42 protein-coding genes and 2 pseudogenes (2 of these 44 only partly in view) are annotated in these 57,671 nt (G+C 64.5%); 29 read left to right on the top strand and 15 right to left on the bottom strand.

From position 1 onward, the window contains the following. From H7A19_02110 to H7A19_02070, 9 genes are all read left to right on the top strand, one after another. Positions 1-1,366: the 3' portion of a PD40 domain-containing protein gene (locus H7A19_02110; GenBank protein MCP5473615.1), read on the top strand. It extends 1,259 nt beyond the left edge of the window; the window shows 1,366 of its 2,625 coding nt (coding positions 1,260-2,625); the start codon falls outside the window, past its left edge; its stop codon occupies positions 1,364-1,366. Between the two features lie 194 nt (positions 1,367-1,560). Then, positions 1,561-3,276: a peptidase gene (locus H7A19_02105; protein MCP5473614.1), complete on the top strand. Its 1,716-nt coding sequence runs from the start codon at positions 1,561-1,563 to the stop codon at positions 3,274-3,276. Positions 3,277-3,483: 207 nt separating this feature from the next. Then, positions 3,484-6,264: a hypothetical protein gene (locus tag H7A19_02100; GenBank protein ID MCP5473613.1), complete on the top strand. Its 2,781-nt coding sequence runs from the start codon at positions 3,484-3,486 to the stop codon at positions 6,262-6,264. A 48-nt stretch (positions 6,265-6,312) separates the two neighbouring features. Then, a complete protein-coding gene (locus H7A19_02095) occupies positions 6,313-8,535 on the top strand; it encodes a delta-60 repeat domain-containing protein (protein MCP5473612.1) in 2,223 nt (740 codons plus the stop codon). A gap of 21 nt (positions 8,536-8,556) precedes the next feature. After that, complete coding sequence (locus H7A19_02090) at positions 8,557-10,503, top strand: tail fiber domain-containing protein (GenBank protein ID MCP5473611.1); 1,947 nt, start codon at positions 8,557-8,559, stop codon at positions 10,501-10,503. A gap of 1 nt (position 10,504) precedes the next feature. Further along, positions 10,505-10,777 (top strand): hypothetical protein, encoded by a 273-nt coding sequence (locus H7A19_02085; GenBank protein MCP5473610.1) that lies wholly within the window; start codon positions 10,505-10,507, stop codon positions 10,775-10,777. Then, on the top strand, positions 10,774-10,983 hold the full coding sequence (locus tag H7A19_02080; protein MCP5473609.1) for a hypothetical protein: 210 nt from the start codon (positions 10,774-10,776) through the stop codon (positions 10,981-10,983). The genes H7A19_02085 and H7A19_02080 overlap by 4 nt, the downstream gene beginning before the upstream one ends. Positions 10,984-11,454: 471 nt before the next feature. Further along, on the top strand, positions 11,455-12,078 hold the full coding sequence (locus H7A19_02075; protein MCP5473608.1) for a TetR/AcrR family transcriptional regulator: 624 nt from the start codon (positions 11,455-11,457) through the stop codon (positions 12,076-12,078). 153 nt (positions 12,079-12,231) lie between these two features. Then, positions 12,232-14,973, top strand: coding sequence for an FAD-dependent oxidoreductase (locus H7A19_02070; protein MCP5473607.1), 2,742 nt, complete (start codon positions 12,232-12,234; stop codon positions 14,971-14,973). A 330-nt stretch (positions 14,974-15,303) separates the two neighbouring features. Here H7A19_02070 and H7A19_02065 read toward each other — a convergent pair whose 3' ends face one another. Both H7A19_02065 and H7A19_02060 read right to left on the bottom strand, forming a co-directional pair. Beyond that, a complete protein-coding gene (locus H7A19_02065; GenBank protein MCP5473606.1) occupies positions 15,304-15,744 on the bottom strand; it encodes a hypothetical protein in 441 nt (146 codons plus the stop codon). Between the two features lie 299 nt (positions 15,745-16,043). Beyond that, a complete protein-coding gene (locus H7A19_02060) occupies positions 16,044-17,741 on the bottom strand; it encodes an autotransporter outer membrane beta-barrel domain-containing protein (protein ID MCP5473605.1) in 1,698 nt (565 codons plus the stop codon). A 239-nt stretch (positions 17,742-17,980) separates the two neighbouring features. Here H7A19_02060 and H7A19_02055 point away from each other — a divergent pair, with 239 nt between their 5' ends. The 6 genes and pseudogenes from H7A19_02055 (at position 17,981) to H7A19_02030 (ending at position 24,261) form a co-directional block, all read left to right on the top strand. Further along, complete coding sequence (locus tag H7A19_02055; protein MCP5473604.1) at positions 17,981-18,436, top strand: FKBP-type peptidyl-prolyl cis-trans isomerase; 456 nt, start codon at positions 17,981-17,983, stop codon at positions 18,434-18,436. 324 nt (positions 18,437-18,760) lie between these two features. Then, positions 18,761-20,191: pseudogene (locus H7A19_02050) on the top strand (valine--tRNA ligase). A 159-nt stretch (positions 20,192-20,350) separates the two neighbouring features. Further along, positions 20,351-20,875: pseudogene (locus H7A19_02045) on the top strand (class I tRNA ligase family protein). A 36-nt stretch (positions 20,876-20,911) separates the two neighbouring features. Continuing rightward, positions 20,912-21,976, top strand: coding sequence for a class I tRNA ligase family protein (locus H7A19_02040; protein ID MCP5473603.1), 1,065 nt, complete (start codon positions 20,912-20,914; stop codon positions 21,974-21,976). A gap of 363 nt (positions 21,977-22,339) precedes the next feature. Further along, positions 22,340-22,747, top strand: a complete 408-nt coding sequence (locus tag H7A19_02035) for a BlaI/MecI/CopY family transcriptional regulator (protein ID MCP5473602.1) — start codon at positions 22,340-22,342, stop codon at positions 22,745-22,747. Beyond that, positions 22,744-24,261 (top strand): M56 family metallopeptidase, encoded by a 1,518-nt coding sequence (locus tag H7A19_02030; protein MCP5473601.1) that lies wholly within the window; start codon positions 22,744-22,746, stop codon positions 24,259-24,261. The genes H7A19_02035 and H7A19_02030 overlap by 4 nt, the downstream gene beginning before the upstream one ends. Positions 24,262-24,300: 39 nt before the next feature. Here the strand turns inward: H7A19_02030 and H7A19_02025 are convergent, their stop codons facing one another. After that, positions 24,301-25,629, bottom strand: coding sequence for a hypothetical protein (locus H7A19_02025; GenBank protein MCP5473600.1), 1,329 nt, complete (start codon positions 25,627-25,629; stop codon positions 24,301-24,303). A 214-nt stretch (positions 25,630-25,843) separates the two neighbouring features. Next, positions 25,844-26,344, bottom strand: coding sequence for a fasciclin domain-containing protein (locus H7A19_02020; protein ID MCP5473599.1), 501 nt, complete (start codon positions 26,342-26,344; stop codon positions 25,844-25,846). 478 nt (positions 26,345-26,822) lie between these two features. Here H7A19_02020 and H7A19_02015 point away from each other — a divergent pair, with 478 nt between their 5' ends. Beyond that, positions 26,823-27,242 carry a hypothetical protein gene (locus tag H7A19_02015; protein ID MCP5473598.1) on the top strand — a complete coding sequence of 140 codons (420 nt, stop codon included), beginning with the start codon at positions 26,823-26,825 and terminating at the stop codon, positions 27,240-27,242. 5 nt (positions 27,243-27,247) lie between these two features. Further along, the gene (locus H7A19_02010) at positions 27,248-28,261 is read left to right on the top strand and encodes a helix-turn-helix domain-containing protein (protein ID MCP5473597.1); all 1,014 of its coding nucleotides are present in this window, start codon (positions 27,248-27,250) and stop codon (positions 28,259-28,261) included. Between the two features lie 279 nt (positions 28,262-28,540). Here H7A19_02010 and H7A19_02005 read toward each other — a convergent pair whose 3' ends face one another. The 3 genes from H7A19_02005 to H7A19_01995 form a co-directional block, all read right to left on the bottom strand. After that, complete coding sequence (locus H7A19_02005) at positions 28,541-29,350, bottom strand: endonuclease/exonuclease/phosphatase family protein (GenBank protein ID MCP5473596.1); 810 nt, start codon at positions 29,348-29,350, stop codon at positions 28,541-28,543. Between the two features lie 16 nt (positions 29,351-29,366). Next, entirely contained in the window at positions 29,367-30,014 is a 648-nt protein-coding gene (locus H7A19_02000) for a thiol:disulfide interchange protein DsbA/DsbL (GenBank protein MCP5473595.1), read from the bottom strand. 83 nt (positions 30,015-30,097) lie between these two features. Then, positions 30,098-30,727 (bottom strand): cytochrome c4, encoded by a 630-nt coding sequence (locus H7A19_01995; protein ID MCP5473594.1) that lies wholly within the window; start codon positions 30,725-30,727, stop codon positions 30,098-30,100. Positions 30,728-30,939: 212 nt separating this feature from the next. On the opposite strand from H7A19_01995, the gene H7A19_01990 reads away from it, so the two are divergent. From H7A19_01990 to H7A19_01980, 3 genes are all read left to right on the top strand, one after another. Then, a complete protein-coding gene (locus H7A19_01990) occupies positions 30,940-31,578 on the top strand; it encodes a YihA family ribosome biogenesis GTP-binding protein (GenBank protein MCP5473593.1) in 639 nt (212 codons plus the stop codon). A 407-nt stretch (positions 31,579-31,985) separates the two neighbouring features. Beyond that, the gene (locus H7A19_01985; protein ID MCP5473592.1) at positions 31,986-32,792 is read left to right on the top strand and encodes an ABC transporter permease; all 807 of its coding nucleotides are present in this window, start codon (positions 31,986-31,988) and stop codon (positions 32,790-32,792) included. A gap of 360 nt (positions 32,793-33,152) precedes the next feature. After that, the gene (locus H7A19_01980; protein MCP5473591.1) at positions 33,153-33,560 is read left to right on the top strand and encodes a GFA family protein; all 408 of its coding nucleotides are present in this window, start codon (positions 33,153-33,155) and stop codon (positions 33,558-33,560) included. Positions 33,561-33,780: 220 nt separating this feature from the next. On the opposite strand, the gene H7A19_01975 is transcribed toward H7A19_01980, so the two are convergent. Both H7A19_01975 and H7A19_01970 read right to left on the bottom strand, forming a co-directional pair. Next, positions 33,781-34,326, bottom strand: coding sequence for a GNAT family N-acetyltransferase (locus H7A19_01975; protein MCP5473590.1), 546 nt, complete (start codon positions 34,324-34,326; stop codon positions 33,781-33,783). Between the two features lie 3 nt (positions 34,327-34,329). Next, on the bottom strand, positions 34,330-34,557 hold the full coding sequence (locus H7A19_01970) for a hypothetical protein (GenBank protein MCP5473589.1): 228 nt from the start codon (positions 34,555-34,557) through the stop codon (positions 34,330-34,332). 417 nt (positions 34,558-34,974) lie between these two features. Between H7A19_01970 and H7A19_01965 the strand changes: the two genes are divergently transcribed. Then, a complete protein-coding gene (locus H7A19_01965) occupies positions 34,975-36,342 on the top strand; it encodes a pyridoxal-phosphate dependent enzyme (GenBank protein MCP5473588.1) in 1,368 nt (455 codons plus the stop codon). 156 nt (positions 36,343-36,498) lie between these two features. On the opposite strand, the gene H7A19_01960 is transcribed toward H7A19_01965, so the two are convergent. Together H7A19_01960 and H7A19_01955 are read right to left on the bottom strand one after the other, a co-directional pair. Beyond that, positions 36,499-37,146 carry a TauD/TfdA family dioxygenase gene (locus H7A19_01960; protein ID MCP5473587.1) on the bottom strand — a complete coding sequence of 216 codons (648 nt, stop codon included), beginning with the start codon at positions 37,144-37,146 and terminating at the stop codon, positions 36,499-36,501. A gap of 92 nt (positions 37,147-37,238) precedes the next feature. Continuing rightward, complete coding sequence (locus tag H7A19_01955) at positions 37,239-38,183, bottom strand: LysR family transcriptional regulator (GenBank protein ID MCP5473586.1); 945 nt, start codon at positions 38,181-38,183, stop codon at positions 37,239-37,241. Positions 38,184-38,332: 149 nt separating this feature from the next. Here H7A19_01955 and H7A19_01950 point away from each other — a divergent pair, with 149 nt between their 5' ends. The 3 genes from H7A19_01950 (at position 38,333) to H7A19_01940 (ending at position 40,121) form a co-directional block, all read left to right on the top strand. Then, the gene (locus H7A19_01950) at positions 38,333-38,899 is read left to right on the top strand and encodes a polyisoprenoid-binding protein (GenBank protein MCP5473585.1); all 567 of its coding nucleotides are present in this window, start codon (positions 38,333-38,335) and stop codon (positions 38,897-38,899) included. 80 nt (positions 38,900-38,979) lie between these two features. After that, on the top strand, positions 38,980-39,576 hold the full coding sequence (locus tag H7A19_01945) for a cytochrome b (protein MCP5473584.1): 597 nt from the start codon (positions 38,980-38,982) through the stop codon (positions 39,574-39,576). Further along, positions 39,573-40,121 (top strand): YceI family protein, encoded by a 549-nt coding sequence (locus tag H7A19_01940; GenBank protein MCP5473583.1) that lies wholly within the window; start codon positions 39,573-39,575, stop codon positions 40,119-40,121. Before H7A19_01945 ends, H7A19_01940 begins: the two co-directional genes overlap by 4 nt. 358 nt (positions 40,122-40,479) lie before the next feature. Here the strand turns inward: H7A19_01940 and H7A19_01935 are convergent, their stop codons facing one another. Then, positions 40,480-41,547, bottom strand: a complete 1,068-nt coding sequence (locus tag H7A19_01935; GenBank protein ID MCP5473582.1) for an alkene reductase — start codon at positions 41,545-41,547, stop codon at positions 40,480-40,482. Positions 41,548-42,142: 595 nt separating this feature from the next. Here H7A19_01935 and H7A19_01930 point away from each other — a divergent pair. Both H7A19_01930 and H7A19_01925 read left to right on the top strand, forming a co-directional pair. Beyond that, the gene (locus H7A19_01930; protein ID MCP5473581.1) at positions 42,143-47,083 is read left to right on the top strand and encodes an NAD-glutamate dehydrogenase; all 4,941 of its coding nucleotides are present in this window, start codon (positions 42,143-42,145) and stop codon (positions 47,081-47,083) included. A 321-nt stretch (positions 47,084-47,404) separates the two neighbouring features. Beyond that, positions 47,405-50,236 carry a protein kinase gene (locus H7A19_01925; GenBank protein ID MCP5473580.1) on the top strand — a complete coding sequence of 944 codons (2,832 nt, stop codon included), beginning with the start codon at positions 47,405-47,407 and terminating at the stop codon, positions 50,234-50,236. Here the strand turns inward: H7A19_01925 and H7A19_01920 are convergent. The 3 genes from H7A19_01920 to H7A19_01910 all read right to left on the bottom strand — a co-directional run bounded on the left by H7A19_01920 (position 50,196) and on the right by H7A19_01910 (position 52,259). Further along, entirely contained in the window at positions 50,196-50,675 is a 480-nt protein-coding gene (locus tag H7A19_01920; GenBank protein MCP5473579.1) for a peroxiredoxin, read from the bottom strand. The two genes, H7A19_01925 and H7A19_01920, sit on opposite strands and share 41 nt — an antisense overlap. Before the next feature lie 770 nt (positions 50,676-51,445). Further along, positions 51,446-51,766: a non-heme iron oxygenase ferredoxin subunit gene (locus tag H7A19_01915; protein MCP5473578.1), complete on the bottom strand. Its 321-nt coding sequence runs from the start codon at positions 51,764-51,766 to the stop codon at positions 51,446-51,448. Beyond that, the gene (locus tag H7A19_01910; GenBank protein ID MCP5473577.1) at positions 51,759-52,259 is read right to left on the bottom strand and encodes an SUF system NifU family Fe-S cluster assembly protein; all 501 of its coding nucleotides are present in this window, start codon (positions 52,257-52,259) and stop codon (positions 51,759-51,761) included. Before H7A19_01910 ends, H7A19_01915 begins: the two co-directional genes overlap by 8 nt. Positions 52,260-52,375: 116 nt before the next feature. On the opposite strand from H7A19_01910, the gene H7A19_01905 reads away from it, so the two are divergent. The 3 genes from H7A19_01905 to H7A19_01895 form a co-directional block, all read left to right on the top strand. Beyond that, entirely contained in the window at positions 52,376-54,760 is a 2,385-nt protein-coding gene (locus tag H7A19_01905) for a carboxypeptidase regulatory-like domain-containing protein (GenBank protein MCP5473576.1), read from the top strand. 125 nt (positions 54,761-54,885) lie between these two features. After that, the gene (gene dxs, locus H7A19_01900) at positions 54,886-56,811 is read left to right on the top strand and encodes a 1-deoxy-D-xylulose-5-phosphate synthase (protein MCP5473575.1); all 1,926 of its coding nucleotides are present in this window, start codon (positions 54,886-54,888) and stop codon (positions 56,809-56,811) included. Between the two features lie 392 nt (positions 56,812-57,203). Beyond that, positions 57,204-57,671, top strand: the 5' portion of a protein-coding gene (locus H7A19_01895; protein ID MCP5473574.1) for an EAL domain-containing protein. The gene runs 2,394 nt beyond the window's last position; 468 of the gene's 2,862 nt are visible here — the first part of the coding sequence; it begins with the start codon at positions 57,204-57,206; the stop codon falls past the right edge of the window.

The raw sequence follows: 57,671 nt of genomic DNA, 5'->3' as shown, positions 1-57,671 counted from the left end.
CACCGATCTCGTCGGTGGCGACAGCAACAACCTGGGCGACGAGTTCGTCCGCGATCTGCTCGGTGCCAGCACCGAGCGGGTCAGCCTGGCCGACAGCAGCGGGCCCTTCCCCGCACCTGCCAATGGCGACTCGATCCTGTCCAACCGGGGTCAGCGACGGCTGTCGGCGGATGGCGGCGTGCTGGTCACCGAAACCGAGGCGACAAATCTGGGTACGCTGGCACTGCAAACCACCCAGATCGTGCGGATCGAACGCAGCAGCAACCAAGCCGTGCTGATCAGCGCAGACCTCCAAGGCAATCCGGCCCTCAGCGCGGCCTTCGAACCGGCGATGAGCAGTGACGGGCGCTACATCGTCTTTCGTTCGGCCACGACCAACCTGGTGGCTGGCGACAACAACGGCACCTTCGATGTGTTCTGGAAGGACACCGATGGCGGTCCGCTGGAACGGGTGAACCTCGGTCCTGGCGGTGTGCAGGGCCTGGGAGGAACCCAGACCCGGCTGCCCACGGTGAGTGATGATGGTCAGGTCATTGCCTTCGTCTCCAATCAGAACAACCTGGTGGCCGGCGACAGCAACGCGGCGCTGGACATCTTCGTGCGCGATCGCAGCGCGGGCACCACGTCGCGGGTCAGCGTCGATTCGCTCGGCACGCAAGCCAACGGCTTGAGCGACTTTCCCGTCGTCTCGGCCAACGGTCGCTACGTGGTGTTCTCCTCGCTGGCCAGCAATCTGGTCGCTGGCGACGTCGGCGGCTTCCAGGACATCTTCCGGCACGATCGCCAGACCGGTCAGACGATACTGATCAGCCAATCCAGCGCTGGCGCCCAAGGCGACGGCAACAGCTTCGTGTCGGCGATCTCGGCCGACGGCAACCGCATTGCCTTTTCCTCTGCAGCGACCAATCTGGTCAGCGGCGACAACAACGCGCGCACCGACATCTTCGTGCGCGATGTGAGCCAGGGCAGTACCACCCTGGTCTCGGTCAGCAGTTCGAATGAGCTGGGCAACGGCACCTGCAGTGTGCCCTCGATCAGCGCCGACGGCCAGATCGTGAGCTTCCTGTCCGGTTCCAGCAATCTGGTGGCCGGCGACAGCAACAATCTCAACGATGTGTTTCGGCGCGATCTGACGAGCGGCCTGACCACGCTGGTCAGCGTGGACCCGGATGGACGGCAAGCGCGCTCGCCCCAGGCCACCGTCAGCGCCGGAGAGGTCAGCCCGGATGGCACCCTTGTCGCCGTGGAAACCAATGCCCAGGACTGGCAGTTGAGCGCCGGCGTCAGCGGCGCCCGCGGAATCCTGCTGGCTACCCCCGCCGCAGTCCAGCTACCGGACAACCTGTTCGGCAATGGCTTTGAGTGAGCGCACAGCTGAGGAGCCTGCAGTTTCAGCAACCACTGTGGGCTGAGCGTTGGCGCGGCAAGCCGCAGTGTGCCGCCCGATGTGCAGGGGGGGTCTGTTGACGATCGGCGGAGTCGCCATGCGACTTTGGTTGGACGGGGGCTTAACGCCGGCTGTCGTAGACTACGCCTCCCCTTTTTCCCGCTAGGCGACCCATGAAAAGAGCGCTCACCATTGCTTGCCTGTTGGCGATATCCGCGACGGTCGGAGCCGCAAAGCCCGATTTCACCAGAATCCCGGATCTTGGCGTCAAGGCACAGGACGCCGGCATCATCGACGCCGTGGGTCGCCGCGCAGCCGATGGCCGCTTGCTCGCCGTTTACCAGCCCGATTTTCGCGCCCAGCAGGGCACGCCTGAAGCCATGGCGCGCGAGTACCTGAACTCCGCTGGCCCTTCCCTGGGATTGGAAGCCAGTAGTTCGGCAACAATGTCGCTGACCCATGTGCGCTCAATGGGACGCATGGATGTGGTGCGCTTTCAGCAGACCCATCAGGGCTTGCCGGTGTGGGGCGGCGATACTGCCGTCAGCGTTGCCAAGGATGGCCAGATCCTGTTCGTTGCCAATGGCGTGGAACCCGGCCTGAGCGAAGTGGACCTGAACTACACGGTCAAGGCCGGCGATGCCATCGCCAGCGCCCGCGCCTGGGCCGGGGCCCGAGCGACGGCACAACTGGAACGCGCCGAACAGATGATTTACGCCGGAGATCAGACGACATTGGTCTGGCGAGTGCAATTGGTGACTGGCGAAGCACCCTACCGTGATCTCGAGGTGCTGATCGATGCTCAAAGCGGTGAAATCGTGCGTGCAGAGGACCAGACCCTACATCTGGATGCCGCGGGTCGCGCCTTCAACCCAGACCCGCTGTCAACCGCGCAGACCCAATATACGGTTGCCGGATACGGTGACAACAATGACCAGGATTCGCCGCAGTTGCTGGCTGAAATCAAGCCGATAGTCCTGCGCGATCTGACACTGAACGGCGGCGTTTATGAGCTGAAGGGCCCTTGGGCCGCATGCGTAGATCATGAGGCACCGAACAGCGCCAATGACTGTCCGACTTCGCCCACTGCCGATTTTGTGGTCAATTCGCGCAGCGATGATCGTTTCGAGCCGGCGCATGTGTACTTCCACATTGATACTTACATGCGCTACCTCAACGACACCCTGGGCTTGGACGTGCGCCCGCCTTATGTCGGCGGCGTGCAATTTGATGCCCATGGGCTCAATGGCGATGACAATTCGCACTTCCTTGGTGGTACCAGCCGCCTCGCCTTTGGCGATGGTGGCGTCGACGATGCGGAGGACGCCGACGTGGTCATCCACGAACTTGGACACGGCGTCCACTACTGGCTGACCAATGGCGGCCTGTCGAATCTGAGCAATGACGGTCTGTCGGAAGGTCTGGGCGACTATCTGGCGATGTCCTACAGCCGCGCTTTCAACCATTGGGCATCCAACACGCCTGAGTACTTCTGGATGTTCAGCTGGGACGGCCACAACAATTTCTGGCCGGGTCGGGTCACCAACTGGCATCTGCAGCACAGCTACGCTGCTGGAAATCTGGGGAGTGGTTTGCACACGCCGGGGCAGTACTGGGCCTCCTGCAACATGCTGAATTTCAACTCCCTCGGGCAGCAGACCGCGGACAAGGCCGTCTTGATGGGCATTGCCATGACCAACGGCTCTTCCCGTCAGAATGATGCAGCCCAGGCGGTCTTGAATGCGGCTGCCGTGAACTTCCCGCCCGCAGTGGTGCACACCTTGTTTGCCAACTACACCAGTGGTGGCAGCAGCGCCCCGTATTCTGCGTGCACCTACAACGTGACTCTGCCGACCACAGCCGTGGTGTTTGCAGATGGCTTTGAGTAGGCGGTTCGACTGAGCTCCCTTCGCAACCACCACCGGCGGGCCTCGGTGGCGGTTGCGGAGCGACCTGTACGCAGCGTTTGGGAAGGGCCTCGCGCCTTGCCGCGAGCCATCTGAGTGCCCCCTACCCCTGTTCTTGGGTACACAACGAGCCCCCCCGGTCCCAGCATTCTGGCATCGCCCTTTCGAGGCGTACCGGGAATGCTGCCCATGAAGTCAACCCGTTGTCAGTCGGCGAAACTGCGCATTCTGTCGCTCGCCTTCTCGGTCGCCTGGTGCCCTCTGCTCAGCGCCGGCACCAATCCCGATGCTCCACTGGGCGCCAATCTCAACGCCGTCAATGACTTCAGCGACGAATTCCCCTTCGTCAACCTGATGAAATCATCCCGTGACTGGATTCCGGGCAACGCCAATGGCTGCTTCGACTGCCGTGACCCCGGGGGCAATCCGGTCTGTCTGGCGCCCAATGCCTGTCCGGTGACGATCAATGTCGACGCCGATGGCTATCCCACCAGCCTGCTGCCGAATCAGGTGCTCACCACCATCGTCCATGCCGGCGGCACACCCGGTCGGCTGGCGCCGGGTAACTACACCATCCGCTTCGCCGGCCAGGGCACGCTGCAGCTGCTGGGCATGAGTCAAGTCAGCCAGAGCAGCGGCGAGATTGTCGCCAACCTGGCCAGCAGCAGCGGCAACAACATCGGCCTGCGGCTCACCGCAACCACGCCGGGCAATCCCTTGCGCGACGTGCAGATCCTGCCGCCCGGCGGCGTCTGCAGCAACGACGATCGCCGCAGCTGCGATGCCAGCAATCCCTGCGCCGGCGGCGGCACTTGCTCGCTGTTCACCAGTCCCGGCGTGGCCGAGGCGCAACTGTTCCAACCGCGCTTTCTGCGCAACTACGAACCCTTCCGCTTGCTGCGCTACATGGACTGGATGGAGACCAACAGTTCGCCAGTGGTGAACGTCTCCGACTATCCGACGCCGACCAGCGCTTTCTGGCACCGGGTGCCACCGCAGATCCTGGCAGCGCTGGGCAATCGCTTGCGCAGCGATATCTGGATCAATCTGCCACATCTGGCCAGCGACGCCTTCATCGACAACTTCGCCACGGTGCTGCGCGACAACTTCGCCAGCGATCGCAAGATCTATCTGGAGTACGGCAACGAGAACTGGAACGGCATCTTCTCGCAGAATGTCGAGATCCCGCGCCAGTTCTGCCCGGGCTTTCCCGATATTGCCGCCGGCTGCCAGAACGATGGCATTCCCGGCAATGGCATTGCCTGCGAGCGCGATCCCAACACCTTCTCGCTGGGCGCGGCGCAGGCGCCCTGTTTCGAGGCCCTGGTGCGGGCCTGGGGCGATCGCTCGATCGAGATCTTCGACCGCTTTGCGACCGTATTCGGCGCCTCGGCCGGTACTCGATTGGTGCGGGTCATCGCCGCGCAGGCGGCCAACCCGGATCTGGGCCGCCAGGTGATGGCCCGCAACGTCAGCGGCCAGAGCTTCACCGTGGCCAGCCGCACCGATGTCTACGCCAGCGCGCCCTACATCGGCACCGAATACTGCACGCCGGACAATGGCATCAATCCGGACACCAGCCCTGCGGTCTATGCCAATGTCGATGCCTTCCTGGATCATTTTTCGACCGAGGGCATGACCCGCGCCGTGGGCTTCATGAGCGCCAGCCGGGCCATGGTCAACAGCAACTTCCCGGGAATGCGCCATGTGGCCTACGAAGGCGGCCAGCATCTGGCGGGCATCGCTGGATTCACCTTCAACAACACCTGCAACACGATCTTCGATGCCGCCAATCGCAGCTCGCGCATGGAAGCCATCTATGAGACCTACTGGTCGAACTGGCGCCAGAACGGCGATGAGTTCGCGCATTTCTACACCACCGGTCGCTACGGACCCTTCGGTCGCTGGGGTTTGCTGGAGTTCCAGGATCAGGATGTCCTCACCGCGCCCAAATACCAGGCGCTGCTCGATCACAGCGCCGCCTTTCCCTGCCATTGGCCCAACTGTACCCAGAGCACCGGTGGCGGCAACAGCAATCCCACACTGAGCTACACGCCGGCCGCCGGCACCCTGGCGACGCCGGGCAGCGGCCCGGTCTTTCCGGGCGGCGGCGCGGGCAGCGCCAATGCGGCGATCAGCATCAGTGCCACGGGTGCCAGCGGCTCCGGCAGCACCAGCATCGGCAATTGCCAGATCAGTGGCAGCGGTGCCAGCGCCTTCGGCGCGGTGCAGATCACGCCGGCCGGGGGCGTGTTCAATGTGGGCACCAGCAGCGGCAATCTGGCGCTGAGCTGTCAGCGCGGCGCTTCCAGTTCGCAGGCCGTGCTCAGCTGCGATGAAACGCCGCTGGGAGGCGCTGCCGTAGCCCGCGTCTGGTCGCTCAGCTGCCCGGCTGCCACCGTGGCTCCCGATGCCATCTTTGCCAACGGCTTCGAGGGCAACGCGCCGCCCACCTGCACGCCGGCCGACGCCCTGGCCGATGGCGGGCTGGAAGCCAGCAATCCCAATACCGGCGCCAGCACCATCTGGATCTCGACCTCGACCAATTTCGGTACCGCCATCTGCCACAGCAACTTCTGCCCCAACGACGGCAACACCGCGCTGCCGCGCAGCGGCGCCTTCTGGGCCTGGTTCGGCGGCTTCAACGGCGCCGAGACCTCGACCTTGAGCCAGAGCGTGGTGCTGCCTGTGGGCGCCCCACGACATCTGAACTTCTTCCTGCGTCGCGGCCGCGTCACCGCGCCCTTCGACGCCGAGCTGCGGGTCAAGATCGACGGCAGCACGGTGCGTACCTTCAACGAGCCCAGCAGCGCCGAGGCCGACTACATCGCGCGCACCGTCGATCTCAGCAGCTTCGCCAACGGCCAAAGCCATCTGATCGAGTTCGAATACATCAACCCCGGCGGCAGCGGCACCTCCAATTTCGTCGTCGACGATCTCAGCGTGGTTTGCACGCCCTCGGGGAGCTGAGGCGATGGTCGATCCGATCAATGACGGCAGCACCGACGGAGACATGGCATGACTCGCAATCTCAGGTGGGTTCGAACGCTGGCTGTGAGCGCGGCAGTGCTGGGCGGCTCCCTGTTGCAGGCGCAAACCAATATCCCGGCCCTGGCCACGCCGAATATCGATCCGGTGGTGGGCGGCACCGTGAATGTGCTGTCGCGCATGAGCGATGGGCGCATCCTGGTCGGCGGCAGTTTCCAGCGCCTGGGTGAAATCGTCGCGAATGGCTGCGGGCGACTGCTGCCTGACGGCTCCGCTGATGGCAGTTTCCAGTGCGCCCGGCCCAATGCGGACCGATTTGCCCAGGACAGCAGTGGCCGTGTCTATGCGCTGCGCAGCGCCGGTGTCAACGACGCGCTGGTGCGACTGCAGGCCGGTGGCACTCTTGATCCGTCTTTCGCCACATCCAACCCGACCGGCAGCATCCTCGACATCCTGATCCTCGACGATGTGATTTATCTGGCTGGCACCTTCAGTGCCATCAATGGCCAGCCACGCGCCCGGCTGGCGAGACTGGATCTGGATGGCAGCCTGGATTCCGCTTGGACTCCGACCGCCGATAACACGGTGTCCCGTCTGCTGGCGCCGGGCGACGGGTTTCTGTACCTCTCTGGCGGCTTCACCAACATCAACGGCAGCGAGCGCGACGGGTTGGCCCGATTGCTGCCGGCGACGGCTGTGGTTGATGCCTGGCACCCGCTGATCACCGGCACTGGCGGTGTCTTTCCGATCACGGGGATGGATACCGACGGCAACCACCTGTACCTGTCCGGGGCGTTCACGGCGGTTCAAGGTCTGCCGCGCGCACGCCTCGCCAAGTTGGGACTGGATGCCGCTGCAACGGTGGATGCGGACTGGGCACCGCAGATTGTGAGCGCGCCTGATCCGTCGGGGCCGCGACTGATCAAGGTCATCGGCAATCATGTCTATCTGGGAGTGACCGGCGGTGGCATGAACGTGAGCAGCAATGGCGACTTCGCGACGGGTCGCTTGCGCAGGGTAGCCAGTGGCGGCACCGCAACGCTGGACCTCAGCTTCAATCCCCTTGCCGACGTCACAGGCACCAGCAGCGGCGGTCCGCTCAGCCTCATCAGCGGCGACGGCGGCGGTCGATTGTTTGTCGGCGGACAGATATCGCAGCTGTCGCTCGGGGCCATTCGTCTGGGTCTGGCAGCGCTCAACGCCGATGGCAGCGTCGACGGCCTGAGTGCGTTGACGGAAGCGCTGGTGCCGGCAAACGTGGCCAACCTGGCCTTCGATCCAGCCACCGGCAGCACCTATGTGCAGGGCACCTTCCTCAAGGTCAATGGCGTCTCGCGCCAGGGTCTGATCCGGCTGCTGGCCAGCGGCGCCGTCGATGGCGGCTTCCGGCCTGCCCCGACCCGTTACAGTGCGGTGGCCTACGCCAATGACGCCGTCTATGCCGCCGATGACGACGCTGGCTTGCTGCGCAAGCTGGATCGACTGACCGGCGATCCGGTGCCCGGCTACTCGCCTGTTGCCTACAGCAACAGCATCGCGCAGATCCGCATCGAGGGCGATCATGCCTATCTGCTCGGCAATTTCGTGCTCACTGGAATTACCCCACAGCTGACTAGCATCGCTCGTCTGGATCTTGCCACCGACAGCATTGATCAGACGTTCCGCTTCACGCCCAATGCGGGGGCATCGATCCTGTTCATGGCCCGCGATGCCGCCAGCAACAGCCTGTTCCTGACTGGGAACTTCAGCACTCTGAATGGCATCACGGTGAACCGAGTGGTTCGCATCGACAGCAATACCCTGGCTATCGACAGCGACTTTGCCCCGACCGTGCCGGTCATCCCCAGCGCCATGCTCAGCGACGAGTTGGGCGGCCTGTGGCTGCACGGCAGCTTCAGCACCATCAACGGCCAGACGTGCCGCGGCCCGGCGCGCCTGCTGATCGCCACCCAGGGTGGCCTGGACCCGGACTTTTCCTGCAACCGTGGCTTCGTCGGTGGCAACAGCATGGCGCTGGCGCGCGACTCGGTCTACATCAAAGGCAGCAATGCGATCAGTCGCTTCGTCCGCAGCGCCGGCGGCAGCGCCGACCCGGACTGGGTGATTGCCAATCCGCCGCTGTCTCTGGGTCTGACCGTGTTTGGCGACCGCCTTCTTGCGCACGGCAATTTCAGCAGCATCGCCGGCGCCAACCGCCAATCCCTGGCTGCCTTTCCGGTGGTCGAGTACTTCGGCCGCAGCGGCTTCGAATAAGCCAGCAGAGGAGCGCAACTCATGTTTCCACGCCTGCTACCGGCCCTGATCTGCGCGCTCGCGCTGGGCTTTTCCTCCGATTCCTGCGCCGGATCGAAGCTCAGCTACCGCGGCGAACTCCGGGATCGCGGGCTGCCTGCCGAAGGTCAGTACGACCTTCGATTCAGTCTGTTGCGCGAGAACGGCAGCATCCATGTCGCACCCGTCACGCTCTACGGTGTGGATATCCGCCAAGGCCAGATCTCGGTCGAGGTGGAGTTCGCTGCGGAATTGCAGCAGGCCGCGCCGCTGAAGCTGAAGACGGAAGTCGCCGCGGGCGGCGCCGGCTTTGTCGCCATCGGAGAACCCGTGCGTATTGATGCTTCGTCGGCGCTGGTGGGCGTGTGCTGGGATACCCAGGGCAATGCCGGTACCAACGGGGCCACTGACTTCCTCGGCACCACGGATGCCCAGCCGCTGGTGCTGCGCACCCGCAATGTACCGAGCCTGCGCATCGAACCCAGCACCGTGTTGTTCGGCGGCGCGCCGATTACCACCAACACACTGGCTGGGAGTGTGGCGAACTCCATCACTGCGGGCACCCGTGGTGCGGTCATCGCCGGCGGTGGGCTACCGAGCGGCAACAGCGACCCTGACTTCTTTCAGGAGGGCCCCAATCGAGTGTCCGACGCCTATGGCAGCGTCGGCGGCGGCTACTCGAACCAGGCCGGAGACAATGCCGGCACCGCCATCGACCGCCCCAATGCCACCGTGGCCGGCGGCCTGGGAAATACCGCGAGCGGCGCCTCCAGCGCCATCGGCGGCGGCCAATCCAATGTCGCCAGTGGCAGGTCGGCGACCGTTCCCGGCGGCGAGGGTAACGATGCGACTGGGACCACCAGCACCATCGGCGGCGGCCAGAACAACGAGGCGACGGGGAACAGCAGCGTGGTGGCGGGTGGATCTTTCAATCGCAGTTCGGCCAGTAGTGGCAGCGTCGGCGGTGGCATCTTCAATTCGGCGGTGGGCGTCAGCAGCACCGTCAGTGGCGGCGAAGGCAACTGCGCGGGTGGCACGGGCAGCTGGGCCGGCGGCATGCGTGCAGGCGTGCGACGGGGAACGGGCGCCGGTGAGTGTGTTGCCGGACCGCCGCCGTCGTCCGGCGACGCCGATGGCGATGAGGGCACATTCCTGTGGGCAGATGCACAAGCCACGCAGTTCAATTCGAATGGCCCGAACCGCTTCATTGTTCGCGTTGACGAGGGCGCCACTTTCCAGCGCCTGATCGGCAGCGAGACCAGTGCAAGGTCTCCTCGCGGCTATTTCAATGTGGTCCGGGGCGACTCCGGGCTGGCCCCCAGCAGCACGCCCTCGGCCAACGTGATCGGCAGCTTCGAAAGCGACGGCGATGCCTTTCTGGTGCTGACCACGCCAGCCGGCAGCAGCCGTGGACTGGTGTTTCGGAGCACGGTCAACAACAACGAGGCCGGTCTGGTGTACGCCAGTTCAGCCAGCGGATTGCAGTTCCTGTCCGGCAACTCGGTGCGCATGACCCTGGCTGGCACCGGTCAGCTCACGCTGAACACGCTGGGCAGCGCCGGCAGCACCACGCTATGCCGCAATGCCAGCAACCAGATCGCCAGTTGCTCTTCCAGTGCACGCTACAAGAACGACATCGACGATCTGCACCTGGGGCTGGATGCCGTGGCCCGCTTGCGACCCGTGGCCTACACCTGGAAGGACAGCGGAATGGCGGACATCGGCTTTGTCGCCGAGGACGTTGCGGCGCTGGATGAACGCCTGATCACCCGCAATGACGAGGGCGAGGTCGAGGGCGTCAGATACGATCGGCTGAGCGCTGTGCTCGCCGGCGCGGTGCAGGAACTTTCCGCGCGCGAGCGGGTGCAACAGGCAGACATCGAGGACTTGCGGCAAAAGCTGGCCGAACTCCGGGCTGAGGTACATGGCGCGTCGGTGCGGGAGCGCTGAAATGCAGCACACCAGGGCCTTGCTGATGGCCGTGCTGATCGCGCCCATGTGTCTTGCGGCGGATCCACCATCGGCGCGCTTCGCTCTTCACGGCGCCAGGATCGAGCTCGCCGAGCACGATGAAGCCGTCGAGCCTCGGTTCACGGTAGCGGCCCAGGCGCGATGGATGGCTCTGCCATCTGACGCCGAGCCCTCTCGCTTTGCGTTGAAAACCCTTGGCGGCGGCAGCTGCACCGCCGGCGGTGACGCTGTCTTCGGCAACGGTTTCGAATGACCCCACTCCTTCACCATTGCCAGGTGACCATGGTCCCGCCTGATCTGTCCGGCAACCGCGCCCGAGCCTTCCTGCTGCGCGCGCCCATTGATGAATTGGCACCTTCGATGGTAGCGGTACCCATTGTCCCGACCGGTTTCGAGGGACGCGGCGCTGGCGGCATCGACTTTCAGCCGGACCGGATGTACATCAGCGGCTTCGATTAGCGCTAGCCCGCATTTCTCACACCTGCGCGAGCAGATGCCCCCAATCTTCTAGTGGCACAAGGCGATTCCGAGGCACGCGCCAGTCACAGAGTGTTTGGCTGCATCTGCCCGCTTTGCGGACCTCGCTGGTTCTTTGCGACTATCGCTGCGTTGCTCCTCCTCGCCATGGAATCACCATTCCTCGTCGTCGCGCCTTGCGCTAGTCGCAAAGCCCTGCGCGATCTTCCGCAACAGGTGTGAGAAATGCGGGCTAGCTGGATCAGCGTCACGGTGGCCCCGCGCACGAAGGTACGCGCGGGCTGCGGACTTTGAGGAGGGCCGCGCGGCCGCTCTTGATTTGCAGGGGGCACAAGCCGGCGCCGCAGCGCCGCGCCCTCCACTCAGCAACACGACACCACACTCGGCCACCGACTCTGTGCAAAGGAACATAACACTGTTATATTGCCGCCATAACGGTGTTATTGAGATTCCATGAGCACGCCTTTGCCGAAAACCGTTGCCGCCAGCGAGACCCGCCGCAGCATCCTCGACCAGGCCAGCCAGCTGCTGGCCGAATCCGGCCCGGATGCGCTGTCGATGCGCAAGCTGTCACAGCGCATCGGCGCTTCGACGATCGTGCTGTACACCCATTTCCGCGACAAGCAGGCCATCCTCGACGAGCTCTACATCGAGGGTTTCGAACGGCTGCGCGCCGATCTGGCCCGCGTGCCCAGGCACGCCGATCCGATGCAACAAGTGATGGCGCTGGGCCGCGCCTACCATGCGTCGGCGGTGGCCAACCCCACCTACTACCAGCTGATGTTCACCCGCTGCGTACCCGGATTCGATCCCGCGCCACGCAGTCGCGAGGTCAGCAAGCAGGCTTTTCTGATGCTGGTTGCCGGTGTCAGACGCTGCATGGACGAAGGTGCGATTCCGGCCGGCGATGCCGCCCAGGTGGCGCATGTGCTGTGGGGCACGCTGCACGGCCTGATCAGCCTGGAACTGTTCGGCTATGCCCCCGGCTCACACAGCGCCGAGTCGCGTCTGGAACTCGCCATGCAGGTGATCCGCGAGGGCATGCGCCACCCCGACCCGGCGGAATCGGGGCGATGAGCCCGCACACCGCCATGAGCTGCCGCTGTGGGAGCGGCTTCAGCCGCGAAACGCGGTTGGCGGTAACTGTGGGAGCGACTTCAGCCGCGATCGCTGTCGGCAAGCACGCCTATCGCGGGCAGAGCCCGCTCCCACAGAAAGCCGCGAACCTTGATGCGCTACCCAGTGCCTGCACGAACCATCACCACTACACCCGAACCGGACCCGACCATGATCAACGGCACCCGCTACCACCCTGACATCGCCGCCCAGCCCTTTGATGCCGTCGTCATCGGCTCGGGCCTGGGCGGATTGACCTGCGCCGCGCTGCTGGCCAAGACCGGCAAGCGCGTGCTGGTGCTGGAGCGTCATTACACCGCCGGCGGCTTCACTCATTCCTTCAAGCGTCGCGGCTATGAGTGGGATGTGGGCGTGCACTACATCGGCGATGTGCACAAGCCGCACTCGCCCATGCGCCGGGTCTTCGACACCATCACCGACGGCCGATTGCAGTGGGCGAAGATGGACCCGGTCTACGATCGCATGGTGTTTCCGGACGCCACCTACGATTTTCACTCGGGCGTGCGCAACTTCCGGATCGGCCTCTTGCAGCACTTTCCCGAGGCCGGCCCCGACATCGATGCCTATCTGGCCCATGTGCGCCGCGCCAGCGGCACGGTGGCCGGGCATTTCGGTCAGCGCCTGCTGCCCGGCATGCTGCAGGGCGCCGCCGGCGCGGCGGTCAGGCGATTGAGTGGCGATTACTTTGGCCGCACCACCCATGAAGTGCTGAGCAGCTGCACCCGCAACCCCAAGCTCGCCGCGGTGCTGGCGGGTCAGTGGGGCGACTACGGCGCGCCGCCGAAGCAATCGAGTTTTGCCATGCACGCGCTGGTGGCCCAACACTATCTGGATGGCGCCAACTTCCCGGTCGGCGGCGCATCGCGAATCGCGGCCGAGATCATTCCCACCATCGAAGCCAGCGGCGGCGCCGTGCTGGTGGGGGCCGAAGTTGATCAGATTCTGGTGCAGCGCGGCCGAGCCGTGGGCGTACGCATGCTGAACGGCGACGATATCCTGTGTCCGCAGGTGATCAGTGCTGCGGGTGTGCACACCACCTGGTCACGGCTGTTGCCGCCAGAGGCGGCGGCGCAGAACGACATGCTGGAAAAGGTACAGGCACTGCCGCGCTCGGTCGGACATCTGGGTCTGTATGTGGGTCTCAAGGGCACGCGGCAGCAACTGGGACTGGAACAGGCCAACCTCTGGGTCTATCGCGACTACGATCACGATGCCTCGATCGCGCGCTTTCTGGCCAAGCCCAGCCGCGATTTCCCGCTGATGTACCTCTCCTTTCCCAGCGCCAAGGATCCGGCCTGGGATAGTCACTATCCGGGGCGTTCCACCATCGATGTGATCGCCCCGGCCCCGTGGAGCTGGTTCTCGCACTGGCAGGATCAGCCGTGGAAGAAACGCGGCGCCGATTACGAGGATTTCAAGGCGCAGCTGTCCGAGCGCCTGCTGGACGAGATCTACCGCCGTGCCCCCGGTGCGCGCGGGCAGGTCGATCACTTCGAGCTGTCCACACCGCTGTCCACCGCGCATTTCAGCAACTACGCGGCCGGCGAGCTGTATGGACTGGAACACAGTCCGTATCGCTTTGCGCAGCGTTGGCTGACCCCGAAAACGCCGATCAAGGGCCTGCATCTGACCGGCCAGGACATCTTGTTCTGCGGTGTCGGTTCGGCGCTGATGTCGGGCGTGCTCACCGCCGCCACGCTGCTGGGCCCCAAACTATTGCGGGTGGTGCCCGATCTGCTGGCGGGGCGCTCGGCGGGTCTGGCCAGCGCGCTCAAGCGCCTGGTGCCGAAGACACCGACGACACCGACTCGCCATCTCCCAGTGCCCGAGGCGCAACCGCTGTGGTTCGAAGCCCGCTGTGTAGAGATCGAAACCCTCACAGACGACTGCAAGGCCTTCCGCTTCCGCTGCGATCGCGCCGATATGCGCCGCTATCGTCCAGGCCAGTTCGTGACCATCGAAGCCGAGATCGGCGGCCAGCGCCTGTGCCGTTCCTACACGCTGTCCTCCAGCCCCACCCGCCCCGACACCTTCGAAGTCACGGTCAAGCGGGTGGCCGCCGGTCCGTTTTCCAACTGGATCTGCGATCAACTGCAGGTGGGCGACGATGTGCGCATGAGCGGCCCCTTCGGCGAATTCAGCTGCGCACCCCGGCCGCGACCGAAGCTGCTGTTGCTCTCGGCCGGCAGCGGCATCACGCCGATGCTGTCGATGGCGCGCTGGATCGCCGACAAGCAATCCGAAGTGGACGTGGTCTTCCTGCATGTCGCCCGACGCCAGTCCGAACTGATCTTCGCCCGCGAGCTCAAGCAGTTGGGCAAGCAGCACACCGGCACCCGGGTGCGCATCTCACTCAGCCAGGAAGCCGAGGGCAGCAGCTGGCGCGGCGCCCGCGGGCGCCTGAGCGCGGCCATGCTCAAGCGCGCTGCGCCCGATCTGGCCGAGCGCGAGGTCTACCTGTGCGGCCCCGAAGGCTTCATGGCCAGCGCCCGCATGCTACTCGGGGATGCCGGGCTGCCGCCGGCTCAGCTGCACGAAGAAAGCTTCGATGTCAGCTCGGGCGTCTCCGGCAGCGGTGGCCGCGTCGAGTTCAGCGCCTCCGGCAAGACCATCCAGGCCAGCGGCAGTGAATCCCTGCTGGAATTGGCCGAAGCCAGCGGCATCGCCGTCGCTTCAGCCTGCCGCACCGGCCATTGCGGCGAGTGCAAGGTGCGCTGCCTGTCGGGCGCGGTCAGCATGGTGGTGACTGACGGGCTGTCCGCAGATGAACTGGCTGATGGCTATGTGCTGACTTGCGTGGGCGCGGTGAATGGGGATATCAGGCTGGCAGCTTGACCCACGGGGCACGGGGCACGGGGCACGGGGCACGGGGCACGGGGCACGGGGCACGGGGCACGGGGCACGGGGCACGGGGCACGGGGCACGGGGCACGGGGCACGGGAAAGGCTACGGGCTTCGGGCTCTTGTGGGTCCAGACTCGTCTGGACCCTTTTTCAGCACCTCGCCAGAACGTAGCCCGGGTAAGCGCAGCGCACCGGGGGATGCCTCGCAATAAGCCCGGGGTGCGCTGCGCTTACCTGGGGCACTGGCTGGACCCAAAACCCCGCCGAGAGCGTCCAGACAAGTCTGGACCTACAGAAGCGCAGGACCAGCCGCGACGTCGACTCAGGACCCGCTGAGCTCAACCTTGGTCAAGGCCCAACAGCCCTGCACGCGCTCGAAGTGATAGCGATGGCCGTAGACATCGGTATCGCAGGAAGACTGGAAGAAGTCACGGCTGTCCAGGCGCGCGGAGGTCGTTTCGCAAAGTTCACCCTCGCTGCCGGCCAGTTCCGCCTCGCGCTCGGGCGTGATCAGCGGAAAGGACTCCAGATCGACATAGGCCGAGCGCAGCACCATGTCCGGTTTTCCGAAGGCCGAGCCATTGCCCACCGCCAGTGGAAACACGATGCGGGACTGGCGGAATTCAGCATCCTGCTTGAAGTGCGTGACAAAGGCAGGGAAGGACTCCCGCGGCTCGCATCGTGCCGGAGGCCCATCCTCGGCAAAGCCTGCAGCAGGCGCGAGCAGCAGTGCCAGACACAACCCATGCCAACGGCTATTCATGATGCAACCTCGGATTCAAATGAAATGGATCGGCGCGCGGCCCAGGACGGCACGCAGCCAAGCCCCAGAAACGGTCGGGCCCCGGCACATTAGCATCACATCGGAAAACGGGGCTGAAAGGGCAGCGGGTGTCGGCTTCGCAGCGTCAACAGGGCCGTGCCAAACATGTCGTAACGCATTGAATGAGGGCACGAGGGCAAGAGGGGGAGAGCACGAGGGCGCGAGGGCACGAAGGCACGCAAGATCAAGAGCTCACCGCAGGGCTGCCCTTGCGTGCCCTCGTGCCCTCGTGCCCTCGTCTACAGCTCCCAACGAAACCCCAGGCTCCAGTAGTCCTGCTCGGTGTCGGCGAATCCGAACAGGCGCCGGTAGCTGAGGAAACCACTCTGACCTCCAGCGAACTGCATGGCCAGTGACAGCGAGGCTTCGCCGTAGCGGGCGTCGACACCGGCGGTAGGCAGCAGGAATTCCTGGCTCTGCGGGTCATTGACGAAACTGCCGCGGATCACGCCGGCCTCGTTCTCGAACTGGGCCACCCAGTAGGCGTCAAACTGCGGCAACAGCACGCCATGACGCGTGGAGACCGCCCACTGCGAACCGAACCCCAGTCGTGCCAGTCTGGACTGCACTCGCTGCTCCTGAAGAGCCACGGCAAAGGCATCGCTACCCTCGACTGCGGTTTCGGCAAAGGCGTCGACGTCGAAGCGCGAATACTCCAGTGCCGCTCGCGGACCGAAATTCCAGTTGCCGCGCTGCCAGTCGAAACCGGCAGAGAGGGTGGCCATCAGCAGCGTTGTGTCGGGTGATCCGCGCAGGACGTCTACCGTGGTGAAGCTCTCTTCGTCGGTCTGGCCGGAAAAGGTCGCGATGCGAGTCTGTTTCAAGCTGCCCTTGCCGTAGCCCAGGCTGCCGTCGACCCAGCCTTGGGCGAAGGCCCGGCTGAAATACAGATTCAGGGCATTGCTGCGCAGGCCCAGTTCGCCGCTGTCGCCGCTGAGATCGGCATCGAAGCGGTTGCGGGTATAGGCCAGCCCGAACACCCAATCGAGGCCTACACGCTTGTCAACGCCGAGCATGAAGGCCGAGGAATCGTTGCTGTAGCCGCTTTCGAGGGCGTTCGACTGGCGCTTTCCATCACCCAGGGTCACGGTGGCAAACAGCCCGATGCCGCTGCCCAGCAATTCATTGTCCCCGGCCAGTTGGGCAGACAGGGGTAGCGCGCCGTTGCCACCCAGCAACTGCGAATCAACCAGCGCCACGCCGGCGCCGCCGCCGTGGCGTACCGCTTCAAGGCGCCGCCCCAGCGCGCCCATCTGGGTACCGGCGAGCATGCGAAAGCCACGGCGCTGACTGGAGAACTCCTCCCCCAATACGCCACGCAGGCTCTGAATGAGCTGTTGCGCAGCGCCGGGATCGCGCAGTGCCAGCCGCAGCAGCTGGCAGCGCCGGTCCAGCTCGCTGCCCGGCGGCGGTCGATTGGTGGCGCAGAGCTGTCCCAGATTGCTCAGCTGCGAGGCCACCAGCGGATCCGGCACGGTGGCGACGATCTGCTGCAATCGATCACCGAGCGAAGATGGATCGTCATCGTCATCGCGGATGAGCAGGCTGAACTCGCGCGAAGGACCGGGCTGATAACAGTCACTCGGGCGCAGCACGATCAGCACCGTCTCGTCGGGCTCCGAGAGTTGATCGTCGATGATCATGATCGGCACGCTGGCCATCATCCCGCCCTCGGGGATGCGCGGCACCGACATCGCCAGACGGAAATCTTCGTCCGGTCGGGCGCTGCCGCCAGCGAGATCCAGATCGATGCAGACACCGCCTGCCGGAGCCGGCTCATTCAGCCTGAGCTCGATACGTACCGGTTGCAGCGTGCCCTCGGTGGCGATGGCGCGGTCGACCGTGATGTTGAGCACTGGCATGGCACCGGCGACATTGGCGCACACCAGCAGAGCGAGTCCGGCGCTGCGCCAAGCCAGGTCAATCAGATTCCTCATCGCAGCCTCGCTGTTCGACGGTCAGTTTCACGCCGATCCTACCCAAGAGCCGGCGACGGCGCACGGCTGCATCCGATGAGCGGCACGGCGACAGACCCATGCCGCAGCGAGGGCATCGCATCGGCTTCAAGTTGCATCGGCTAGTATCGCCGGCCGTTTTGCGCTGCAGCCGAGGACCGCCGAAGGGCGGCGGCGGCGCGGGACTCGAACCCACCCAGCGAACTCATCGGAATCACTCCATGAAGATCCATGTCATTTCCATTGCCCTGGGCCTTGCCCTGGCGACCACTTTCAGTGCCGGCGCCCAAGCCGGCGACACCACGCCAGCGGCGGCTGCCGTTGCCAAACAGGAGAACAACGCCATGATCACCACCGCCAGTGGCCTCAAGTACGAAGTGCTGACCGAAGGCAGCGGTCCGAAGCCCGCTGCTACCGATACCGTCACCGTGCACTACAAGGGCACGCTCACCGACGGCAAGGTCTTCGACAGCTCCTACGACCGCGGTCAGCCGCTGAGCTTCCCGCTGAACCGCGTCATCAAGGGCTGGACCGAAGGTCTGCAGCTGATGTCGGTGGGCTCCAAGTACCGACTTACCATTCCCTCCGAGCTCGGCTATGGCGCCGCCGGTGCCGGCGGCGTGATTCCGCCGAACGCGACGCTGATCTTCGAAGTCGAACTGCTGAAGATCAACTGAGCCTGCTGGCCTCCGGACCCGGATGCGTCGGGTCTGGAGGTCGCCCCCGGACCGCACCTGGGCCGATCTGCGGTGCGCAGAGACCCCGGCTGTTCATGCTTCCACGCGGGGAGCGCATCGACGCAGCGGGCTTGCCCGCATTTCTCACACCTGCGCGGGCAAGTGCAGCCGTACACTCTGCGTGCTGTGTCGCCACCGATTCGCCTTGCGCCACAACGGAATCGCGGCATCTGCACGCGCAGGTGTGAGAAATGCGGGCTAGAGTGCCTCGCCGGGCCTGGCGGGCTATCCTTCCCGGCTCACTTTTGCGCGTAGCCCCAGCCCATGGACAAGAGTTTCGAACCCAAGCCGATCGAGGCCCGCTGGTATCCGGCCTGGGAACAGTCCGGCTATTTCGCGCCCAACGGGGCCGGTGAGCCCTATTGCATCCAGCTGCCGCCGCCCAATGTCACCGGCACGCTGCACATGGGCCACGCCTTTCAGCAAACGGTGATGGATCTGCTGATCCGCTACCAGCGCATGAGCGGCAAGAACACGCTGTGGCAGTGCGGCACCGATCATGCTGGCATCGCCACCCAGAAGATCGTCGAAAACCAGCTGGCTGCTCAGGGCAAGAGCAAGCATGACCTCGGCCGCGAGGCCTTCATCGCCAAGGTCTGGGACTGGAAGGAAGAATCCGGCTCGACCATTACCAGGCAGATGCGGCGCCTGGGCGCTTCCTGCGACTGGTCGCGCGAACGCTTCACCATGGACGAAGGCCTGTCGGCTGCGGTCAAACGGGTGTTTATCGAGTGGTATCGCGCCGGCCTGCTGTATCGCGGCAAGCGTCTGGTGCATTGGGATCCGGTGCTTGGCACGGCAGTCTCGGACCTGGAAGTCGAGAACATCGAGAAAGACGGCCATATGTGGTCCATCCGCTACCCTGCCGCCGAAGGCAGCGACAGCGTGGTGGTCGCCACCACGCGCCCGGAAACGATGCTCGGCGACGTCGCCGTGGCCGTACACCCGGACGACGAGCGCTACCAGCACCTGATCGGCCAGAGGCTGAAGCTGCCGCTGACCGACCGTGAGATTCCGGTGATCGCCGACGAGTACGTGGACCGCGAATTCGGCACCGGCTGCGTCAAGATCACGCCGGCGCACGATTTCAACGATTACCAGATCGGTCAACGCCATCACATTGCGCCGCTGACGATTTTCACGCTGGACGCCAAGGTCAACGACAACGCGCCGGCCGCTTATCAAGGCATGGATCGATTTGCCGCCCGCAAGCAGATCGTGGCCGACCTCGAAGCGCAGGGATTGCTGGTGGAGATCAAACCGCACAAGCTGTCACTGCCGATCAGCCAGCGCTCTGATGCAGTGATCGAACCGATGCTGACCGATCAGTGGTTCCTCGACCTGACCCGCGATGAACTGCCCGACGGCCGCCCCGGCGGCAAGCGCGCCATCACTGACCCGGCGCTGGCAGCGGTGACCGAAGGCCATATCAAGTTTGTGCCGGAAAACTGGAAGACCACCTATGTGCAGTGGCTGACCAACATCCAGGACTGGTGCGTCAGCCGCCAGCTCTGGTGGGGTCACCGCATACCGGCATGGTTCGATGATGCCGGCAATATCTTCGTCGGCGAAGACGAAGCCGACGCCCGCGCCTTCGGAGACACCGCCCCGGTCGGCGCCCTCCGCCAGGACGAGGATGTGCTGGACACCTGGTTCAGCTCGGCCTTGTGGCCGTTTTCGACCTTGGGGTGGCCTGGTGAAGCGGGTGCACGGGAAACGGGGCACGGGGCAGGGGAAGAGCTGGCCGCCGCTAGCGTCAGAAGTTCTGCCCAGACCGGTGCCGAAGGAATAGATCGTAGCGAGGAGCCCGCTTCTCCCGTGCCCCGTGCCCCCTGCCCCGTGCCCCCGTCCCAGGCCAACTGGCAAACCGACCAGATCTTCCTGCCCTCCGACGTCCTCGTCACCGGCTTCGACATCATCTTCTTCTGGGTGGCGCGCATGGTCATGGCCACGACTTATTTCGTCGGGCGCCAGGCGGATGGCAGCTACGAGGAGCGCTATGCGCAGCTGAAGGATCGGGTGCCGTTCAAGACCGTCTACATCAACGCCATCGTGCGTGATGCCGAAGGTCAGAAGATGAGCAAGTCCAAGGGCAATACCATCGATCCGCTGGATCTGATCGATGGCATCAGCCTGGAAGAGCTGGTGCAGAAATCCACCGCCAGCCTGCTGATCCCGCAGGTGCGCGAGAAGGTCGAGAAGCGTCTGCGCAAGGAATATCCCGAGGGTATCAACGCCGTCGGCGCCGACGCCCTGCGCTTCACCTTTGCCGCACTGGCCACTCACGGCCGCACCATCAATTTCGACCTGAAGCGCTGCGAGGGCTACAAGAATTTCTGCAACAAGCTGTGGAATGCGGCGCGCTTTGTGTTGATGAATGCCTCGGAGGAGCCGGGACTCGGGACTCGGGACCCTATGGAGCCGGGACGCGGGACCCGGGACCCGGGACCCGGGACAGAGCAGTCAGTAGCAAACTCTATCGATAGCGCGCTGGATCGAATGGAAGCCGGAATTGCCGCCATTGAGCAGCGTGCCGTCGAAGCGGGCCTTTCCCCGGGTCCCGGGTCCCGGGTCCCCGGTCCCGGCTTTTCTGGGTCCCCGGTCCCCGGTCCCGGCTCTTCTGGGCCCCTGAGCATCCCCGAACGCTGGATCCTCACCGAACTCTCGAAAGCCACCGAGGAATTCCACGCCCAGATTGCGGCCTATCGTTTCGATCTGGCGGCGCAGGCGCTGTATGACTTCGTCTGGAACGAGTACTGCGACTGGTTCCTGGAACTGTGCAAGCCGGCGCTGGCGGGCGATGACGCGGCCGTGCGGGCGGGCACCCAGGCCACGCTGCTGCGGGTGCTGGATGCGGTGCTGCGCTTGCTGCACCCGATCATCCCTTTCATCACCGAGGAAATCTGGCAGCAGCTGGCGCCGCGCCAGGGGGTGTCCGGCGCCACCATCGCCACCCAGACACTACCACAGGCGGCCGATTTCCCGCGCGATGCCGCGGCGGTCTCTGATATCGAGTGGCTAAAGGCCGTGCTGAGTGGCGTGCGCAAGATCCGCGGCGAAATGAACATCGCGCCCGGCAAACTGCTGCCGCTGATCTTCAGCGACGGTGGGGCCAGTGATCGGGAGCGATACGCACGATTTGCGGCTGCCATCGCCTTCATCGCCCGCCTCGACAGCGCCGCGATGCGTTGGCTGGGTACCGAGGAAGTCGCGCCGGCCTCCGCCTCGGCCGTCGTTGGAGAGCTCAAGTTGCTGATTCCTCTCCTCGGTCTGATCGATGTAGATGCCGAACGGAAGCGCCTGGCCAAGGAAATCGCCCGTCTGGAGGGCGAAATCAGGAAGTGCGAAGGCAAGCTCGGCAACGCCAGTTTCGTGGCCAACGCCCCGGCCGCTGTGGTTGAGCAGGAAAAGCAGCGGATCGCAGATTTCACAACCGCGATCAAGGGCTTGCGCGAACAGCTGGGCAAACTCGAGGAATAGGGACTGCGCGGCAGGCAGCATGAGTGCGTGCGAGTCCCGGTCGCCCCTGGCGGTGCGCTTGTTCGCGCATCAAACTGGGGGCGAGGGGCAGGGGGCAAGGGACCCACGTTGCGGCACCGGCGGATCATGCGACGAGGTTGGACCCTTGCCCCCCTGGCCCCTGCCCCTTTCCCCCTTCTTCCTGGTTCAGCGAATCAATGGGGTAAGTCTTGTTTGGTGAGGTCGCGGATAGGCGCCCGCTGAACCTCAGCGGCCGGTACCGGGGCAGAGGCCCGGCTACCGGCGTCGCTACGCGGGACTGAACTGCCTTCCCGCGGAGTGTTTTTGCTTTAACATGCACGCACCCCTCTACGGATGATCCTCATGGCCAGAGGACGCAGACCCGGCCCCATCCCAGGCCTGGCCCAGCGCGAACGACAGATTCTTGACCTGTTGTATCGAATGGCGCCGGCAACCGCAGCAGAAGTCCAGGAGGCGATGGACCCGCCCCTGACCAATGCCACGATTCGGACCATCCTGCGTGCTCTGGAGGTCAAGGGCTATGTGGGCCATGTGGTCGACGGCAATCGTCATGTGTACACACCCCGACAGTCGCCGACAGCGGCGGCTCGCAAGGCTTTCGACCGGATCGTGTCGACTTTCTTCAGCGGCTCGCTGTCGACCGCCTTCGCGCACCTGCTCGACCGCGATGCCGAACGCATGAGCGATCAGGAATTCGACCAACTGGCCCGGTTGATCGAAGAGCAGCGCCAGCGGCGCAGTGAGAAATGACCATGATTCTGGTCAAGTTGAGCTTGTTGCTGGGCCTGGCTGTGGGCCTTGGCCTGTTCCTGCGTCGGCGCCAACCGGCCTTGGGGCACACACTGCTGATGTTGTTGCTGTGCGCAGCAGCCCTGATCTTCGCTGGACCCACGCTGCCGCGGTTCCAGCCGCTGTACTGGGTGATCCCGGCGGAGTTGCCGTCCAGGCCAGTACCCTCGCAGTCGGTAGCGCGGGACACCACGAATGTTTCACCACCCGACGATTTGCTGATCAGGATTCCTGCAGCGCCCGAGCTGACCGCGCCTGCGACTGCGCCCGCCGGGAAGCAGACCATATGGTTCTGGCTCTGGATGAGTGGAACGGCCCTGCTCGCCCTGGCCTGGCTGCTGGCACTGTGGCGCAGTGCCGTGATCGTACGCCAGGCTCGTCTGCTGTCGACGACTGCACAGCGGCGACTGGGAGTCTGCACCGAGGGCCAGCTCGACATTCGAGTCAGCAAGGTCGCGGATTGCACCTTCCTTTGGCCCGGGCGACGCGCTGCGGTGATCATTCCACAGCGGTTGTTGGCCGCCAGTCCGGAGGAACTGCGCTCGCTCATCGCCCATGAGCTGACGCACTTGCAGCGCGGGGACAGCTTTCGCTTCCTGCTGGCGCGCGCCGTGACGCTGCTGCTGTGGTTCCATCCGCTGGCCTGGTGGGTCGAGAGCCTGTCCCGGCAGTGTGCCGAACTGGCCTGTGACGATGCGGCAGCAGGAACCGATGCGATCACCCGAGAAAACTACGCCAGCGCACTGCTGCAGCTGGCCCGCCGAGGTCCGGCGGCTGCGCGTGGGGTCGGATTTGCGCATCTCGGTGGCGGTTTGCGTTTGCGCATTCGGCAACTGCTGAAACCCGCCAGCGTCATGTGGAGCCGTCGCAGTCGCGTCGCCCTGGGGTTTGCCGCCGGCCTGTTCGGACTCGTCGCTTGGGCGGCGCAGGCCGTTCCGCAGACGACGGTGCCGGTGGAAGATCTGGTGGCGGGAATTCAACCCGTCTTGACACCCCATCGCTTCCGGGTGCTGTCCAGCGATCAACTGCAGATCGCCACTTTCTACGATGGGGCGGCGACCGGCGCTGCCCGGGTGGAAGTGGAACTGCTCGATGGTTCAGGCTCACGCAATGCCTGGCTGGAGATCGGTCCCCTGGAGAAGTTCGACCACAGCCTGGCCCGGCGACAAGTGCAGTTGCGCCCCGGAGTCGTGGCCAGTGGCCGCTTTCGGGTCAGCGGCGTGCAACCCGACGGCATGGTTGATGGCATAGCGGTGGCGATGGCCCAGCTCAATGCCAAAGGCCTGCTGGATGTCCGACGATCCAGAGACACCGGCAATGGGCAAATACCGAAAACCGTGTGTTCCTGGCCGCTGGCCTTCAGTTCCGAGCGCATTGAAGCGCTGTCCATTTCCACACCGAAGTGGGAAATGGACACGCTCTATCGCTTGCTCTGCGGGGCAGACATCGTGGCCGACGGGCTGCATCAGATCTGAACTGCAGCCCGGATGCCGCCCGACCAAGGCGCGTATCAGCTACTCGAAGCCATCCCGGAACACCGCGGGACCCGGGAATTCGTAGACCACGCCCCGATTGGTGGCACCACCGGAAGCATTCAGATTGACGGGCGCCCCCACCAGAACATTCTCGCCGAAGTAACGCGCGGTATAACCAAACAGATTGTTGGGCGCAGGCAGCGGACGGGCATAGCGATAGACCCGAACCACCGGGGCGTTCAACGGCACATCGAGGTCGAAACCAAACACGGCGCCCAGCGTGGAAGGGAGTCCGCCCCCTTGCATGTAGGCGATGTCGGTCATCAAGGCATCCCCATCGCGCAGATCGACATCAAAGCCGAACTGGTGGGCATTCTGGGGATCATCCGGCAAGTACAGCGATCCGGCCTGCCAACCTGAAGCGCTGTCAGGATCGTAGTCGAAACTGGACACACCGCCGGTGACCTGCGAACGATTGGTCCACTTGGCGCCAGGCGCGCCAACCAGAGCCTTGTTGCCGCGGGTACGGTCGATCACCAGACTGAATCCGAACTTGGCTGCCACGGCGGAATCGTAGATGGAAGGCACGGGCAGCTGACCCGAGCTTTCCCACTGTTGGGTCACGTCGTTGAGGCGATAGACATAGACGCGGCCACGCACGTTCTCTCCCGGCGCGCCGACCAGGAGCATGTCCGCACTCATGTCGACGGCGGCTGCGAAGCGCCCACCCACTTCGGCATTCGCACCTGAGGAGAGTATCTGGCCAGCCACCCAGTTGGTCCCGTTGAAGCGCCAGAGATGCAGGCGGCCGCGATCGCCGTCGTCAAAGGGCACACCTACCGCCGCGAAATCGCCGTAGGTAGCCACCGAAACCACACCCTCCTGAGTGCCGGGAGACGTCAGCGTTGGGGTCAGCGTCTGCTGCACGGCCAGCGCCTGATAGACCGTTCCCGCTGCCGGATTGACCTGACCGATCATGTGGCGATCGCCGAAACGATCACCCGAAATTCCGAAGTAGCCTTGGGTCACATCGCCACCGGGAGGCGTCACCAATGTGGCGGCGGCGGTGAAGCTGCCATCAGGATTGGAGAGCTGACGGACCACGCGCCCGACGAAGGAGAGGCCGTTGGTCGTGGTGGGTGCACCTACCAGCAGCTGTTTGGGCACAACGGCGGACCGATCGAAGGGAATCAGCATGGCGCCTTGACCGCTGGCGTTGGTGACGCTGAGTTCGTTTCGGACCTCCTCCACCGAAATGGTGGTGATGTTTCCCGCACCGGCCGATCCCCAGACGCACAAGGCCAATCCCGTTGCTGCCAGTCGGCCGGCCAGCGACGGTCCAACCGTAAACTGTGTTTTTTTACACATCATAGGCTCCAGAAAAGACCGCCGAGCGGTCAATGTTATTAGTCTAACACTCTGGGTCGGAGGCGGAAGTGCTCCACGCCTGGCAGGTCTGCGCTTTCCCGCTGGCGTCCGGGATAGGAAGCTGTAGCAGCGATACCGGGTCTTTCGGATCCAATGTCCCTCGACGGCCCAGGATGAGCTGGATCGCCGAGGGATTTTTCATGCCCCGGCCTTCTCAGGGCATGATCACGCTGTCGATGACATGGATGACGCCATTGCTGCCGGCGATATCGGTGGCGGTGACGTTGGCGCCGTCGACCATGACCTGACCACCGTCAACCTTGATCGTGACCTCACCGCCCTGCACGGTCTTGGCGCTGCTCAACTTGACCACATCCGCTGCCATCACCTTGCCGGCCACCACGTGGTAGGTGAGGATCGCGGTCAACTTGTCCTTGTTCTCGGGCTTCAGCAGGCTCTCGACGGTGCCAGCAGGCAGCTTCTCGAAGGCGGCATTGGTGGGCGCGAACACCGTGAACGGACCCTCGCCGCTCAGGGTATCGACCAGTCCCGCTGCCTTGAGCGCCGCCACCAAGGTAGAGAAATCCGGATTGCCGACGGCGATATCGACAAGGGTCTGCTGCTTCATCGCACCGCCTTCCTCGTGATGGCCGGCAATGGCCAGCGGAGCAAACACGAGAGCAGCGCAGGTACCAAGGATCGGAAGTAGTTTCATGGGATCAGCCTTGTAGGAAAAAGGGAGCGCATCAAAGCGGCGCAGATACAGATTGAACGGGCGCACATGCGCAGCGCGTCTGTTCCTTGTGCAATCGGCCTTGACCTTGGTGAGGCGGGCATTGACATTGATGAGACTGCCGTGAGCGCTGTTCCAGCGAAATCCAGCCACTGGCGGAATTCGAAGCCGCAGAGCTCAACCCTGCGCCACCCCGCACAGCCGTCTCAGCGCCTGTCCCCTGTCCCCTGTCCCCTGTCCCCTGTCCCCTGTCCCCTGTCCCCTGTCCCCTTGCCTCTTGCCCCTTGCCCCTTGCCCCTTGCCCCGTTCCCCGTGCCCCGTGTCCCGTGCCCCGCTCCCCGTGTCCCGTGTCCGATTCCGCCTCTATAATTGCGTTTCCGCCACTCCCGACCGATCGGTCAGTGGCGCAATCTGTACTCACCGCGGGCCGAGCCCCGCAAGTACAGCAAGGAGCATCACCATGAACGCCATTCCCTTCATCGCTGCCACGCTGATCGCATTGAGCGGCTCTGCGCGCGCCGAAGACGCTATCCAGGACGCAGACCCGGTCTTCATGGCCGGCGGGCAGTACACCGCTGCGCTGGAACAACACACCGGTCACTGGCGGCTGCTGCCGGCTGACGCTCAGGATCGCGAAGTGGTCAGCGATTGCGCCCAGCAGGTCTATCTGCCGCGCGGCCTGTGGCTGATCAATCGCAACCGCCAGGGTCAGGCTGAGCTGATTGCCACATCCGGCACCGCATTGCCGCCCGGTCATCGCGAGCGCATTGCCCTGGTGTCCTGCGAAGCCGCAGGCGCCCATCCCAGCGCCCTGCGCGCGCCGGCCAGTCTGATCGACTGGCTCAGCGACAACGTCGGCGCCGTCCTGGTCGACGAGTGATGTCCATGGAGCCGGCAACGCCCCCGCTGCTGAGACTGGGCATTCTGGCGCTCGACGGCTGCCTGCTGTCGAGCGTCGCCGGGCCCATCGACGCGCTGCAGATTGCCGAGAAGATCGCCAATCTGCGACAACCCTCCATGTCGCCACGCTTTGTCAGCCATGTGCTCAGCGCCCGGGGTCAGACCCGCGTGCGCACCAGTCATGGCCTGGTGCTGGAAGGCATTGAGACGGCGGACGTGCCGCTGGACGTGCTGCTGGTGCCCGGCATCATGGCCGACCAGCCACATGCCTTCTGCGCCCGCGCCGACGATTTTGGTCCCGAGATCGACTATCTGCAGCAACGTCGGGCCGCTGGCGTGCGCGTGGCGGCTTCCTGTAGCGGCACACTGCTGCTGGCCAAGAGCGGATTGCTCGACGGTCGACGGGCCACCACCAGCTGGTGGCTGGGCGCCACCTTCCGCAAGTTCTTTCCGGCGGTGAATCTGGATATCGAGCAGATGCTGGTCGAAGACGAGGGCGTACTGACCACCGGCGCCGCCACTGCCATCCTGAATCTGGTGTTGCGCCTGATCGGGGAAGTGGCCGGAGACGATCTGGCACAGCAGGTGGGGCGCATGCTGGCCATCGATACCGAACGTCAGAGCCAGGCACCCTATGTCAGCATGGCCATGCTGGAGCGCCCGCGCACCTCTCTGGCCGAGAAGGCCGAGCGCTATCTGCGACAATCGGTGGACGCCGACATCAGCGTCAGCGCCCTGGCCGACCATTGCGGTACCAGTGAACGCAGCTTGCTGCGCCACTTCAAGTCGCATTATGGGGTGACGCCACTGGAGCACATCCAACGCCTTCGGGTAGAGCGCGCCAAGGCCCTGCTCGAGACCACCCACCTCAGCTTTGACGAAGTCGTGGAGCGCTGCGGCTACAGCGACGTCTCCAGCTTCCGCAAGCTGTTCAAGCGTGCCACAACCCTGACCCCGGCCGACTACCGCGAGCGCTTCCGCCTTCGCGCCCGCGCGTGAGGGCCCGCCTCTCCCCAATCGCCAGGACGGCAAAAGAACTTCCTGATCCGCAAAGGACGCAAAGGGCGCAAAGAAAGCAGAGGCAGAAACGGCCTTTACGGGCGGCTGATTGACCTCTGCAAACAGGTGCCCGGAGATTCTCGCGGAAAGCAGCATTGCCCAGGGTCATGCTGCTTTTGCAGAGAGCTTCGGCTTTCGAAAGAGGACTCCGTACGCGAAAGCGCATCCCTAACGACTTCGCTCTCCTTTGCGTCCTTTGCGGACACACGCTCTTCCGCACTATAGCCGATGAATCTGCACGCCCTCGGGCAGCTCGATGTCCACTGCAACGGGCAGGTGGTCAGACAGCTGAAAGCTGGGCGCTTCGTAACGCAGCGGATGGATATCGTGCGAAATCAGGATGTGATCGATGGCGCGGTCCGGTTGCCAGGCCGGATAGGTGGGCAGCGCATGAGGGCCGGGAACGGCCAGGCCGCTGCGTTCCATGAAGCGACGGAATCCCGGACTGTTGGGCTGGCAGTTGAAATCGCCCATCACCACACTGTGGCGATAGGGCGACAGCAAGTCATGCAGGAAATCGAACTGGCGAGCGCGCGCCTGCGAGCCCAGTGACAGATGCGAAATCGCTACCGCCAACGACTCCCGGCCCTCGCCGAAGACCGCCAGCAAGGCACCTCGACCGGGAATGCGCCCCGGCAAGGGATGGTCTTCGACCAGCGTCGGCTGCGCCCGACTGAACAGACAGTTGCTGGACTCGGCGATACGGCCGATGCGACGGTTGCGTTGCTGCCACCAGTAGGGGAAAGCCGACAACTCGGCCAGATAGGAGGCCTGGTTCATGAATCCTGAGCGCAGGCTGCCGCCATCCACTTCCTGCAGCGCGGCGATATCCACCTGCCCCAGCAGTTTGGCCAGTTCCGACAGATTCTTGTGCTTGCCGGTATCCGGGAGGATGTGTCGCCAGCCGCGGGTCAGGTACTCGCGAAACTTGCCCTGCGAGTTGCCGGCGTGAATGTTGAAGCAGAAAAGACGAAGGCGCGCCCGATCAGAGCGCGCCTCCTTCTTGTCGTGTTCCCGGACTACGGTCACCGGTTGATCGTCAGGCTCAGCTGCCCGCCTTCTTGGCCGCGCGCTCCTTGGCTACCAGGAAGTCGATCAGCTCGCCGACGTTCTGATGACCGCCGGCGCTGGACACATCGAAGCGATACTTGCCATCGACGATCACGGTCGGCGTACCGGCCACGCCCCAGCGCGGCACCATGGCCTTGGAACGATTGATCTTGGTGTTGACCGCGAAGGAGTTGGCAGCGCTCAGGAACTGCTCCTTGGTCACGCCGAACTGCGTGTACCACTCGGCCACGTCCTCGATCGAACGGAAGGGCTTGTGCTCCTTGTGGATCGCGGCGAAGAACTTCTCATGAGAAGCCTCGAGAATGCCGAGGGTTTCAGCCGCGTAGAACGCGCGGGCAAAGGCCTCCACCGGCTCGTTCCAGGCGGCCGGGAATGCCGAGTAGGCCACGTCATCGGCCTTGGTGGCTTTCCACTTCTCCAGATAGGGCTCGAGGTCGTAGCAGTGCGGACAGGTGTACATGAACACTTCCAGCACTTCGATCTTGTTGCCTGAGCTGGTCGGCTGCGGCGGATCGATGGCGAAGTAATGCTTGCCTTCCTGGAATTTCTCCAGCGGCTGGGCGCAGGCCGGCAGGGCCAGCAGCATGGCAAACGCAAACAGGGAGCCAATGGCTAGACGCATCGAGTTCTTCCTCAATCAGCTATACGGTGAACGCAGACTCTCAGATCGCGGATGAAGAAAGCCTTAGCGTTCGACAAGAGGACTCAGGGAGTCGCCGAGTGGAGTCCCTGGAGATACGAGGCCAGGGCCTCGATCTCGTTGTCGCTGAGCTTGGCAGCCACCTGCGACATGATCTTGGCATGGGCATCGTCGGCTTCGCCGTAGACCGCACCGTCACGATAACGACGCAACATGTCGGCGCTGTATTGCGCATGCTGGGCCGCAATCGAGGGATAGCGCGACATCGGGTTGCCGCGGCCGTCGGGACCATGACAGGCCATGCATGCCGGAATCCCGCGCTTGGCATCGCCACCGCGGTAGATGGGCTCGGCGACAGCGACAAAGGCCTCGTCGGCAATATCCGGCTTGGCCTGCTGCGCCGAGAAATAGGCACCGAGATCGGCCATGTCCTGCTCGGACAGCAGTGTCGCGAAACCCAGCATGATGGCGTTTTCGCGCTTGCCACTCTTGAACAGCGCCAACTGCTGGGCGATGTACTGTTCGTGCTGTCCGGCGATCTTCGGATATTGCGGATCGACGCTGTTGCCGTCGACGCCATGGCAGGCGGCACAGACAGCGGCCTTGGCCTCGCCCGCGGTGGCATCACTGCCGGCAGCCCAGCCGGGTGTCGCGGCCAGCAGCGCCGCATAAGCAACAACAGTTGTGAACTTCATCGTCCTCGACCTCGAACGGCAATTTCGGGAATTGATGCACTGTGCCGGCACCGATGGTACGCGGCAGCGCCAAAGCCGAAGGATTCTACACGGGAGTGAGACCTTCGGCTGCCCCTGGGCGGCGATGAATCGTAGCTTTGATCCGGGATTCAGGCTCGCAGCGTGCCCCCGATGACGTAGATTCCATCTTCCAACGTCTTGATCACGCGCCGATGTCTGATTCCGAGTCCCTGGATACCGAACTGGAACGCCGCTTTCGCCGGGCCCGGTTTCTGATGAGCACGCCCGACCACCACAAGCTGCCGGAGGATCAGGGTCGCGAAGTGGCTTTCGCCGGACGCTCCAACGCGGGAAAATCCAGCGCGATCAATGCCATCACCGACCAGAATGGCCTGGCCCGCACCAGCAAGACTCCCGGACGCACCCAGCAACTGGTGGTGTTCTCGCTGGGAGACAGCGAACGCCTGATCGATCTGCCGGGCTATGGCTACGCCAAGGTACCGCAGGATCTCAAGCGCGACTGGCACGCATTGATCGACAACTACGTACGCGAGCGGGAGTCGCTGTCGGGCATGGTGGTAGTGTCCGACATCCGCCACGCGCTCACCGATTTCGACCGGCAGATGCTGGCCTACTGCCGTGCCCGGCAGCTGCGCTGCGTGCTGCTGCTGAGCAAATCCGACAAGCTCAACCGCGGACCGGCGATGGAAACCCGGCGCAAGGTGCTGCGCGAGATCGAGGACATGGGCGTGCTCACCGAGGCCGTGCTGTTCTCGGCGCATTCCAAGGCCGGCCTGGCCGAAGCCCGGCGGGCACTGGCGGCACTGCTCGATCAGCCCGCCGAGCACTAGTCAGGGCTGCCGGTGCGAGTCTGGGTCGCCCCTGGCGGTGCGTTTATTCGCGCCTCAAACAGGGCGGGGGCAGGGGGCAGGGGGCAGGCGACCGACGTCGCGACACAGACGATCCCTGCGGTGTGATTGTACGCCTGACCCTTCCCCCACACTTTTTTCTGATTTCGATAATCAATGGGTTGCCGCTTTCTCGTGAGAGTCCGATCGCTTCGGCGGTACGCCCGTTCGGGCAACAAGCAGGCGCTGGGGGCAAGCATCCAATCTCGACGCACCGTCTGACCGTGCCGCGAGGCTGGTCCCCTGCCCCCTGCCCCCTGCCCCCTGCCCCCGCCCCTTTCCCCTCTCCGCTGCCCCAAACCGGGGTTTCTTGCTAGCCTGCACGCATTCCGCGCACCGGGAGCATGCTGATGGCAAAATCTTGGCTCAATCTGGAGCTGCGCAAGAGCCCGGCGCCGGCAACCGGCAAGCTGCTGGCCGCGACCTGTCTGGTGCTGGTGGCTTTCTTCTGGTTCGTGATGACGCTGGGCATCGCTGAAGAGAGATTCATCTCGCCGGCGATCCTGCCGAGCCCCGCTGAAGTGATCGCGGCCATCCCCAATCTGCTGTTCGAGCGCAACCTGGGCCAGAGCATCGCAGCAACGCTCGGCCGGGTACTGGCGGGATTTTCGCTGGCGCTGATCGTCGGCGTTCCCTTCGGCGTGCTGGCGGCCTCCTGGCGCACGCTCGAAGCCTTCCTGAAGCCCATCGTGATTCCGATGAGCAATGTGCCGGTGGCTGCGCTGATACCGCTGACCATCCTGTGGTTTGGCATCGGTGAGTCACAGAAGATCATGTTCATCTTCGTGGCCGCCGTACCTTTCGTCTTTGCCACGGCAGCATCGTCGATCCTGGCCGTACCCGATCGTTACGTCGACACCGCCCGCACGCTGGGCGCCAGCGATCGCCAGATCGTGCTCAAGGTACTGGTCCCTACCGCCCTGCCGGAGATGTTCCGCGGCCTGCGCGGCCTCTTCGGGTTGTCCTTCGGCTACATCATGCTGGCCGAGCTGATCAATGCACCGCATGGCCTCGGCGCCATGCTCAACATCAGTCAGCGCCGCGGTCTGACCGAACACATCTTCCTGATCCTGGCGATCATCGGACTGATCGCCTGGGCCATCGATCATGGCCTGGAGTTCCTTGAGCGCAAGCTGTTTCCGTACAAGGTGAGGTAGGGGGAGCAGTGAACGGGGCCGGCGAGCACGGTGGTCAACGTGGTCATGGCAAACCGACATTCACCCGGTCTTGGGGTAGGGCCGCTACGGCGCGCGGCGGCGCTGAAGGTGCGCCAGCTTGGTTCGCGCCGGCGGCCGCGGCAGCGCATGCCGGGCGCCGCGCGCTTGCCGTCGTCGCGCCTGATCCCGGAGTCCGGGCGCGCGGACCCGGCCTGCCCGGGGCTCGCTTCTCCCCATGAACCTATGTCTCAAGATGTTGAATCTCGACCGTTCGACAATGGCCGGCTTACGTAACGCGGAAGTGCGCGCAGCGCTCACCGGGAGGTGATGCAACAAGCGCAGGGGGAACCGATCATGAGTGTGGACAAGTCCCGGGGTAGTTGCCTGTGCGGAGCAGTAACCTTCGCCGCCGAATTGCCACCCAAATGGGTGGCGCATTGCCATTGTTCGCGCTGCCAGCGCGCGCACGGGGCGGCCTTCGTGACCTGGGTGGGCTTCGAGGAAGCGGCGGTTGACGTAAACGATCCTGAATCCAGTCTGCGTTGGCATGTTGCTGCCGAAGGCGGACACCGCGCTTTCTGCGGGCTGTGCGGCAGCCCCATGTTCTTCAAGTCATTGCGCTGGGCAGGCGAGCTGCACATCGCCCGTGCCCTGTTCATCGACCCGATTGCGCAGGCGCCGATGGCGCATGTGAATTTCGACACCCACGTGCCCTGGGTGACCCTGGGTGATGAACTGCCGCGCAAGCCGAGCCAGGATTCGCAATAGCTCGCCGGTCGCGACGCAAGGTCGCTCCGACCCATGTGGTGGCGGAATCATCAACGCGGAGAACGCAGAGAGTCGCTGAGAACGCCAAGAGAAGCCGATCCAGGACCGCCTTTGCCTTTCTCGGCGTTCTTTCTGCTTTTCCTTTGCGTTCTCTGCGTCCTGCTGTTGGCATCAGCTCACCGCAAGTTCCGGTCTTCGCGGTCGCGACGCAAGATCGCCGCTAAGTCGACTGCAGCACCCGCTTCCCTTCGCCGGGCCACTCGCCGACCCGCGCCATCGCCAACACGTCCACGAGCTGACCGTCGCGGAAGGCGTAGCTGCGCAAGCGCCCTTCCTCGACAAATCCATGCTTTCGATAGAGGGCAATGGCGGCCAGATTGTCGGGATAAACCTCCAGTTCCAGACGGATCATCTGCATCCAGCGCTCGGCGCGTTCGATCATGGCCGCCAGCAGCGCGCTGCCGATGCCGTGTCCCTGATTATCCGGATGCACGGCGAGGCCGATCACGCCGACATGGCGGCGGCGCGCATTCGCATTGGGGCGACCGAGGAAGCCATGACCGACGACCTCGCCATCGATCAGCGCGAGCAGATTGAGCGTGTCCGGATCAGGATTGGCGAGTCTTTCGCGCCACATCGATTCCCGCGGAAATGGCAGCTGCAACAGGTTCCCGAACACCTTCGGCGATTCGTACAGCGCCGAAACGGCGGCCGCGTCATCCTGTTCCGCTGCCCGAAGGAATACCGAAGTGCGACGACGGGCCATGGCTCAACGCCCGCGTTCGCGCATCGAGGCGATGAACCAACGGATCATCAGCGGCCCGCAGATCACCATCAATACCGCACCTGCCGCCATCATCGGAACGCCCAGATTTCTCTCGACCAGCGGCCGCAGAAATTCGATCTCCGGACTGAATCGGGTGAGCAGCCCTACGGCCAGCAACAGGGCCGCCAGCGCATCCAGCGCGATCAGCGGAATGATCAGATTTCGGTTCATCGCCGGCACCTGTTCGGGAACTTGGCTACATGATTGCGCCATTCACGGGCCATCGCCAAGGGCGTTGTGGTTGTCGGTTGTTGGTTCGGGACTCGGGACTCGGGACTCGGGACTCGGGACTCGGGACTCGGGACTCGGGAAAGGCTACGGGCTTGAGGGCTTCTGTAGGTCCAGACTTGGACGGACCTACCAGAGCCTGGGCCCGGCGTCATTGCGACACCCGACTTGATTCGGGGCAAGCCGTCCAGTGGAGCCGCTTCAGAAGCACTGGATGGCTCCCTCACCCTGGCGGAAGCTCAGCCCTTCCATGTAATTGCCCGTTGAAGCTGGCCTCTTGCGCCGTCCTGGTGCAGTCTTGCGCCCCTTCACGAATCGAAGCGGGCGCGCCCAGGCGGCGTGTCGGCGCAGGAGACAGCCATGGCGGTTTACAACAATGTCCTCGAACTGATCGGCAATACGCCGATCGTGCGCTGCCAGCACATGGATACCGGGCCGTGCGAGCTCTATTTCAAGATGGAATCGATGAATCCGGGCGGTTCGATAAAGGACCGCATCGGTCTGTCGATGATCGAGGACGCCGAACGCAAGGGCTTGTTGCAGCCCGGCGCTACCATCGTCGAGGGCACTGCTGGCAACACCGGGTTGGCGCTGGCCCTGGTCGCCCAGCAGAAAGGCTATCGCTTGCTGCTGGTCGTGCCGGACAAGATGAGCCGCGAGAAGATCTTCAACCTCAAGGCCATGGGCGCCGAGGTGGTGCTGACACGGTCGGACGTGACCAAGGGCCATCCCGAGTATTACCAGGACATGGCGCGCCGCATCGCCGAGGAGACCCCAGGCGCCTTCTACATCAACCAGTTCGGCAATCCGTCCAACCCCTACGCCCACGAATTCGGCACGGGTCCGGAAATCTGGCAGCAGATGGGCCACGACATGGATGCCATGGTCTTTGGCGTGGGATCTGGCGGCACTGTCACCGGATTGTCGAACTTCTTCACCCGGGCGGCGCCACATGTGGACCTGATCCTGGCCGATCCGGTCGGCTCGGTCCTGACCAAGTACGTCAATGAGGGTGTGCTCGAGGCCAGCGGCGGCAGTTGGACGGTCGAAGGCATCGGCGGCGACTATCTGACCGCCATCGCCGACTTCGAACACGTCAGGAAGAGCTACGCCATCAGCGATCGCGAGAGCTTCGACGTGGCGCGCGAGTTGCTGCGCTCCGAAGGCATCCTCGGCGGCAGTTCCACCGGCACCGTGATCGCCGCTGCGCTGCGCTACTGCCGCGAGCAGACCACGCCGAAGAAGGTGGTCGCCTTTGTCTGCGACACCGGCAACAAGTACCTGTCGAAGATGTACAACGACTACTGGATGCGCGACAACGGCTACATCACCCGCGAATCCACCGGCGATTTGCGCGATCTGATCAATCGCCCCTATTCCGATCGCGACACCATCGTGGTGCGTCCGAACGAGTCACTGACGGTCGCCTACCAGCGCATGAAGCTCTACGACGTCTCACAACTGCCGGTCATGGACGGCGACCGCATCGTCGGCATCGTCGACGAATCCGATGTGCTGATGAAGGTCTACAACAACCCCTGCCAGTTCCAGTGCCCGGTGTCGGAGGCCATGATCACCAACCTGGACATGGTCGATGTGCGTACCGACATCGAAAGCCTGATGCCCCTGTTCGAGAAGGGCCACGTCGCCATCGTCATGGATGGTGAGCACTTCATCGGCCTGGTCACCCGTATGGATGTGCTGAACTATCTGCGACGGCGCACCTGAGACGAGGGCACGAGGGCACGAGGGCGCGAGGGCACGAGGGCATGCAAGAGCGGGTACATGGCGAGATTGTGGCTGAGCGCGCAATCGGGCCCTCGGCGCTGTAGCTTTGACGTGCCCTCGTGCCCTCGTGCCCTCATCAAGGCCCTCGTGCCCTCGTCAAAGCACCCGCAGCCGCTTCAGCAGTCGCCCGGAGCTGGCGTCAAAGGCGGTGCGTCCATGCAGCATTCGCCAGTTGTCAATGATCAGCAAGTCTCCGGCATCCATCCGCAGGCGGCTCGCTTGTCTGGCGAAGCGCTGCTCGAAGCGCGCCAGCCAGGCGCGCTGCGGCAGTGACAGCGGCACGCCACGGCGCAGTGCGGCGGATTCGATTTCTTCGGCGTTGAATCGCAGCACACCCGAGGTCTCGATCGTGACCCGATCGCCGCAGGGATAGGGCAGCCGCAGCTGCTCCAGGGCAATTCGTACCTCCCGGGTGGCTGGTTCGAGGATTTCCTCGACGGCCAGCAGCAGGGTGTCGCCACCCCGCTCGGCCGGCTGCCAGCAATGCAGCAGCACCCAGCGCGCTGGCCGCAGGCAGAAGCTCTCGTCGCTGTGCAGGGCGAAGGCATCACTGCCCGCCGACCGCAGACTCTTCGCGTATTGATCGAGCACCGGACCCGGGAGCGCCTCAACCCGCTGTACCGCACCGCTTTCAACCAGTCCTGCGCGATGCGACAGTCCGCGCGTCGAGACCGGGCCCAACTCGGCGGCCAGTGCTCGCAGCGCCTGGTTCTCCGGGTGCAGGGGCACATCGCGAATGCGCAAGGCCCCAGCAGTCCGCAAGTGCTGCGGCCAGTCCAGTGGGGGTGGCCAACTGAGGGCGGCGACAGGCGCAGCCAGGGCGGGCCGCTTCGTAGTCATCGCGGAGAATCAAAGTTGACGCGGGTGAAGGCCTGAACAAACCAGGCCAGCGCCTTGCCGCGGATGGGCTCGCGCCAGGCCAGATGCACCGGCGCCACCAGTTCGGTCTGTGCCGTCGCCCGCTGCACGAGCGCGCCGCTGCGCAGCGGCGCTGCTGCCACATGTCGAGGCAGATAGCCACAGCCAAGGCCGGCACAGAGCGCCGCCACCTTGTAGTTGAAATCGGGGACTGTCATCACCCGCTGGCCTGGCAGCAGCCCGGCCGTGCGCCGCGGCATCGAGCGCGCCGAATCGGCCACGGCGATGGCCCGATGGCGGGCGATCTGCGCAGGGAGCAGAGGCTCGGCCACGGTCGCCAACGGATGCTGCGGCGCCACGCAGAACACGAACTCGATACGTCCCAGGGGCTGCATCCGGATCTCGCGATTGGCGGGGGCTTCGCCTGGCGCCCCGACCACCAGATCGGCTCGCCCACTGAGCAGCGCCTCCCAACTGCCCGACAGGACCTCATGCCAGAAGCGCAGCTGGGTGGGCGCCTTGAGCTGATCGAATCCACGGAGCAGCGGCCAGAGCACATCGATGGGCACTACGGCATCCACGGCAATGACCAGTTCCGACTCGAAACCCAGCGCGGCCCGTCGCGCCCGCGTCAGGGCGCCGTCCAGCGCGGCCCGTCGCGCCCGCGTCAGGGCGCCGTCCAGCGCTGCCCGCAGATCCCGGCCCTCGCGCACGAGCAACTGGGCTGATTCCGTCAGCAGCGCACGCCCGCTGCGGCGATCGACCAGCAACAGGTCCAGCGATTCCTCCAGGCGCCGGACCTGGTAGCTCAGCGCCGACGGCACCTTGCCCAACCGACGCGCGGCAGCGGCCATCGAGCCCTCGGCCTCAATGGCGGTCAGCAGTTCGATCGCCTGCAGATCCAGTGTGACTTCGTCGTGCATTCAAGGATTTTGAACGCTGTCGCGCAATGCAGGAGATTGGACGGCTTCGCGCGCTCGCGCAAGCTGTCTTCACACTGGCACCGGCCGCTGCAGCGTAGCTTCGAGCGGTCAGTGCGCCTTGCACTCCAACTGTCCAGAGGAATGATTCCATGCGTACCCTGATCGCTCTTGCCAGTCTCGCCTTTGCCGCCGGCGCCCACGCCGAAACCCTGAACTACAGCTTCGACAAAGTGCATTCGCAGGTGCACGCCAGCGTCAATCATCTGGGCTTCTCCAACAGCACCGCGCGCTTTCACATCAAGGACGGCAGCCTGTCGCTGGATGCGTCTGACTGGAGCGGTGCCAAAGTGGACGTCAGCCTGGACGTCGCCGGCATTGACCTCGGTGATGCCACCTGGCGCGAGCACGTGTCGGCAGAGAAGTGGTTCAACACCGCCATCTATCCGGAAGCGCGTTTCGTCTCTACCCAGGTGGTCAAGACGGGCGAGAAGACGCTGACCATCACCGGCGACCTCACGCTCAAGGGCAAGACCCTGCCCGTGACCCTGGAGGCCACCCTGAATCAGGCCGGCCCGCATCCCTTCAGCAAGAAGCCGGCCGTCGGCTTCTCCGCCACTACGCGCTTCAAGCGCTCCGAGTTTGGTCTGGCCGAGTACGTGCCGGCGGTCAGTGACGAGGTCAGCGTGCGCATCGAAGTCGAGGCTTCGGCCGGCTGATCATCGCTACGGATCTTCCCGCGGCGCCTGCAGCTGCCAGGTGCCGCGGCAGCATTCATCGGATGCGCGAGGGCAAGTCCATGCCGGAATCCATCGATGGCACTCCCCAGCAAGCGCAGCGTTACGGCCTGGTCGCCGTCGCCCTGCACTGGTTCATCGCATTGGCAATCCTGGCCCTGCTCGGTGTCGGATTGTGGATGACCGAACTGAAGAACTCGCCAACCAAGATCGAGGTCTACACCTGGCACAAATGGGTGGGTCTGACGGTACTGGGCCTGGCGGCGTTCCGCTTGTTCTGGCGCCTTTACCGCAGACCACCGCCGCCGCTGTCGGCGCCCACCTGGCAGTTGCGCGCCGCAGCCGGCACGCATGGGTTGATGTACCTGCTGATGCTGGCGATGCCGATCACCGGCTGGCTGCAGAATTCCGCGTCCGGGTTTCCGCTCAGCTGGTTCGGGCTGTTCAAGGTGCCGGCACTGATCGCCCGTGACCGCGAGGCATTCGTCTTCTGGCAGCAAGTGCATGAATGGCTGGCATGGACCTTGATGCTGATGATCGCGCTGCATCTGGCGGCCACCGTCAAACACCACTTCATTGACCGCGACAGCACCTTGACGCGGATGCTTCCAAGCTTCCGTTCGGGTCTGCGTACCCAGGACCACAAGGATCAACCATGAGACTGTCCATGCTCGCGCTGATCGCGCTGATCGCGCTGACCAGCATCAGGCTGGCCGATGCCGCCGAATTCAGCTTCGATGCCAGCAACAGCCAGCTCGGATTCACCGGAGACTACGGCGGCGAGGCCGTGCCCGGCATCTTCAAGCAGTTTTCCGGCAAGGCCAGCTTCGATCTGGCGCAGCCGCTGGCCACGCGCTTTGTCACCGAGATTGAGGTCGGCAGCCTGGACACCGACTACCCCGACCGCGATGACACCCTGCGCGGGCCGGATTTCTTCGACAGCGAACAATTTCCCAATGCACGCTGGGCTTCCGCGGGTGATTGCGACGCCACCGGCACGCGGCTCAGCTGCCCCGGCAGCTTGACGCTCAAGGGCCAGACCCATCCTGTGCCACTGGACATCAGCGCCAGCGCCGACGGTCACATCATCGAAGGCAAGGCCCGATTCTCAAGGACGCAGTTCGGGATTGGCAGCGGCGACTGGGCCGATCCGGAAACCATCGCCGACGAGGTCGAGGTGCAGTTCAAGCTGCAACTGCGCTGAGCGGCCTGGGCGGATCGCACACAGCCAGAGCGCCGCACACCCTGCCGAGCAAGCTCGGCACTACCACAGCCTCGTACACCGCAGCTTTGGTAGAGCGGAGCTTGCTCCGCTGCTCTGGCTGGGCTTGTGCTCCTGCGCCCCCGCCAAAGAGCCGCAACTCCTGCCGAGCAAGCTCGGCACTACAACAACCTCGTACACCGAAACGCCCGTAGAGCGGAGCTTGCTCCGCTGCTTTGGCTGGGCTTGTGCTCTCCCATCCCGGCCGACGAGCCGCAACCCCTGCCGAGCAAGCTCGGCACTACAAGAGCCTTGCACAGCGCGAAGCTGGTTGCGACGAGCTCGCGGGACGCTGCGAGTTTCAGGCCATCGTCGGGTAGTCGGTGTACCCGGCCGGTCCCGGCGTGTACAGCTTGCTGAAGTCCACCGGATTCAGGTCGGCGCCGGCGCGGAAGCGTTCGACCAGATCGGGATTGGACAGGTAGGCCTTGCCGTAGACCACGGCATCGACAGCGCCCGAGGCGACCGCCGCTTGCCCGCTGGCGTAGTCGTAGCCGCCGTTGGCCAGCAGCGTACCCTTGAAGTGCTCGCGCGCAATCACCGCCAGGCGCTGCTCGGCGGCCTCGCGGAAATCGCCGTGGCGCAGTTCCAGGGCCCCGATCTGCCGTGCGTTAAGCTCGCGGGCAAGATAAGCCACCAGCGCCTCCGGGTCGGAATCGCGGATGTCGTTGAAGGGCACCAGCGGCGAAATCCGCACCGAGACCCGTCCGGCCCCGCAGACCGATACGGCTGCATCCACCGCTTCCAGCAGCAAGCGGGCTCGATTGGCAATGCTGCCGCCATAGGCATCATCGCGGTCATTGACGCTGTCGCGCAGGAACTGATCGAGCAGATAGCCGTGCGCCCCATGCAGCTGCACACCATCGAAGCCGGCAGCCATGGCCCGCTCGGCCGCCCTGCGGAACAACTCGATGATGCCGGGCAGCTCGTCCAGCGCCAGGCGCCGCGGGACCTCGTAGGCCTTTTCACCCTCGGGCGTCTGGATGCTGCTGTCGCTGATGGCGCGATCGGTACTGGAGACCGGCTGCACGCCGCCATTGAGCACGGAATGCGCGGCTCTGCCCGGATGCCACAGCTGCACGGCGATGCGTCCGCCGCGGGCGTGCACGGCCTCGGTCACCCGTCGCCAACCGGCCACGCACTCGTCATCGTACAGCCCACCTTCGCCGGTAAACGCACAGCCGTCGGCTGCGACCATGGTCGCCTCGGTGAAGATCAGACCGGAGGTAGCCCGCTGCGCGTAGTACTCGGCCATCATCGGGTTGGGAATGTGGCTGCGTCCGGCGCGGGCGCGAGTCAGCGCCGACATCAGGATGCGGTTGGGCAGCTGCAGATCGCCCGACTTCAGCGGGCTGAACAGATTGATCATGAATGCACTCCGTCAAAAGGGAATCAACCAGGGATCCTCTGCACAAGTCGTCGTTCCCGCGGATGCGGTAATCCAGGCTTACGCAGGTGCCTGAAGAACTGGATTCCCGCATTCGCGGGAATGACGATTTCCGACTTACTCAAAGGAACTGTAGCCCTACAGGATGCCTGAGCGCTGCGATTGCGGAAGGTGAATGCGAGGATGCAGGCGGGCACCTTGCCTTGGATAGGGTCCAGACTTGTCTGGACACTGCCGGTCTCTGCCGGGAAAAGCGTCCGGACAAGTCCGGACCTACAGAATCCCAAGCACCAGCTCGGGATTTGCGGCGCCAATGCCCCGCCGCAATCCCGGGGCGACGGCCGCAATCCGGCCTTTACCAGCGTTGCTCTTCTTTGCGCCCTTTGCGCCCTTTGCGGACAGCTGCTTCTGGCTCGGCGAAAACCGCGAAAGCCCCCGAACAAGGCCGAACCGGCCGGATCCAACTCCCGTCTCCCTGAAGCGCGGCTGGCCGGAATGCTGCAGCGCGGGTAGAGCCCGAGCTCGACGAGCGCTATCTTTACGCTTCCTTCGCATTTGCGCGACCCACACACCCATCATGAGCGCCGTTCGCACTGCTGACGCCGGCCAAACGCTGGCGCATGTTCTCGAAGCCCTGAAGTCGCTGGTCAGTGGCCCCAAGCTGAAGGAGGCCACGGCCTTCGCGACTCGATTGTTCGAGCACCTTCCGCAGGATGAATTCGATGAGCGCAAGGCCGGTGAATGGGCCGGATTGACGCTGGATCTGCTGCGCTATTTCCGGCACCGTCCAGCGCATTCGGCCAAGGTCCGCGTCTACAACCCGACTCAGGACGAGAACGGCTGGGAAAGCACCCACACCGCGATCCAGATCGTCAATGACGACATGCCCTTCCTGGTCGACACGGTCAGCATGGCCATTGCCCAGGACCACACCCTCACCCACCTGATCATGCATCCGGTGTTCAAGGTGCAGCGCGATCCGGGCGGCCACATTCTGGGCTTCGGGGCTGAGGACGGCGAGCAGTCGGAATCGATCATGCACGTGGAGGTCGATCGCCAGACCGAGCCCGGCCGAATCGAAGCCCTGTGCGAACGCATCGAGCGGGCGCTGGCCGATGTCCGCGCCTGTGTGCGCGACTTCACCGCCATGCATCATCGCGCCCTGGCCCTGGCCGAAGGCCTGAGTGCCCGCGAGTTGCTGCATGACCCGGAGTACGTGGCCGAGTGTGCCGATTATCTGCGCTGGGTGGCGGACAACCACTTCACGCTGCTTGGCTACCGCGCCTACGAAACCGCCCAGGTTGATGGCACCAATGTGCTGCGCGCTGTTCCCGGCAGCGGGCTCGGCCTGCTGCGTGGCGATGAGTCGCAGTTGCCGGTGCGTCCGCTGGCCACGCTGGCGGCACGCGATCTGCCACCGGACACGCTGCCCGATCTGATCATCCTGTCCAAGACCAATGCGCGCTCGACCGTGCACCATCCGGGATACATGGACTACATCGGCGTGCTGCGCTTCGACGCCAATGGCAATGCCGTGGGCGAAGACCGTTTCCTCGGTCTGTACACCTCCACCGCCTACACCACCCGACCCAAGGACATCCCGCTGATCCGGACCAAGGTCGACGGCGTGTTCCAGCGCAGCAAGCTCCATCGCACCGGCCATGCCGCCAAGCGCCTGCAGCACATCCTGGAAACCCTGCCGCGCGACGAGCTGTTCCAGTCCAGCATCGAGGAGTTGTTCGAGACTTCAGTCGGCATTCTCAACCTGCAGGAACGCCAGCGCACCCGGCTGTTCGTGCGCCGCGATCGCTTCGGCCGCTACTTCTCCTGCCTGGTCTACATTCCGCGTGAGCGCTTCACCAGCGAGATCCGCGAACGCATCGAGCAATCACTGAAGCGCGCCTTCAATGGCGAGCGCTATGACTCCTCGGTGGCGGTCTCCGAATCGGTGCTGGCGCGACTGCATGTGGTGGTGCGACCCAAGCCCGGCGAGAAGCCTGACTACGATGTCCGCGAGATCGAGGCCAAGCTGGCCCAGATCGTGCGCAACTGGCAGGACGAGCTGCGTGACATCCTGATCCAGAAGCATGGCGAAGAGCGCGGCATCAAGCTCAGCAATCGCTTTGGCAAGGCCTTGCCGATGGGCTACATCGAGGCCGTGACGCCTTGGATTGCGGCGGCCGATGTGGAAGCCGCGGCACAACTGAAGGACAGCCAGGACGTGCGCCTGCAGCTGTACCGCCCGCGGCGCAAGAGCGACGGCGCACTGCGCTTCAAGGTCTTCAAGATGGGCGCGCCGATCACCCTGTCCGATGCGCTGCCGATGCTGGAGAACATGGGGCTGCGAGTGTTCTCGGAGCATCCCTACGAGATGGAGACGCCGGGAATGGCGATCCACATCCAGGACTTCGAGGTCGAGCCGCTGGTCCCGCTGGGCGAGAATCTGGACCAGGCCCGCGAGCGCTTCCAGCAGGGTTTCGAGCAGATCTGGCGCGGTCGCGTCGAGAACGACGGCTTCAACCGCCTGGTGCTGGCGGCCGAGCTGGAAGTGCGCGAAGTGGCAATGCTGCGCGGCTACTGCAAATACCTGCTGCAGACCGGCGTCACCTATTCCCAGGCCTACATGGAGCGCACGCTGGCGGCACACCCGCTGGTCACGCGCCTGCTGGTGGAGATGTTCGCCGCCCGCTTCGACCCGGACCGCGAGCAGCGCAGCTCCGCCGATGCCGCCCGTCGGCGCATGGAGCGTGAATTCGGAGTGTTGTTGACCGACGAGATGCGCAGCTCTCTGCCGACCTTGGCCGGGGCGGTTCTGGACTCCTACATCAAGCCGCGCAGTGAACAACTGCAGGTGCTGCACCAGACGCTGGGCGCGCTGCTGGAGCAAGTCTCCAGTCTGGACGAAGACCGCATTCTGCGGGCATTCCGCGACTGCATGCGGGCCACGCTGCGCACCAATCACTACCAGCGAGTGGACGGCAAGGCCAAGGATTACATCAGTTTCAAGCTCGATTCGAGCAAGGTGCCGGGGCTGCCCAAACCCGTACCCTTCCGCGAGATCTTCGTCTACTCACCACGGGTGGAAGGCGTGCACCTGCGCATGGGCATGGTCGCGCGCGGCGGCTTGCGCTGGTCTGACCGCCGCGAGGATTTCCGCACCGAAGTGCTGGGCCTGATGAAGGCGCAGCAGGTCAAGAACACGGTGATCGTGCCGGTGGGCGCCAAGGGCGGCTTCTACGTCAAGCAGCCGCCAGCCGGCAATGATCGCGATGCCATCCTCGCAGAAGGCGTGGCCTGCTATCGCACCTTCATCCGCGGACTGCTGGACGTGACCGACAACATCGTCGATGGCGCGATTGCCCCGCCGGAACGCGTGGTACGCCACGATCCGGATGATCCGTATCTGGTGGTGGCGGCCGACAAGGGCACGGCCACCTTCTCCGACATCGCCAACGCGCTCAGTCAGGAATACGGGTTCTGGCTGGATGACGGCTTCGCCTCCGGTGGGTCGAAGGGTTACGACCACAAGAAGATGGGCATCACTGCCAAGGGCGCCTGGGAAAGCGTCAAGCGCCACTTCCGCGCCATCGGCAAGGATTGCCAGAGCGAGGATTTCACTTGCGTCGGCATCGGCGACATGTCTGGTGACGTGTTTGGCAACGGCATGCTGCTGTCACGCAAGATCCGACTGCTGGCCGCCTTCGACCACCGCCATATCTTCGTCGATCCGAATCCCGACGCAGAAACCAGTTACGTGGAACGCGAGCGCATGTTCGCGCTGCCGCGCTCGTCCTGGGCCGATTACGACACCGGCCTGATCAGCGCCGGTGGCGGCGTGTTTCCGCGCAGCGCCAAGACCATCACCATCACCCCGGAAATGCGTCTGGCCCTGGGCATGGACGAGGGGGTGGAGCAACTGACGCCGAACGAGCTGATGCGCGCCATTCTCAAGGCACCGGCGGAGCTGCTCTGGAACGGCGGCATCGGCGTCTATGTCAAGGCCACCACGGAAAGCCACAGCGAATGCGGCGATCGCAGCAACAACGCGCTGCGCGTCAATGGCCGGGAGTTGCGCTGCCGGATCGTCGGCGAAGGTGGAAATCTGGGTCTCACCCAGCGCGGGCGCATCGAGTTTGCCCAGGCCGGCGGCTTGCTCAACACCGACTTCATCGACAACTCGGCCGGCGTCGACACCTCCGATCACGAGGTCAACATCAAGATCCTGCTGAACACTGCCATCCAGCAGGGCCAGCTCACCCTGGAACAGCGCGATGAACTGCTGGTCGACATGACCGACGAGGTCGAGCGCCTGGTGCTGTTCGACAATTACCGCCAGAACCTGGCGATCAGCCTGATGCAGGCGCTGTCGATCCCGCGCCTCGGCTCCAAGCAGCATTTCGTGCGCACCCTGGAGCAGCAGGGACTGCTCGACCGCGGGCTGGAGTTCCTGCCGACAGACGCCGAGTTCGAAGATCGCAAGCTCAAGGGTCAGGGCCTGACCCGCCCGGAGCTGTCGATCCTGCTGTCCTATTCCAAGATCGTGCTTTACCAGCAGCTGCTGGATTCCGACGTACCGGAAGACCCGTACCTGTCGAAGGAGCTGCAGATCTATTTCCCGACGCCGCTGCGCGAGCGGTTTTCCGAAACCATGGAGAAGCACCGCCTGCGTCGCGAGATCATCGCCACCCAGGTCACCAACTCCATCGTCAACCGCATGGGTTCCACCTTCATCCTGCGCATGACCGAAGACACCGGCAAGAGCTCGGGGGAGATCGCCAAGGCCTTCACCATCGCCCGCGAGGTGGTCCGCGCCCGTGAATGGTGGGCGGAGATGGATCAGACCACCGATGCCCCCGAACGGGTCAATATCGATGTGACTCAGGGCATCTGGAACCTGTTGCGCAATCTGACCCGCTGGCTGCTGCAGTTGCCGGTGACCAAACTGGAGATTGCCGCCAGCGTCGAGCGCTTCGCGCCGGGCTTCGAACAGTTGATAGCGGCCCTGGATGAGGTGCTGCCGGAGAGCTACAAGCTGCGCTACAGCGAGCAGGAAAACGAGCTGGTCGGGCATGGCTATCCCAAGGCCATGGCCCAGCGCATCAGTGCTCTGGGTGCCTTGAACGCGGCCTTCGACGTGATCGATCTGGCGCACGAGCAGAAGGTCGAGGTGGCCGAGGCTGCCCGCGTCTATTACGACATCGGCGAAGCGCTGCACCTGAAATGGTTCCAGGATTCGATCGAATCGCTGCCGGTGCAGGGCCGCTGGCACGCCCATGCCCGCGGCGTGCTGCGCGACGAACTCTATGCCCAGCGCCGCGCCCTCGCCGCCCAGTTGCTGCGCGGGCCAGCGCCGAAGAAGGGTGGCCGCGTGCAGAACTGGATCGATGCCGCGGATGGGTCACTGGCCTATACGCTGGGCATGTTCAAGGAGATCCGCAACCAGGTCTCCCTCGACTATCCGACCATCTCGGTGGCGGTACGGCGTCTGGCCCAGCTGGTGGCGGCGGGCAAGAGCTGAGCCGCCCCGGCCACCCCTCGCGGTGCGCTTGTTCGCGCATCAAACAGGGGGCAGGGGGCGGGGGACCCAGGCCGCGGCACGGTCAGATCGTGCGTCGAGGTTGGACCCCTGCCCCTTGCCCCTTTTATTTCAGGCCTATGAATCAATGCTTTAGCGTATGTTTGGTGAGGGCAGGCTCTGCCCGCGATCGCCAACGGGTCGTGAAGCGGTCTGTCGCGGATGAATCCGCTCCCACCGTCGGACTGAGGGTGAACCCGCGCGGTTCGACTGCGCTGGTGTTGGTCTGCCGCTAGACTGAGCACCCCGTACAGGGATTCCGTGATGCCCGGCCCGAACGATCCGGCCTATACAGCCGCTGTCCTGCGCACCGAAGGCGCGACTGAACAGCGGGATGGCCCGCTGCCGCAAGCGGCGAGTGCGGACGAGCCGGAGATCGGCTGGCGCGCCGGCCCCTGGCAACTGCTGCGGCTGCTCGGTCGCGGAGGCATGGGTGCGGTCTACCTGGCCGAGCGTGTGGAGCACGACTTCCAGCAGCGGGCAGCGCTGAAGCTGATCAAGCTGGGCATGGATTCGGAAGAAATCCAACGCCGCTTCGTCAGCGAGCGGCGCATCCTCGCCCGCCTGGAGCATCCCAACATCGCCCGACTGATCGACGGTGGCGTCGATGCCCGCGGGCGACCCTATTTCGTCATGGAATGGGTCGATGGCCCACCGCTGATCGAATATGCCGACCAGCAGCAACTGGATGTCCGGGCGCGACTGCGGCTGTTCCTCAAATTGTGCGAGGCGGTCAGCCACGCCCATCGGCAATTGGTGGTTCATCGCGACCTGAAACCCGGGAACATTCTGGTCAACTCCCGCGGCGAACCCAAGCTGCTGGATTTCGGCATTGCCAAGCTGCTGCAGAGCGACACCGACAAGGACACCTCGGCCACCGGCGCACGCTTCTTCACCCGCGCCTATGCGGCACCCGAGCAGATACGGGGCGAGCCGGTCAGCACCGCCACCGATGTCTACGCCCTGGGTGCTGTCCTCTTCGAGTTACTCACCGGCATGGCCCTGCACCGCGCCCGCGCGCTGGTGCAGGAAACCCGCGAACTGCTGGTGCGTGCGCGCCGGCAAGCGGGCGAAGACGGCCCGGCCGCGATCACCCCGCGGATGCTGGCAGGCGATCTGGCGCTGGTCCTGACCAAGGCCGTGCGCGATGAGCCAAATCGGCGCTACGCCAGCGTCGAGGCGCTGGCCGACGATATCCGCGCCTATCTGGACGGACGCCCGGTGCGGGCGCGACCGGATTCGCTGGGCTATCGCAGCCGCCGCTTCCTGCGCCGCCACTGGATCGGCGTGCTCGCTTCCACCGCAGTGCTGGTTGCCATCCTGGTGGGCAGCGGACTGGCGCTTTGGCAAGCCCGGATCGCACGTGAGGAAGCTCTGCGGGCGGAGGCGGTGAGTGCCTTTCTCTCCAGTGTGTTCCAGAGTGCCACTCCCGAGGGCGCGGCCGGGAGTGACATCACCGCGCGCTCGCTGCTGGAACGTGGCGGGCAACGCATCGAGCTCGAACTGGCCGGGCAACCGGCGGTACAGGCGCGCTTGTATGCCACCCTGGGACGGGCCTGGTTCTACATCGGTGATTCCGCCCGCGCTGCAGCCCTGCTGGAGGCCGGTCGAGCGCGGGTCGATCCCCAGGACTGGCGCACTCAGACCGCTCTGCTTCGCGATCTGGCCCAGGCTGAACTGGCCGCCGGCAAGATCGACCTTGCCCGCACTCACGTCGATCAGGCCCTGAGCGTGGTCGACCCCGGAGCCGCGGACAGTGAGTTGCAACAGGCACGCGTGCTCTCCGTGTCGAAGAGCGTCTACGGCGCCGAAGGCCGCTACGATCAGGCGCTGGCACTGGCACGACAGGTACATGACACGCTGCAGAGCTTGCTGGGCGCCGACGCCGAAGAGACCTTGCAGGCGCTGAACGATCTTGGCACCTGGACATTGGAGAGCGGCGACGCGGCCCAGGCCCTGTCGATTTTTGACCGGGTCATTGCCGGGCGCCGGGCATCGTCAACGCCGGACCATCCGGAGATGGCGACGGCCATGCACAACCGTCAGCTGGCGCTGTTCCGGCTGCGTCGCATCGATGAGGCCCTGGTCGAAGCACGTGCGGTGGTCGAACTGCGGCGACGCATCCTGCCCCCCAATCATCGTGACCTGGCGCGCAGTCTGGGTTCTCTGGCCACCATCGAGTCCAGCCTCGGCGAACTTGAGGAAGCCCGCGCTCTGCGCCGCGAGGGCATCGACATGCTGCGGGCTCAGAAATCGCCGGATCAGCTGCTGCTCGGCCAGGAACTGACCAACCAGGGCGTTGACGACTATCGCCTGGCAGATCTCGACAGCGCCGCCCGTGATCTGCGCGAGGCCATCGAACGGCTGCAACCGCAACTGGGCGCCGAGCACGCCCGAGTGCTCTCCGCGCGCAGCTATCTGGCGCTGGTCCAGATCTATCGTGGCGAACTGATCGAGGCTGAACGCGAGCTGCGACTGATCAGCGCCATCGAGGACAACCAGGAACGCGGCGGCATCAGTCAGCGACTGGCAACCCGGCGCTATCTGGCCCGGGCCCTGCGCTGGCAGGGCCGCACCGCTGAAGCCAATCAGATTCTGGAGGACAGTGCCGGCTGGCTGGACGATCCCGGGCTCAAGGTCTCGCCTGCAGCGCGCGCCCGCACACATCTGGAATGGGCCTTGGGGCTGATCGATACCGGCCAGCTGTCCGCCGCCCGCGAACAGATTGAACAAGCCCGAGCCACCGGTGCCGGGTCCGAGGACGGCGCAGTCGCCGATCGGGCGCAGCTGCTGCAGACCGAAGCGCGACTGGCGCTGGCACGCTCGGACTGGGCCACGGCGCGCACGGCGGCGGAAGCCGCGCTGAAGCTGATCCGCAGCGAGTTCGAGGACGGCCACTGGGAGATTGCCGAGGCCAGCGCGCTGCTGGCGCTGGCCCGTTTCCGCGAGAACGCCGGCGCGAGTCAGCGCGCCGACCTACGACAACTGCTGGAGTGGCATGAGCAACATCGCCCATGGCACCCCGATACCGACAAGTTGCGCGATGCTCTGAGGACTACAGTGCCGCCAGCACCGCTTCGGCGCCAGACACCTTGAACTCGCCCGGCGCTTCAACGTGCAGGTGCGTCACTACGCCATTCTTCGCCACCAGTGCAAAACGCTGGCCGCGCACACCCATGCCGAACTTGCTCGCATCCATCTCCAGACCCATGGCCTTGGCAAAAACGCCATTGCCATCGGCCAGCATCAGGATTTCTTCCGGCACGCCCTGGCTGTGACGCCAGGCGTCCATGACGAAGGCATCGTTGACCGCCATGCAGGCCACCGTGTCCACGCCCTTGGCTTTGAGCGCGTCGAGCTGATCAACATAGCCCGGCAGATGCCGCGCCGAGCAGGTCGGCGTGAATGCGCCCGGCACTGAGAACAGCACCACGGTCTTGCCGCCGAACAACTCGTCGGTGCTGATCTGCTGCACACCGTCTTTGAGATAACTGAGCGTCGCACTCGGAATACGATCACCAACTTGAATGGTCATGGCTGTGACTCCGTCAAAGGGAGGCCGATTCTAGGCCGTGTGGCGGTGAAGCGGGGGTTGTCGGTTGTCGGTTGTCGGTTGTCGGTTGTCGGTTGTCGGTTGTCGGTTGTCGGTTGTCGATCGGAGCTTACTCACGCGGAGGCCGCGGAGAAAGGCTGGATCAGCCTGCTTTCGTAGGTCACGTTGGCCGCGCAGCGGGCTACGTGACGCGTGGAGCCGCCTTCACGGACAGAGTCCGCTCTCACCAAACATGTCGTAACCCATTGATATACGCAACCAAAAAGGGAAAGAGGTCCAACCTCGACGCATGATCTGACCGTGCCGCGACGTGGGTTTCCCGCCCCCCTGCCCCGCCCCCTGTTTGATGCGCGAATAAGCGCACCGCCAGGGGCGACCGGGACTCCCACAGGAAGCCAAGGCAGCTCGTGCTCCTCTCCGCGACTTCCGCGTCTCCGCGTGAGTAGGCTCTTTCCGACACCGACACCAGCAACCGACACCTGTCGTCCGCGATGCCGGCCTGCCATCGCGGACAGAGTCCGCTCCCACAGAAGCCTGGTCGATCCAGCATTCCTCCGCGGCCTCCGCGTGAGTAGGCTCTTTCCGACACCGACACCAGCAACCGACACCTGTCGTCCGCGATGCAGGCTTGCCATCGCGGACAGAGTCCGCTCCCACAGAAGCCCGGTCGATCCAGCCTTCCTCCGCGACCTCCGCGTCTCCGCGTGAGCCAGCCTCTTCCGACAACCGACAACCGACAACCAACAACCGCTCTAGTCCCAGCGATCATCGCGCACGTAAACCACGCCGTCCTCGATCCGGATGGGGAACACCGCGGTGGGTTCGTAGGCGGGTGCGCACAGGGCCTGTCCGGTGCGCAGGTCGAAACGGGCGCCGTGGCGGGGGCATTCGATCTCGTAGCCACAGACTCGGCCACCCGTGAGTTCGCCGCCGTCGTGGGTGCAGACGTCCTCGATGGCGTAGTAGTGGCCTTCGACATTCACCACCGCCACCTGGGCGCCGTCGACATCTATGACGCGCCAGCTGCCCGGCACGATCTCTGCGGCGGCGCCGACCTTGACCCAATCACTCATGATGTACTCCTTGGCGTGGCGGCCGAGCTGGGTCGGCGCCACGCACATCGATATCAGTAGAAGTTCGAAGCCGTCCCGCCAACGCACCGGCCAACGTCGCCCACGGCAGGGTCACGGTCTTGACCCGGTTGGGGTAGCCGAGCACGCCAAGGAAACAGTTGAAATCGCCCAGGCGCGGGTCGGCTGCACGCTCCGGATTGCGCGTGACCAGATCGAGCGCCGCGTTGGCGAGTTCGGTGGCTTCATCGACGGTCCGGCCCTCGATCAGGTCGCCCATGATCGAGGTCGCCGCCAGCGTCAGTGCGCTGGCTTCGGCGTCGAAGCCGAAGGCCGCGATACGCTCGTCCACGATGCGCAGATCCAGCGTCAGACTGTCGCCACAGAGCTTGTTGACGCCTTCTGCGCTCACATCAGGTGCGGCCAGGCGGCCGCGACGGCGCGGTGCGCGGTTATGTTCGAGCACTACGGTGCGATAGACGTCGGTCAGTGACATGTCCCGCATTCTGCCTTGCTGCGTGTGTCGGGGAAATGTGCGCGTACGACCGACTCGGCTTGCCGACTCGGGCTGCCACACCTTAGGCTGTGTTCACACTCGCATTCTGGCCGCCCATGCGCCGATTTCTCTGCCTAGTCATCATCGCCCTGTGGGCCCAGACCAGTGCCTGGGCCGGCCCGGGGCCGAGTACCGATCTGCCAGCCGACTCCGGCCCCTGGGTGGTGCGCGCCTATTTCGACAGCAAGGCCCAGGTGAACGCGCTGGCGCGACGGGTGGAACCTTGGGAAGTGCATCACGACCAGGGCTACCTGGTGGTCGAAGTGCCCAATCGCTACGAATATTCCTTGTTGATTTCGGCCGGCTTCCGGGTCGCCATCGACGATGATCTGACCCAGATCGTGCGCCAGCCGCAGCGCAGTCTGCGCAGCGTTCCGGGTTACGCCTGCTATCGCACAGTCGAAGAGACCTTTGCCAGCCAGGATGCGCTGGTCGCAGCGCACCCCACACTGGCGACGGTCATCGACATCGGCGACTCCTGGGACAAGATCAACCATCCGGGCACCGGCTATGACTTGCGCGTGCTCAAGCTCAGCAATACGGCGGTGGAAGGACCCAAGCCGCGGGCCTTCATCATGGGCGCGATCCACGCCCGCGAGTACGCCACCGCCGAGACCCTGATGCGTTTCGCGGAAAGCCTGCTGGCGCGCTATGACAGCGATGCCGACGTTCACTGGATGCTCGACCATCACGAGTTGTACATCCTCACTCAGGCCAACCCCGACGGCCGCAAGAAAGCCGAACTCGGCATGGGTTGGCGCAAGAATCTCAACGAGAACTATTGTGGCGCTACCAGCTCTTCGCGCGGCGCCGATCTCAACCGCAACTTTCCCTTCGAGTGGGGTGCCCATGGCGGTTCCAGCGGCGCCGGCTGCGATGAAACCTATCGCGGAGCCAGTGCCGGATCCGAGCCGGAATCGACGGCGGTGATCAATTTCCTGCGCAGCATCTTTGCAGATGTGCGGCCGCCCGATCCCAATGTGGCGGCGCCCGATGACACCAGCGGCGTGTTCATGGATGTCCACAGCTATGGCCGGCTGGTGATGTGGCCGTGGGGATTCACCAACAATGTGGCGCCCAATGGCCCGGCCATGGCTGCCCTGGGTCGACGTCTGGCCTGGTTCAACAGCTACAACCCGCAACAGGCGGTGGAGCTTTACGTCACCGATGGCGGCACCAAGGACTTCGCCTACGGCGATCTGGGCATTCCGGGGATGAGCTACGAGATCGGCACTGCCTTCTTTCAGTCCTGTGCAAGCTTTGAAAGCCAGGAACTGGCCGATAATCTGGCCTCCCTGGAATACCTGCTGCGGACCGCGCGCCGACCCTATCTGGAGCCCTCGGGGCCGTCGATCTCCGGCCTGCTGACGGCGCCGGTCGAAGCGGGTGAGACCATCCGCTTGCTGGGCACGGCCGATGACGACGCCTTCCAGCAGGGCAACGGGATCGAGCCCACCCAGAACATCAGCGCAGTGGCCGTGTACCTGGATCAGCCACCCTGGCAGCCCGGGGCCACGCCGACCGCGTTCGGAACCGCGCTGAACGGCAGTTTCGGCAGCCCCACGGAAGCCTTTGTCGCCGAATTGCCGTCCACGGGACTCAGTCCGGGCCGATACACGCTCTACCTGCGCGGCAGTGACAGCGCGAGCACGGGACCGAGCTACGCCCGCTTCGTCGATGTGGTGGCAGCAGGCACCACCGGCAGGCTGGAAGGCAGCGTGCGCGATGCGGTCACCGCGCAGCCGTTGGCGGTTGCGGCGCAGCTGCAACTGGGCGAATTCGGCAGCACCAGTTCGCCAGCGGCGGCCGGCAGCTATGGTTTGCGGGCTCCGCCGGGCACCTATTCGATCACGGCGAGCGCGCCCGGGTACGCCAGCAAGACGTTCTCAGGCATCAGTCTGGCAGCCGGTCAGACGACGAATCAGGACCTGGCCCTGTTCCCGCTCTGCAACGTCTTCAGCGATGACGCCAGCGCCGGCCTAGGAAACTTCACGGCCCAATCGCCCTGGGGCCTGAACACCAATCTGTACGTCAGCGCACCGGCATCCTTCAGCGACTCTCCGGCCGGCAATTACGGCAACAACGTCAACACCTCGCTGACACTGGTGCCGCTGGATTTGCGTGGCGTCGCCGGCACCCGCCTCAAGTTCCAGTCCTGGTGTGATACCGAATCAGGCTTCGACTATGGCCGCGTGGACGTGTCCACCGACGGCAACAGTTGGTCGGAGATCTGGAGTTGCAACGGCAGCGCCACCTGGACTGCCGTGGATCTGGACCTGTCGATGCTGGACGACCAATCCAGCGCCCACATCCGATTCCGCCTCACCTCCGATTCCAATCTCACCCGAGATGGCTGGAGCATCGACAATCTTGTCATCGAGGGTAGCGGTAGCATCTGTGGCGGGACGCCCAACCTGATGTTCGCCAACGGATTTGAGTAAGCGCTGCAGGCAGGCTACGGAATAATGTGCGGCAGCCGCGGGCCGGTGGCGATCCAGCTGCCCGCTCACTGCCGCATTCTTTCTGGACGGGCGCCATGCGGCTGCCTGACAATTCCTGCCACCGCATGTCTGCGAGGTTTCAGAGTTTGTCCACCTACCCGCTGCTCTCGACCATCAACGATCCGAAGGATCTGCGGCGTTTGCCCCGTGAGAAGCTCGTCGCGGTCGCCGACGAACTGCGCGCCTTCGTGCTGGCGTCGGTCTCGGAGACGGGTGGGCATCTGTCGTCGAACCTCGGCACCGTGGAGCTGGCCATTGCGCTGCACTATGTCTTCGACACCCCGGACGACCGCCTGATCTGGGATGTGGGCCATCAGAGCTATCCGCACAAGATCCTGACCGGTCGCCGCGAAGCGATGTCCACGCTGCGCCAGCTGGGTGGCATCAGCGGCTTCCCGCGCCGCGAGGAAAGCCCCTACGACGCCTTTGGCACCGCCCATTCGAGCACCTCGATCTCGGCCGCCGCCGGCATGGCCCGCGCGGCTGTCATCAAGGGCGAGAAACGCCACGCGGTCGCGGTGATCGGCGACGGCGCGATGACTGCCGGCATGGCTTTCGAAGCCATGAACAATGCCGGCATCGAAAAGGACCTGCCGCTGATCGTCATCCTCAACGACAACGACATGTCGATCTCACCGCCAGTGGGTGCGCTGAACCGCTATCTGGCACGGCTGATGAGTGGCCAGTTCTACGCCCACACCAAGAAGGGCATCGGCCGGGTGCTGTCGATGGCGCCGCCGGTGCTGGAGCTGGCGCGGCGCTTCGAGGAACACGCCAAGGGCATGGTGGTGCCAGCGACCATGTTCGAGGAATTCGGTTTCAACTACATCGGTCCCATCGACGGCCATGATCTGGACTCCCTGGTACCGACGCTGCGCAACATCATCGCCCGCATCGATGAGGGCGATGGCCCGCAGTTCCTGCACGTGGTCACCCGCAAGGGACAAGGCTACAAGCTGGCCGAGGCCGACCCGGTGCTCTACCACGGCCCCGGACGCTTCAATCCGGTCGAGGGCATACGCCCCGCCAAGCCCGGCAAGCAGACCTACACCCAGGTCTTCGGCGAATGGTTGTGCGATATGGCAGCCGCCGATCCGCGCCTGGTCGGGATCACCCCAGCCATGCGCGAGGGCTCGGGCATGGTCGAGTTCGAACAGCGCTTCAAGGCGCGCTATTTCGACGTCGGCATTGCTGAACAACATGCGGTGACCTTTGCCGGCGGCCTGGCCTGCGAGGGCATGAAGCCGGTGGTGGCGATCTATTCCACCTTCCTCCAGCGCGGCTATGACCAGCTGATCCATGACGTGGCCCTGCAGAATCTGCCGGTCACCTTCGCGCTGGATCGCGCCGGCATTGTCGGCGCCGACGGCCCCACCCACTGTGGCGCCTATGACCTCGCCTATTTGCGCTGCATCCCGAACATGGCCGTGCTGACGCCGGCGGATGAGAACGAATGCAGGCAGCTGTTGTCGACTGCCTTCGCCCATGACGGTCCGGCTGCAGTGCGCTATCCGCGAGGCAGTGGTCCCGGTGTGGAGGTCAAGCGCACTCTCGACAAACTGCCTTTCGGCAAGGGCGAATGGCGACGGCGCAGTCAGGCCGTGGCCGGTCAGCGCATTGCCCTGCTGGTCTTCGGCTCGCCCCTGTACGCGGCGCTGGTGGCGGCGGAGCGGGTCGACGCCAGCGTGGCCAACATGCGCTTCGTCAAACCGCTGGATGAAGAGCTGCTGCTGGACCTGGCGCGCAGCCACGATGCCATCGTGACCGTGGAAGAAGGCTGCATCATGGGCGGCGCCGGCACCGCCTGCCTGGAAGCGCTGGCGGCCCACGGTCTGGCATTGCCGGCGCTGCAACTGGGACTGCCGGACGAGTTCATCGAGCATGGTGATCCGGCGCGACTGCTGGCGCTCAACGGTCTGGATGCCGACGGCATCACCACGGCGATCCGCAACCGATTCCCCCAGGGTCGCAGCGTGCGCGCCGCGGCCTGACAGGTCGGGATTGCGCACGCGACTCTCCATGAACCCATATCGCAAATTGTTGATTTGATGTGTTCAATTGCCGGAGCCCCCTTGCGGCGCGACCGCTGCGGCAGACCTGCGGCTTGCCGGTCGCGACGCGAGGTCGCTCCTGCAGGCGGGTTTGTGGTTCATGGCCCGTGCGCAGTGTCGGGGCGAAACAGGTGGCTCTCCATCTACCCATATCGCAAGTTGATGATGCGTCATTGCGAGGAGCGCAGCGACGAAGCAATCCAGGGTAGCGCCGCACGCCCCTGGATTGGCCAGGACCGGGCACGCATTCACCAGGCACATGCAAGCGATCGCTTTACGACGGAACGGGCTGCTGTTGCACCATCAGCCGCTGCTTTGGCTACACTGCACACATGTCCGCATCGGCCCACCAGTTGTCGGCGTTGGAGCACCTGACCGAAGTCTTCGCCGGCACGGAGACGGTGGCGGTGATCAGCCGGCTGTCTGATGGATTGATCGTAGCGCTGAGTCCAGGGGTGGAATCGCTGTTCGGTGCGCCGCGATCGCGGATGCTCGGGCGAACCGCCTTGGAACTGGGATTCTGGCCAGGCACCGAGCAGCGAGACAGTCTGCTCAATCTGCTCCGCGAGCGTGGCCTGGCCGTCGGCGAGGCGGTGGCCATCCAGACTCCCCCGGGCCGAAACTACGACGGCCTCATGACCTGCTCGCTGATCACCGTCGACGATGAGCGCTACATCTTCTCATTGATTCAGGACATTCACGCGCACGGCTCCGAAGCTCAGGCGCAAGTTCGTCAGGCCGCCAGTTTCCGCACGCTGATCATGGAATCGCAAGTGGGCGTGTATCGCCGGCTGATGGAC

The organism is Rhodanobacteraceae bacterium (assembly GCA_024234055.1).
In the GTDB taxonomy this organism is placed as follows: domain Bacteria; phylum Pseudomonadota; class Gammaproteobacteria; order Xanthomonadales; family SZUA-5; genus JADKFD01.
Note: the sequence above shows the minus strand (reverse complement) of the source record. Positions and strands in the feature narration are given on the sequence as shown.

Bases quoted from the DNA above. Each gene is read 5' to 3' on its own strand.
- H7A19_01925 (MCP5473580.1), top strand. From the start codon at position 47,405: ATGCCCGGCCCGAACGATCCGGCCTATACAGCCGCTGTCCTGCGCACC.
- dxs (MCP5473575.1), top strand. From the start codon at position 54,886: ATGTCTGCGAGGTTTCAGAGTTTGTCCACCTACCCGCTGCTCTCGACC.
- H7A19_01910 (MCP5473577.1), bottom strand. From the start codon at position 52,259: ATGTCACTGACCGACGTCTATCGCACCGTAGTGCTCGAACATAACCGC.
- H7A19_01935 (MCP5473582.1), bottom strand. From the start codon at position 41,547: ATGATCAATCTGTTCAGCCCGCTGAAGTCGGGCGATCTGCAGCTGCCC.
- H7A19_02060 (MCP5473605.1), bottom strand. From the start codon at position 17,741: ATGAGGAATCTGATTGACCTGGCTTGGCGCAGCGCCGGACTCGCTCTG.
- H7A19_02075 (MCP5473608.1), top strand. From the start codon at position 11,455: ATGAGCACGCCTTTGCCGAAAACCGTTGCCGCCAGCGAGACCCGCCGC.
- H7A19_02080 (MCP5473609.1), top strand. From the start codon at position 10,774: ATGACCCCACTCCTTCACCATTGCCAGGTGACCATGGTCCCGCCTGAT.
- H7A19_01920 (MCP5473579.1), bottom strand. From the start codon at position 50,675: ATGACCATTCAAGTTGGTGATCGTATTCCGAGTGCGACGCTCAGTTAT.
- H7A19_01940 (MCP5473583.1), top strand. From the start codon at position 39,573: ATGAGACTGTCCATGCTCGCGCTGATCGCGCTGATCGCGCTGACCAGC.
- H7A19_01995 (MCP5473594.1), bottom strand. From the start codon at position 30,727: ATGAAGTTCACAACTGTTGTTGCTTATGCGGCGCTGCTGGCCGCGACA.
- H7A19_02040 (MCP5473603.1), top strand. From the start codon at position 20,912: ATGGAGCCGGGACGCGGGACCCGGGACCCGGGACCCGGGACAGAGCAG.
- H7A19_02055 (MCP5473604.1), top strand. From the start codon at position 17,981: ATGAAGATCCATGTCATTTCCATTGCCCTGGGCCTTGCCCTGGCGACC.
- H7A19_02035 (MCP5473602.1), top strand. From the start codon at position 22,340: ATGGCCAGAGGACGCAGACCCGGCCCCATCCCAGGCCTGGCCCAGCGC.
- H7A19_02025 (MCP5473600.1), bottom strand. From the start codon at position 25,629: ATGTGTAAAAAAACACAGTTTACGGTTGGACCGTCGCTGGCCGGCCGA.
- H7A19_02095 (MCP5473612.1), top strand. From the start codon at position 6,313: ATGACTCGCAATCTCAGGTGGGTTCGAACGCTGGCTGTGAGCGCGGCA.
- H7A19_02105 (MCP5473614.1), top strand. From the start codon at position 1,561: ATGAAAAGAGCGCTCACCATTGCTTGCCTGTTGGCGATATCCGCGACG.
- H7A19_01990 (MCP5473593.1), top strand. From the start codon at position 30,940: ATGTCTGATTCCGAGTCCCTGGATACCGAACTGGAACGCCGCTTTCGC.
- H7A19_01950 (MCP5473585.1), top strand. From the start codon at position 38,333: ATGCGTACCCTGATCGCTCTTGCCAGTCTCGCCTTTGCCGCCGGCGCC.
- H7A19_02015 (MCP5473598.1), top strand. From the start codon at position 26,823: ATGAACGCCATTCCCTTCATCGCTGCCACGCTGATCGCATTGAGCGGC.
- H7A19_01955 (MCP5473586.1), bottom strand. From the start codon at position 38,183: ATGCACGACGAAGTCACACTGGATCTGCAGGCGATCGAACTGCTGACC.
- H7A19_02100 (MCP5473613.1), top strand. From the start codon at position 3,484: ATGAAGTCAACCCGTTGTCAGTCGGCGAAACTGCGCATTCTGTCGCTC.
- H7A19_01965 (MCP5473588.1), top strand. From the start codon at position 34,975: ATGGCGGTTTACAACAATGTCCTCGAACTGATCGGCAATACGCCGATC.
- H7A19_01905 (MCP5473576.1), top strand. From the start codon at position 52,376: ATGCGCCGATTTCTCTGCCTAGTCATCATCGCCCTGTGGGCCCAGACC.
- H7A19_01945 (MCP5473584.1), top strand. From the start codon at position 38,980: ATGCCGGAATCCATCGATGGCACTCCCCAGCAAGCGCAGCGTTACGGC.
- H7A19_01970 (MCP5473589.1), bottom strand. From the start codon at position 34,557: ATGAACCGAAATCTGATCATTCCGCTGATCGCGCTGGATGCGCTGGCG.
- H7A19_02065 (MCP5473606.1), bottom strand. From the start codon at position 15,744: ATGAATAGCCGTTGGCATGGGTTGTGTCTGGCACTGCTGCTCGCGCCT.
- H7A19_02030 (MCP5473601.1), top strand. From the start codon at position 22,744: ATGACCATGATTCTGGTCAAGTTGAGCTTGTTGCTGGGCCTGGCTGTG.
- H7A19_01930 (MCP5473581.1), top strand. From the start codon at position 42,143: ATGAGCGCCGTTCGCACTGCTGACGCCGGCCAAACGCTGGCGCATGTT.
- H7A19_01915 (MCP5473578.1), bottom strand. From the start codon at position 51,766: ATGAGTGATTGGGTCAAGGTCGGCGCCGCCGCAGAGATCGTGCCGGGC.
- H7A19_01985 (MCP5473592.1), top strand. From the start codon at position 31,986: ATGGCAAAATCTTGGCTCAATCTGGAGCTGCGCAAGAGCCCGGCGCCG.
- H7A19_02085 (MCP5473610.1), top strand. From the start codon at position 10,505: ATGCAGCACACCAGGGCCTTGCTGATGGCCGTGCTGATCGCGCCCATG.
- H7A19_01975 (MCP5473590.1), bottom strand. From the start codon at position 34,326: ATGGCCCGTCGTCGCACTTCGGTATTCCTTCGGGCAGCGGAACAGGAT.
- H7A19_02070 (MCP5473607.1), top strand. From the start codon at position 12,232: ATGCGCTACCCAGTGCCTGCACGAACCATCACCACTACACCCGAACCG.
- H7A19_02090 (MCP5473611.1), top strand. From the start codon at position 8,557: ATGTTTCCACGCCTGCTACCGGCCCTGATCTGCGCGCTCGCGCTGGGC.
- H7A19_02010 (MCP5473597.1), top strand. From the start codon at position 27,248: ATGGAGCCGGCAACGCCCCCGCTGCTGAGACTGGGCATTCTGGCGCTC.
- H7A19_02020 (MCP5473599.1), bottom strand. From the start codon at position 26,344: ATGAAACTACTTCCGATCCTTGGTACCTGCGCTGCTCTCGTGTTTGCT.
- H7A19_02000 (MCP5473595.1), bottom strand. From the start codon at position 30,014: ATGCGTCTAGCCATTGGCTCCCTGTTTGCGTTTGCCATGCTGCTGGCC.